This window comes from Streptomyces sp. NPDC041200 (assembly GCF_055591805.1).
Map to the genome: position 1 here is coordinate 56,140 of NZ_JBVIZF010000008.1, position 55,341 is coordinate 111,480.

Here is a 55,341-nt window from a genome sequence, read left to right on the forward strand (position 1 = left end):
GAAGCCGCCGGCCAGGATGCCGAGGAACGCGTCGGGACGGTCCAGGTCGGGGCGGGTCCGGACGTAGGCCGACAGGAACTCGGGCATCTGGGCCAGCGGGCCGCTCCCGGCGATGAACCAGCGGAGTGCGTCCCGTACGAGACGGTCCGCGCGCAGGTGCTCGTGGAAGGTCACCGGTTCCTTGACGTCGAACAGCACGGGCGCGGCCGGATGCTCTTGCAGATTGGAGCCGACGCCGGGAAGGTCCACCACCGTGTCGATACCGCGCTCGTGCAGGTGCTCTGCCGGACCTATGCCGGAACGCATCAGCAGCTGTGGCGAGTTGTACGTGCCGCCGCAGACCACGACCTCGCGGGCCGCCCGGACCACCCGGCTCCGTCCGCCCTTTACGACACAGACGCCGGTCGCGCGTCCGTTCTCCAGGAGCAGCGTGTCCACCAACACGCCGGTGAGCAGGGTGAGATGGGGCCGTTGCCGCAGAGCGGGACGCAGGTAGGCGGCCGCGGTGCTGTGGCGCCGGCCGCGGTGGATGGCGGCTTCGTCCTGGCCGGCGCCGGTGGGGTCGCCGCTTTGTGTGTCGTCGGGGAACTCGATGCCCAGTGATCGTGCGGCGCGGTCGAGCCGTCGGCCGAAGGGACTTCTTCCGGGAGAGGTCGACACGGTGACGGGGCCGTACCCGCCGTGGTGTTCGGTGTCGCCACGCCAACTGTGCTCAGCGCGGCGGAAGTAGGGCACGAGGTCGTCCCAGCCCCAGCCGGTCGCACCGGACGCGACCCAGTCGTCGTAGTCGAGACGGTGTGCGCGAACGTGGGTCGAGCCGTTGATCGAACCGGTGCCGCCGACCAGTCGGCCACGGGGTACCGGAATACGTCTCCCCTCCAGTCCCGGCTCGGGCTCCGTCTCGTATCCCCAGCTGATCCCCTTGCGGCCCGGCAACAGCCCGACTCCCGCGGGCAGCTGAACGAGCAGGCTGCGGTCCGCGGGCGGACCGGCCTCGATCAGCAGCACGCGTGTACCGGGGTCGGCGGACAGGCGCGCGGCGAGAACGCAACCGGCCGTACCCGCGCCGACGACGACGTAGTCGTACTCGGCGCCGTGCCCGGCGCTCATGCGGGAGATCCAGACATCATCGTCTCCTTCGGCTCTGGTTCGGCTCTGGAGGAACGCGCGCCGGAGACGGGTGCGGGGAAGCGCGGGAAGGCCGTCGCTCGTGCGGCGCGTTCGGGGGTGCGAGCACGAGGCGGTGGGGGTCCGTGAGCGGCCCGTCGCCTCGGCGCGAAGTCAACGTAACAGGGTGCTCGGGCGGCCCGAAAGGGTCTGCAAGTAATTCATCAAAGCAGGTCAGCGCCGTTGACAGTTTTTCATCAGGGACGTACAACGGAAGGCGCCCGCAGGTTCGCCGCACGATGTCCGGCCCTGCTCGTGGCCTCATTCCGCGCGCCGCTTCACGCGTCCGCGCCGCCTCAACGCCGAGGAGATGGTTCAGCATGACCGACACCACCGTGACCGATACGCCCGTGACTGACACGGGAACCGGCTACGGGCGCAAGCCCTCCTCGCACGACGCCCGCCTGACCGAGGTCGGCCCAGGCACGCCGATGGGCGAGGCCCTGCGCCGCTACTGGCATCCGATCGCCAGCTCCACCGCGCTGACCAGCGAGGTTCCGCACCGCGCCCGGCTCCTGGGCGAGAACCTGATCGTCTTCCGGGACGGCCAGGGCCGCCCCGGCGTGGTCTTCGAGCGGTGTGCGCACCGCGGCAGCAGCCTCTTCTTCGGCCGTATCGAGGAGGACGGCATCCGCTGCTGCTACCACGGCTGGAAGTTCGACGTGCGGGGCCACTGCGTGGAGCAGGCTTGTGAGGTGGACGGCGGTCGCCGCCGCAACCTGGCACGCCAGCCCTGGTACCCGGTGGAGGAGCGGTACGGCCTGGTCTTCGTCTACATGGGCCCGCCCGAGCTCAAGCCCCCGCTGCCGCGCTTCGACAGCCTGGAGCCGCTCGAAGAGGGCGAGACCTACTTCAGCAGCTGGACGGTGCCCGGAGCAGAGGTGGTCGGCATGGAGCAGGACTTCAACTGGCTCCAGCTGTTCGAGAACGCGGTCGACCCCGTGCACGCCTCGTGGCTGCACTCGACCCACAGCGGATTCCAGTTCCAGGGGACCGGCACCACCGGCTTCCCTGAGAGCTTCTACGACGCCTCCACCGTCGCGGAGCGCGTCACCTACCACCGCACCGAGCACGGCGTGAAGTACCTCCAGCGTTACCAGGACACGAAGGGCCCCGACGGGGCGCTCGTGGACATCGACTGGTCGGTGGAGCTCCACCTGCCGAACATCGTCTGCCTGCCCAACTTCATCACCGTCACCCCCGACGCCGGGAACGACATGCTGATCTGGGTGGTCCCCGTCGACGACACGCACCACCGGCTGGTCTTCGCCATCCGCGCCGCCGACCCGCGGCGGCTCGAGGACTTCGTCTTCGGCATCAAGCAGAACGGCAAGGACGGCTGGCTGCTGACCGACGAGGAGCGCCAGCGCTTCCCCGGCGACTACGAGGCCCAGTCGTCGCAGGGCGACATCACCCAGCACTCGGAGGAGACCCTGGCCCCGTCCGACCGCGGGGTCGTCATGCTCCGGCGCATGCTGCGCACGATGGTGGACGACGTCGAGGCGGGCCGTAACCCGCTGGGCGTCGGCGCACCCGGCGAGCCGGTCCGGCATGTGGAGGCCGGTGCCTTCATCCGGCGGGAGGCGGAGGACCGGGCCGGGGCGGCCGGGGCTGCCGCTCCCACGGCGGCGGGGGCGTGACCGAGGCGTGAGCACCACCTGGACGGACGCGGTCGTCGTGGCCCGGTACGACGCCACGCCGAGAATCGCGGTCTTCGACCTCGCCCGGGCCGACGGCGGCGAGCTGTGGGAGTACGAGGCCGGCGCGCACATCGACGTACAAGTCGGCGAGGCGGGACTGGTCCGGCAGTACTCCCTGTGCGGGCCTCCGGGCATCCGCAAGCAGTACCGGCTCGCGGTGCTCAACGAGCCCGCGTCGCGTGGCGGTTCCCGGGCCATGCACGCCCTCGCCGAGGGTGATCCGCTGCGGATCGCCGCACCGAGGAACCGCTTCGGCCTGACGCACGCGCGCCGACACCTGCTTCTCGCGGGAGGCATCGGCATCACCCCCCTGCTGTCCATGGCCCAGGCCCTCGACGCCACCGGCGGCGACTACCACCTGCACTACTGCACCCGCAGCCGGACCGAGGCGGCCTTCGCCCCCGAGCTGGAGAACCACCCGCGCGTCACCCTCCACTTCGACGACCAGGCCCCGGAGCAACTCCTCGACCTGGGACGCGACATGGGGGAACCGGCTGCCGACACCGCGGTCTACGTCTGCGGGCCTGGTGGGTTCATGGATTACGTGCTCGGGCGCGCGGTTGAGTTGGGCTGGCCCGCGTCCGCCCTGCACAAGGAGCGCTTCAGCGCCTCGACGCCCGCCGCCGAGCCCGACGGGGGAGAAGGAGACGGCTTCACGGTCCGTCTGTCCTCGTCGGGGGCGCAGTACCTCGTCCCCGAGGACCAGAGCGTCCTCGACGTCCTGCTGGCGAACGGCGTCGACGCCCCCTACTCATGCGGGCAGGGCATCTGCGGCGAGTGCGTCGTACGGGTGCGCGCCGGTGAGCCCGATCACCGAGACGACGTCCTGACCGACCACGAGCGGGCGGAGGGCCTGTTCACCACGTGCTCGTCGCGGTCGAGGTCCCCGATCCTGGAGCTGGAACTGTGACCGACTCATCGACGAACGCGACGGCGACCGCCCGCCCCGCCCCCACCACGGTCGAGGAGGCCGAGGCCGCCTGGCTCGCGGCACAGACGCTTCCCGACCCGGGGCCGGCCGTCCGCGCCCTGCTGCACCCCGATTGCGTGATCGTCCACAGCGCCGTCGGCCACATCCACGGTGCGGACGACTGGCTGCGGTACGCGGCACGTCTGGGCCGGACCAGCCAGGTGGACACCTACGACGTGACGGTCCAGCGCTTCGGCACCACGGCCGTGGTCAGCTGCCTGCAGGAGATGCGCGTCGCCTTCGTGCCCGAGCTGCCCCCGTTCGTCATCCAGGCCGCCGTCAGCCGCGTCTGGGTGGCGGCCCAATCGGGCGGCTGGCTGCTGGCGCACATGCAGTTGGCCCGGCGGCTCCCGCCGGGATGAGCGTCCGTGCTCCCGGCGGGCGGGAGCACGGCCACCGTCACTCTTCGGGCTCACCGTCCACCGGAGTGCCGTCCACCGCCGCTTCCCCGGCCGTTGCCTCGGCGAGCGCGGTGATGATCCGGGCCACCTGCTCGGAGTAGTGGTCGATGAACTCCCGCGACGTGGGGTCCTGGCGGGTGAACTCGCGGGCGATCCAGGGCAGGGCCACCGGTGCGATCGAAGCGGCGAAGAAGGCGAGGGACACCGCCCCGACATCGAGGTCGGAGCGGATCTCGCCGCGCGCCTGCCGCTCCCGCATGTCCTCGATGCTCTTGAACAGCTCCGTGGCGCGCTCGTCCTCGGCCGGCGGGCGTGAACCCGGCTCCTCGCGTGTCAGCGTGTGGACCCAGCCGGGGTCCTCATGAGCCATGTAGCAGTACCGCCGGACGGCTTCGGCGAAGGGCAGGGCGTGGCCGACCGGCATGGCCGTCTCCAGCCACCGTTCGCTCAGCGCCTCGTACAGCCCGCGTTTGCCCCCGAAGTAGTAGGTGATCAGCTGATGGCTGACACCGGCCGCCTCCGCGATCCGGACGACCCGGGCCCCGTCGAAGCCGTGGGTGCCGAACTCCGCGCCGGCCGCGGCCAGAATGGCGCGCCGGGTGCCCACCGGATCCCGCTGACGGTCGGGGTCGTGCGGGCTCCTCCGGCGCTGCCGCTTGCCGGATGGTCCCGCCGACCTGCCTGGTGTCGTCTCCTCCGCTGCCACAGGGACGACCTTACCGGCGGTCTCGTCGGAGGGGGCATGGCCGTGGTCGCCGTGCAACCGTTGACACAGGTATGTATGGACGTACATTAATAACTACCCACGCCGCCGAGCGGCGCCGACTCCCGCGGAGGTCTTCCATGTCGCTGCGCGTTGCCCTGCTCGCTCTGCTGGCCGCCCGGCCGATGACGGGCTTCGACGCCATGCGGCAGTTCGACGCCTCCGTCGGATACCTCTGGCACGCGCCGCACACCCAGATCTACGGCGAACTGCGCAAGCTGGAGTCCACCGGCCTGATCGAGGGCGAGGAGGTGCCGCGCGGCGAGCACGCGAGGAAACGGCGTTACAGCCTCACCGAGGCCGGTCGCGACCAGCTGCGGGCCTGGATGAACGAGGTCGAGGAACCGCGGCGCGGGCGCGACCCGCAGCGCTTGAAGGCCGCGTACTTCGAGTGGGCGAGCCCGGAGGCGACACGGGCCCAGCTGGAGGCGCACGCTCGCTTCCACGAGGACGCCATGGCGTCGTACGAGAAGCAGCGCGAGGACATCCTCGCGCGCCGGGTTCCCCTGCTCCAGGCCCGCCTGGAGCGCACGCCGCCGGAGGAATGGGACGCGGTCGTGGAGTTCAAGGCGTTCGCGTACAGCGGCCTCATCGCCCGTGCGCGCGCCGAGGTGGAGTGGGCACGTGAGGGACTGCGGCTGCTGGACCGGCTGCACTCCGAGCGGTCCGATCGGTCCGAAGAAGAAGCCGCCGAGCAGCCGGCCATCAGGAGACGGAGATCTCGATGAACGCGGATCAGACGAAGATCAGGCAGCTCGTGGAGAACTGGGCGCTGTGGCGGGACGCCGGCCACTGGGACCGGTTCGCCACCGTCTGGCATCCGGACGGATGGATGAGCGCCACCTGGTTCCAGGGCCCCGCCGCGGACTTCATAGCCGCCAGCAGGCAGGGCTTCGAGAACGGCGTCAGCATTCTGCACTTCCTGGGCGGCCACACCTCGGACGTGGCGGGGGACCGGGCGATCGCCCAGACCAAAATGACGATCAGTCAGCGCGCCGATGTCGATGGCGTGTTGGTGGACGTGGTGTGCACCGGCCGCTTCTACGACTTCCTGTCCCGGCACGACGACGAGTGGACGATCGTCCGCAGGCAGCCCATCTACGAGAAGGACCGCCTCGACCTCGTCGACCCCGCAGCCTCCCTCAAGCTCGACCCCGAGTTGCTCGCCCGCTTCCCGGTCGGCTACCGCCACCTCGGGTACGTGCAGACGAAGGCCGGCTTCACGGTGAAGCCCGGTCTGCCCGGCCTGGCCGGGGAGGCGGTCGACCGGCTCTACGCGGAGGGAGCCGCCTGGCTGTCCGGCTCCGAGCGGCCCGGAGAGCCCCGGTGACCCGCCCGGCACCGGCGCCGCAAGGAGGAACCGCCCGCATGTATCCCCTGAACACCTGGTACGCGGCGGCCTGGGACACCGAGGTCGGCCGCACCCTCCTCCCCCGAACGATCTGCGAACGCCCCGTCGTCCTGTACCGCACAACGGAGGGAGCACCGGTCGCCCTGGATGACGCGTGCTGGCACCGCCTCGTCCCGCTGTCCATGGGCCGTCTCGACGGCGACGACCTGGTGTGCGGCTACCACGGACTGGCGTACGGGCCGAGCGGGCGCTGTACGCGGATGCCGGCCCAGGAGACGCTCAACCCCTCGGCGGCCGTGACCTCCTATCCGGTCGTCGAACGTCACCGCTTCGTCTGGATCTGGCCCGGCGACCCTGCCCTGGCGGACCCGGCCCTCGTCCCCGACCTCCACTGGAACGACGACTCCTCGTGGGCCGGCGACGGCGAGCGGATCGAACTCGACTGCGACTACCGCCTGGTGCTGGACAACCTCATGGACCTCACTCACGAGCAGTTCCTGCACGCAGACAGCCTCGCCAACGACGAACTGTCCGACGCCGAACCGGACGTGGCACACGACGAGGACTCCGTCACCCTCACCCGCTGGATGCACGGCATCGAGCCGCCCCCGTTCCTCGCCATGCAGCTGAAGCGGAAGGCCCCGGAGTACAGCGGCCCGGTCGACCGGTGGCAGATCATCCGGTTCGCCGCACCCTCGACGATCACCATCGACGTCGGCGTGGCGCCCGTCGGCACGGGAGCACCGGAGGGGGACAGGAGCGCCGGGGTCAACGGCCACGTGCTCAACACGGTCACGCCCGCCGGCCCCGGCGCCTGCCACTACTTCTGGGCCTTCACCCGCAACTACCACCTCGGCGATCAGGGACTCACCACCCTCCTCCGACGATCCGTCTCCCGCGTCTTCCGCCAGGACTCCGACATGCTGAACGCCCAGCAGCGGGCCATCGAGGCCAAACCCGACCACGAGTTCTACAACCTCAACATCGACATCGGCGGGATGTGGGCGCGGCGCATCATCGACGCCAAGGTGGCGGTCGAGCAGGGCCGCGAACGCACGCACCCCACCGCGCTCGCGTCCATCGCCGCGACGACACGGCGGACAGCATGAGCGGTGGCACAAAACGCGTGGCGACGATCGAGGCCCGCGAAGAAGTGGCGCCGGACACCGTCCTGCTCATGCTGCGCCTGCCGGATCCGGCGCCCACACCGCCACCCGGCAGCCATCTGGACGTCACCGTGCCCCTTCCGGGCGGCAGCGACACCCGGTCGTACTCCCTCGTGGACCTCGGCCACGACGACGGCCTGCTGCGCATCGCCGTGCGCCGACAGCAGGACAGCCGGGGCGGATCCGCGTGGATGCACGCGCTGAAACCGGGCGACGGACTCGAAACCGCCGGCCCCGTCGACGAGTTTCCGCTCAGCCCCGGCTCGGCCCCCAGCGTGCTGCTCGCCGCCGGAATCGGGATCACCCCCGTCCTGGGGCTCGCCAGGGCACTGCGCGCCAGGGGGAGCGATTACCGGATTCTCTACGCCGGCCGGTCCCGCGATCGCATGGCGTTCACGACGGAACTGGAGACCGTCCACCCGGGCCTGGTGACCGTGGCCGACTCCGCGGGCGGGAGACGCGTAAGCCCCGCCGAGGTGGTCTCCGAGGTTCCTCCCGACGGCGTGCTCTACGTCTGCGGTCCGATGGGCCTGCTCATGGACGTCCGCCAAGCCTGGCAGCAGGACGGTCGGCAGCCTGTGAACCTCCGGTTCGAGACGTTCGGGACGAGCGGCAACCATCCCGCCCGCCCGTACCAGGTGACCGTGCCCCGCCACGGCGTGACGGTCGAAGTCCCGGTCGGCATCAGCATGCTTGACGCCCTTCAGGAAGCGGGTGTCGAGATCATGTACGACTGTCTGCGCGGTGAATGCGGGCTGTGTCGCGTCCGGATCCTGGAGACCGACGGTCCGGTCGACCACCGTGATGTGTTCCTGTCCTCCCGGCAAAGGGCCGAGGGCCGTCAGATGTGCGCCTGCGTGTCCCGGATCGCCGGGTCCGGAGCCACCATCGACTGCTGAGTGCCCCCTGGTCAGGAGGTGAACGCCCCCTCGGCGTCGTAGCCGTAGATCCAGCCGTTGCTCTCCAGGGGGTCGGACTTGGCGAGCGCCGCGTCACGAGCCTCTTGCTCGGGCCCATCGGGCAGGTGGTTGACGTCCCGGCGGGCGTGGCTGACCTGCTGAAGGCGCGTAGTGCGTTCGATGCGAGCCGCCTCGTACTGCTTCAGCGCCTGCTCGGGCGCGTCCACGGACGCGGCCAGGCAGCGTGCCAGCACCGCGGCGTCCTCGACGGACTGGGCCGCACCCTGCGCGAAGAAGGGGAACATGGGGTGCGCGGCGTCACCGAGCAGCGTGATCCTTCCTCGGCTCCAGTGCCGTAGGGGCGGCCGGTCCAGCAGCGTCCAGCGCCCGGGGACGCCGCCGGAGGCGATGAGGTCCGTCACCCGCGGGTCCCAGTCGGCGAACTCGGCGTGGAACTCCTCGATCGTGGCCGTCGCGCTCCAGGACTCGTCGGTGTAGTCCCCGGCAGGGGCGGCGGCGAAGACGTTGACGGCCTCCCCGCCGGCGATCGGGTAGTGCACGAAGTGCCGTCCGGGCCCGAGCCAGAGCGTCTGGGCGCGGCGAAGAGCGAAATCGGGTGCGGCGTGGGCGGGCACGATGGAGCGGAAGGCGCACATGCCGGAGAACTCCGGTGGTGCGGGTTCGGCCACCACACCGCGGACGAGTGAGTGCACGCCGTCGGCGCCGATCACGACGTCGGCCTCGACCTGGCTGCCGTCGGCGAAGCGCAGCAGCGCGCCGTCCGGGTCGGCGGCGACCGAGGTGCAGCGTGCGCCCAGTCGAATCCACTCGCCGGGCACGGCCGTCCTGACGGTGTCGAGCAGATCGGCCCTGTGAACGACAAACGTGCCCTCGCCATAGAGCCGCTCGCACACGCCGCTCAGATTCTCCACCGACAGCACGCTCCCGTCCGCCCAGCGACGGAACTCCCAGCCCCAGTCGAGCGGCACGGCACGGTGGAGGAACCGTTCCATGGTGTCGAGGCGGCGCAGCAGCCGTACGGCGTTGGGGGCCACGACGAGTCCGGCGCCGACCTCGGTGAGTGCGGGGGCCTGCTCGTAGACGGTGGCGGTCAGTCCCGCGCGGCGCAGAAAGGCGGCGGCTGCCAGACCGCCGATGCCACCTCCGATGATGGCGATCCGCGGGCCGTGCACAAGGTCGGGCATTGAGTCACTCCTCATCGAGGGCGAACGTCCTGGTGAGACCCCGATCCTCACCGGTGTGCTTCACCGCCGGGAACGGCTATGTTCATTCAATGGACGTCCTCTTTCGGCGCCGCCATGGGGAGCGGAGGTCTGATGCCCCGTACGAGCCAGCCCGGTCGCAGCGTGAGTTCGCGGCTGTTCGAGGTTCTCTTCGCGTTCCGGCCCGGCCGGTCCCGGCTCACCCTCGCCGACCTGACCCGGGGGACGGGGCTGCCCCATGCCACCGTGCGTCGGCTGGCGCTTGAGCTCGTCGAAGCCGGGGCGCTGGACCGGGCACCGGACGGCAGCTTCAGCATCGGCCTCCGGCTGTGGCAATTGGGCACCCTGGCGCCGCTGAGCGTTCCGCTGCGCACCGCCGCGCTCCCTTACATGGACGACCTGCACACAGCGCTGCGCCAGCACGTACAGCTTGCGGTACTGGAAGGCACCGAGGCGGTTCTCGTCGAGCGGTTGTCGACGGGCAACGCGGTGGACGTCATGTCGAAGATCGGCGGGAGGCTGCCGTTGCACTGCTCCGGTGTGGGCAAGGTGCTGCTCGCCCACGCCGGACCCGAGCTGACGGAGCAGGTCATCGCGCAGGGCCTTCAGGCGTACACCGACCGCACCGTCACCGATCCGGCGCGGCTGCGGACGCTGCTGGCCGAGTGCCGCGAGACCGGCGTGGCCGTCGTCCGCCAGGAGGCGACACCGGGGGTCGATTCGGTGGCCACGCGGGTCATCAACGCCGACGGTGAGGTCGTCGCGGCCCTGTCCGTCGTCGTAGGCGCCGGGTCGGTCGATCTCCGGACGGTACGCCCGGCGGTCATCGCCTCCGGACTGGCCGTGTCCCGCAGGCTGGGCTGGCGTTCATCGGCTGGAGTCCGGTAGGGCCGCGTGCCTGGTCCGGCCGCGCTCCACCGGCATCATGCCCCGTCCGGCTCGCTCGCTTCGTCCGTCTGGAAGATCAGGTCCAGGAACGCGCGGATCGGTCCGACGATGTCCAGGTCGTGGTCAAGGAGCCACTGCAGCTGAAGGCCGTTGAGCACGGACTGGAGGAGGGTGGCCGCGTGCTCGGGGGCGAGACCCTTGTGCAGTTCGCCGCGGTCCGCCTTCTCGTGCATGCCCTGGGCGAAGTGCGTGCGCCCCATGTCGTAGCGCTGGACGAAGTAGGCGTGTGCCGGGTGATCCGGGCGTGAGGCGGCCGCGGCGAGTTCGATCCACAGGCGCATCAGCTCGGGTGACTTCTGGTGGTGGCGCAGGAGTTCGCCGAGGTGCGGCGCGAGTTCGTCCATGCCCGCGACCCGCGACAGGCCGTACTGCCACTCCTCGGTGTCCCGCTCGGCGAGCACCGCGGCGAGCAGGTCGTCCTTGTTCTGGAAGTGGTGCAGGAGGCCCGCGTGGGTGATGCCGGCCCGTTCGGCGATGTCCCGCAGGGAGGCCTTGGTGAACCCGCGCTCGGCGAAGCTGTCGCGTGCCGCCCGCACGATCTCCGCCCGGCGGGCCGCCGTCTTGGCGTACGGTCCGCGGGTCTTTGCCTGAGTCACGATGTGCTCCCTTTGTTACGCCAACGTATAACGCTCTGATTACGAAGCCGAGTAACAGTCTTCCCGCTCTTGTGGTCGCGGTCTACGTTCCGATCGAAAACCAACCACATGGTAAAGGTTGGTGCTCGTCCGTCGGCATACGTGCGCACCGGCCGCCCCGACACGCAGGGGGGCTGTTGCTCGCCGCATCCGTACGACCCGGTCGCAGCGCAGGCGCCACCGCGCCCGTCACCACCGATACTCAGGAAGGCAGTCGACGATGACCGAACTCGCTCCCGGGTTCCTCTGGGGAGCCTCCACCGCACCGCACCAGATCGAGGGCAACAACCTCAACAGCGACTTCTGGGCGAGCGAGGGGCGTGTGGCCGGCATGGAGCGCAGCGGCGATGCCTGCGACAGCTACCACCGCTACCGCGAGGACATGAAGCTGCTCGCCGACGCCGGGCTCAACGCCTACCGCTTCGGCATCGAGTGGGCACGGATCGAGCCGGTCCCCGGGATGATCTCGCGGGCCGAACTCGCCCACTACCGGTGCATGATCGAAACAGCCTTCGAGCTCGGTCTGACCCCGGTCGTGACCCTGCACCACTTCACCAGCCCGCTCTGGTTCGCCCAGGAAGGCGGCTGGCTCGGCGACCGCGCCACCGAGCGGTTCCGGGCGTACGCCGAGGCGGTCTCCCCGATCCTCGAAGGCGTCGAGTGGGTCGTCACCATGAACGAGCCCAACATGCTGGCCATCATGGCCGGCATGGCGCAGGCCATGCAGAACCAGCAGGCGGCCGGGGAGTGGCAGAGCCCCACCGTGGACAACGAGGGTCCGCGACCGCCGCTGCCGGCCCCCGACGTGAAGATCGGCGAACGGCTGGTCGAGGCGCACCACGCCGTACGGGACGGCTTGCGCGAGCGCACCGGCGCCAAGGTCGGCTGGACGGTCGCCAACCGCGCCTTCGTCGCCCGCCCGGGGGCCGAGGAGAAGAAGCGGGAGCTGGAGTACATCTGGGAGGACCTCTACCTGGAGGGGGCGCGCGGCGACGACTTCGTCGGCGTGCAGTCGTACTCCAGTCAGTGGGTCGGCCCGGACGGCATCGAGCCCCACCCGCGGCACCCGGACAACACTCTCGTCGGAACCGCCTACCGGCCGGACGCCCTGGGCATCGCGGTGCGGCACACCGCCGAGGTCACCGGCGGCATGCCGATCCTGATCACCGAGAACGGCATCGCCACCCGCGACGACAACCGCCGGATCGCCTATACCGGCGTGGCCCTGGACCATCTCGAGGCGGCGATCGCCGACGGCGCCGATGTACGCGGCTATCTGCACTGGAGCCTGCTGGACAACTACGAGTGGGGCCACTGGGAGCCGACGTTCGGCCTGATCGAGGTCGACCGCGAGACCTTCGAGCGCCGCCCCAAGCCCAGCCTCGCCTGGCTGGGCGAAACCGCCCGCCGCAGGCGCGGCTGACCGCACCACCACCGGAAGGACACACACTGTGCGGGTATCCGTCCCCGACGTCTCGTCCCGGCCCCTGGCCGAGCTGATCTCGCTGTCCGGGCGGCGCGCCGTCGTGACCGGCGCAGGCCGTGGACTGGGCCGGGCCATCACCCAGCGCCTGGCCGAAGCAGGAGCGGACGTGCTCGTTGCCGACCTTGACCAAGAGCTCGCCGCCGCCGTCGCCGAGGATCTGAACGCCCGCCGCCCGGGTTGTGCGCTGGCCGCCCACATGGACGTCACCGACGCCGGGAGCGTGGCCGCGGCCGCCGACCTCGCGGTCCGGGAGCTGGGCGGGCTCGACATCTGGGTCAACAACGCCGGAATCTTCCCCAGCGTCCCCGCGCTGGAGATGTCCGACGAGACCTGGAACGAGGTGTTCGCCGTGAACGCGCGCGGCGTCTTCCTCGGCTCCAAGGAGGCCGCCCTTCGGATGCGCGAGGCCGGGCACGGGGGCGCCATCGTCAACGTCGTCTCGACCGCGGGATTCCGGGGGACGGCCCCGGGGCTCGCCGCCTACGTCGGCTCCAAGCACGCGGCACGCGGGCTCACCCGGCAACTCGCCCTGGAATTCGCGCCGTTCGGCGTCCGCGTATTGGGTGTCGCACCGACGTACGTGCCGACCGAGGGGAACATGGCGGCCGCTGCTTCGCCGCAGGCCGCCGCGGACGCAGACGACCTCGTGCCCGTGATGCAGCCGGGCCTGCTCGGCCGGCTCGGCGTCCCCGACGACATCGCCCGCGTGGTGCTGTTCTGCGCGAGCGACCTCTCGGCCTTCATGACGGGGAGCACGCTCCTCGCCGATGCCGGTGAAACGATTTGATCCACCGCTCTTCCGCCCCGTACCCACCCCTGTCATCGCTCGGGCCACTGACCCACAACGACGCGTAGGAGCCCCATGCTCTCGCCCCGCACCAGCCCCACCCGCGACATCGTCAGCCTTGACGGACTCTGGCGGTTCGCCCTCGAAACCCGCGTCGGCGCCACCCCGTGGACGTCGCGGCTCACCTCGCCCCTCGAAGCGTCCGTCCCCGCCAGCTACAACGACCTCTTCGTGGACGCGGAGATCCGTGACCATGTCGGAGTCGCCTGGTACCAGCGCGACGTGCGGGTGCCGCGCGGCTGGGCGGGGGAGCGGGTGGTCCTGCGCTTCGGCTCCGTCACCCACGCCGCGCAGGTCTACGCGGACGACCGGCTCGTAGCCGAACACACCGGGGGCTACACCCCGTTCGAGGCGGACCTGACCGGGCTCGTCCACCCCGGCGCCGAGTTCCGGCTGACGGTCGGTGTCGACAACCGGCTGACCAACGAGACGATCCCGCCGGGGACCATCACCACCGGTCCCGACGGCCGCGCACGCCAGTCGTACCTGCACGACTTCTACAACTACGCGGGCATCGCACGCCCGGTCCGCCTGTGCAGCACACCGCCGACCTTCGTCGAGGACGTCACGGTCGTCACCGGACGGGACGGTACGGCCGGCATCGTCGACTACCGCGTGGAGACCGCCGGCGAGGCCGCCGGGACGACTACCGTCCGGGTGCGCGCGGTCGACGAGGCGGGCCGGACCGTGGCGCAGGCACACGGACCCCAGGGCACCTTCCGCATCGAGGACGTCACCCTCTGGCAGCCTGGCGCCGGCTACCTCTACGACCTCGTGGTGGAGCTGGTCTCCGACGGTGAGACCGTCGACAGCTACACCCAGCCCTTCGGTGTCCGCACCGTCGAAGTGCGGGGCACCGAGTTCCTCGTCAACGGCGAACCGTTTTACTTCACCGGCTACGGCAAGCACGAGGACACCCCCGTCCGCGGCAAGGGCCACGACGACGCCTACCTCGTCCACGACTTCCAGCTCCTGCGGTGGACCGGCGCCAACTCCTTCCGCACCTCGCACTACCCGTACGCGGAGGAGGTGCTCGACTTCGCCGACCGGCACGGCATCGTCGTCATCGACGAAACCGCCGCCGTCGGCCTCAACCTCGGTGTCATGGGCGGCCTCACCGGCCAGGCACCGACGCCGACCTTCGCGCCGGAGAACTTCGGCGGGACCACCGGCGAGGTCCACGCCCAGCACCTGCGGGAGCTGATCGAGCGGGACAAGAACCACCCCAGCGTGGTGATGTGGTGCCTGGCCAATGAACCGGCCTCCAACGAGGACGGCGCCCGCGAGTACTTCGAGCCGCTGGTCGAACTGGCCCGCAAGCTCGACCCGACCCGCCCCCTCACCTACGCCGCGGTCATGTTCGCCACGCCGCAGAACGACCAGATCGGCGACCTGTTCGACGTGCTGAGCATCAACCGCTACTACGGCTGGTACCTCTTCACCGGCGATCTCGCGACCGCTGAGCAGTACCTGGAGGAGGACCTCCGAGGCTGGGCCGGGCGCTTCGGCAAGCCGGTCATGATGTCCGAGTACGGCGCCGACACCCAGCCCGGCCTGCACTCCGTCTGGGACACGCCGTGGAGCGAGGAGTACCAGAGCGACTACCTCGCCATGTACCACCGCGTCTTCGACCGCATTCCCGAGTTCGTCGGCGAACACGTCTGGAACTTCGCCGACTTCCAGACTTCCGCCGGTATCCACCGCGTCGACGGCAACAAGAAGGGCGTATTCACCCGCGACCGCAAACCGAAGACGGCCGCGTTCGCCCTCCGCCGCCGCTGGCGCGGCCTGGACGGGCGCAAGCCCGGCCACGCCGCGGAGGACTGACGCTTCTCCCCGCTCATCGTCGTTCTCCCTGATCGGCCGTGGACGTCGGCGGTCCGCGCGACCTGTGACGACCGGTATCGCGATGCCCGCGCACGTGTCGCAGACGGGTTCCGCCCGTCTTGCCCCCTTCCAGCAGGCGAGTCCAAGCCTGGCCACCGCCGAACAGGTGGGGGCCTCCATCACCTTTCTGCTCAGCGACGACGGCATCAACATCAACGGCGCCGTCCTCCGGCAACTGCCGTGCCACCTGGCAATCATGAGACGAAGGAGTCCTCATGGCTCACAACGATCGCGACATCAGCGTGGCCGCATCCCCGCAGAACGGGCCCGCGAAGGACGACGGTGAGAAGCCGGCCGAGGCCCCCGCTCCCGAGATCGAGGCGCCGCCGCTGGAGAAGGTCGGCACGGACTACCTCACCTGGATGATGATCGCCAACTTCGGGGCCTCGCTGGCCCTGATGGTGCCCCTGTCCTACTCGTTGGCACTGCGGATCTCCGACCTCGCCCCCGGACGCGAGGAACTCCTCGGATACGTCACCGGGTCCGCCCAATTCGTCTACCTGGTCCTCAGCCCCCTGATCGGTTTCTGGAGCGACCGGATGCGCTCCCGCCTCGGCCGCAGGACACCATTCCTGATCGTCGGAACGGTCCTCGGCATCGTCGGGCTTTTCGGAATCGCCGTCACACCCACCGTCCTCCTGGTGGGCCTGTCGTGGGTCATCGGCATGGTCGGCTGGTCCACGGCGGGGCAGGCCATCCAGAACGTCCAGGCCGATCGCGTGCCCGAGGAGCAGCGCGGCCGCGTCTCGGCATTGGCCGGCGTCACGACCCAGATCGCGCCGGTGATCGGCATAGGCATCGCGTACGCGGTGGCCTCCAGCACCCTCCTGGTGTTCCTGGTCCCGGGCGTCCTCGGAGCGGCCCTGCTCCTGCTGTTCCCGGTCCTCAAGCCGGAAGGCGACTCCCGTGAACTCGTCCACGCCGGCGATGTGACCCTCAAGGGCCTGGTGGCCAGCTACGGGTTCAATCCGCGGAGGTACCCCGACTTCGGCTGGAACTGGCTCGGCCGCTTCGTCTTCTTCATGGGCTTGTACTTCAACACCACTTTCGGCACGTTCTTCTACGCCCAGCGACTCGACCTGCCCGTCAAGGAGGTCGCCGGCGTCGTCGCGACCATCGGGACCATCGGGGTGCTGGCGGCGGCCGGCGGCGCCATCGGGGGCGGCTTCCTCTCCGACAAGCTGGGCCGGCGCAAGCTGTTCACCCTGCTCGGCTCCACGATCTTCGTGGCCGGGGCCGTCACCGAGGCGTTCGCCCACTCGCTTCCCCAGCTCGTCGCCGGCGCGGTGCTGATGCAGCTCGCCATCGCGCTGTTCAGCGCCGTCGACCAGGCGATCGTGTTCGCCGTCCTCCCGGACCGGGCGCAGGCCGGCCGATATCTCGCGGTCGTCGCGTTCGCGCAGAAGATCCCCAGTGCCATCGCCCCGCTCGTCGCCCCGCTCATCATCACCATCGGCGTCACGGGCAGCGACAAGAACTACACACTGCTCTACCTGAGCGGCGCGATCCTGGCGCTCGCCGGCGGCCTGATCATCAAGTTCAAGGTCAAGACGGTCCGGTAACCGGGCACGTCGGCAGTCGTCTGCGCGCGGAACGGGTGTGGTCCCTTCCCCGCACACGCCGGCCAACACCCCCTCGTCGTCCTCCGAGGAGCGCCTCCCCATCCATGTCCCTGCCCGCGCTCTTCCCCTCGCCGCGCTCGCTGCGGCAACCGTCGTGAGAGACAACAGAGTTCATCGAGTTCCGAGAAAGCAGAGCATGAACAACGCACCGTATGACCTGCGCGTCGACAGCGGCGGTGACCAGTTCGCCGTGTCGGGCCCCACACCCCGCCTGTCGTGGAAGCCACCGTCGGACGTGGGACTCCCGGCGGGATATGAGCTGGAGTGCACCATCGACGGCGAGGCACAGCCCGCGGTGAGAGTTGCACCCGGCCGGCACCGGTTCCTTCCCTGGCCCTTCGTGGTGCTCCGCAGCAGCCGCCAGGTGGCCTGGCGGGTCCGGGTCGACGCCACCGATGGCCGGTCGCCGTGGTCGCAGTGGAACGCGTTCGAGGTCGGCCTCCTCGATGAGGACTGGCAGGCGCGCTGGATATCCCCGGCCGGATCCGGCGACCCCGGCTACGGCAAGCGCCCGGCCCACATCCTCACGACCCGGTTCCAGGCACGGCCCGGGGTGCGCTCGGCGCGGCTGTACGCGACGGCGCTCGGCGTGTACGAGGCGTACGTGAACGGTGAGCGGGCCGGCACCGCCGAACTGTCACCCGGTGCGACGTCGTATGACCGCACGCTCTACGCCCAGGCATCGGACGTCACCGCCGCCGTCAAGGCGGGCGACAACCTGATCGAGATACTCCTCTCCGACGGCTGGTACCGGGGGCAGGTCGGCGCTTTCCGTCTGCCCGCCGGCTGGGGCACAGTGCTCGGCGCACGTGCCGAACTGCACATCGCGTACGAGGGCGGTTCACGTCAGGTCGTGCGCAGCGACGAGAGCTGGACGAGCCTGGGGTCGGCCATCACCCGGGCCGACCTCATGGACGGGCAGACCACCGACTTCCGCGGTCGGCCCGACACCGGGCAACCAGTCCTCGTCGACCAAGTCGAGGCGCCCGCGATCGACTGGTCGCCCGCGCCCCCCGTACGCGTCGTCGACTCCCGCCCGGCGGAGTCCGTCAAACCGCTCGAGGACGGGCTCTGGATCGCCGACTTCGGCCAGAACGCCTCCGGCTGGATCACCCTGACCGATCTCGGCCCCACCGGCACCCGCACTGTCGTCGACTACGGCGAGCACGTCGGCGCCGACGGCGACCTGACGACTGCCCACCTGGATTCCGCCCGGCCCGGAGAGGACCCGATCCCCTTCGTCCAGCGCGACGAGGCCGTCTCCGCGGGCCGTGGCGAGACGTTCGAGCCGCGTCACACCGTGCACGGCTTCCGGTACGCGCGCCTGAGCCGCGACGGTGCCCCGCTCGACCCCGCGAGCCTCACCATGCGCGTCGTCCACACCGACCTGCGCCGCACCGGCACCTTCGCCTGCAGCGATGACGACCTCACCCGCCTCCACGAGATCGCCGAGTGGAGCTTCCGCGGCAACGCCGTCGACGTGCCCACGGACTGCCCGACCCGTGAACGCCTCGCCTGGACCGGCGACTACCAGGTCTTCGCACCGACGGCCACGCGCCTGTACGACGTCCTCGGATTCAGCCGCAAATGGCTCCGCTCCGTCCGCGACGATCAGCTGCCCGACGGCCGGATCGCCAACTTCTCGCCCGACGGCCGCCGCATCAAACTCCATCTCGACGACCAGTTCGCCATGATGACCGGCTCCGCCGGCTGGGGCGACGCGATCGTCGCCGTCCCCTGGGAGCTGTACGAGTCCTACGGCGACCGGGAGGTGCTCGCCGAGAACTGGGAAGCGATGGTCCGCTGGGTCGAGTGGGCGCTGCGGACCGCCCGCACCGCCCGCCACCCGTCCCGGACCGATCGCTCGGCCGAGCCGCTGCCGCACGAGCGGTACCTCTGGGACGGCTCCTTCCACTGGGGCGAGTGGACCGAGCCGAAGTCGAAGGCGGCCGACGGCACCCGCATCGACCCGGTCAAGACCAACCCCGTCGCCTGGTTCATGGCCGACAAGGGCGAGATCGGCACGGCGTTCCTGTACCGCTCGACGGCGACCCTGGCCGGTGTCGCAAGGGTGCTGGGCCGCACCGAGGACGCGGCCCGCTACACCCAGACCGCCGAGCTCGTCCGCGACGCCTGGCGTACCGAGTTCCTCGCCCCGGACGGACACACCACCGGCGACACCCAGGCCGGTTATGTGCGCGCCCTGGCTCTCGGACTCGTCCCCGACGAGCTGCGTGAGGCCGCCGCCGCGCGCCTGGTCGACTTGATCCGCGCCGCTGACACCCACCTCGGCACCGGCTTCCTCGCCACCGGCGACCTGCTCCCGGTCCTGGCCGACACCGGACACGCCGACGTCGCCTACGAACTGCTCTTCCGGCGCACCGCACCGTCCTGGCTGTACATGCTCGACCGCGGCGCGACCACGATCTGGGAAGACTGGGAGGGCATCGACGAGAACGGTGACGCCCACGACTCCCTGAACCACTACAGCAAGGGCGCCGTGATCCGCTTCCTGCACACCCACACCCTGGGGCTGCGGCAGGCACCGGGATCGGTCGCCTGGGAATCCTTCGAGGTCGCGCCCGTCCCGCACCTGGCGGTGACCTGGGCCCGGGGCACGCACGAGTCTCCGCAGGGCACGATCGCCGTCGAGTGGCGGGTGACCGGCAATGAGCTCGCCATCACGGTTGACGTCCCGCCGGCCAGTACCGCGCGCGTCGTCTTCCCCGACGGCACCGTCGAGGCCGTCACCTGCGGCACCTTCAGGGGCACCCGACCTATGCCGAAGGGAGGTTGAGATGCCCCCGACGAACGTCCGACGGCCGTGCGAAACTGCGCGGTATCCGCTCGGCCCACGCGGTGCGGCGGCACGCGGGTAAGCCGACCGGTTCTGCAGCCGCACCGGATTCCGGCTTGGGGCGCGTCCGGCGCGACGCGATTCGCCGTGAGCCGCGGGCCGACCCGCTTGCCGGATGCAGGGCGGGCTGGCTGCTTTCATCAGGCCCCGTGCTGTGGGGGCTCGAATGCTCAGCGCTGCACCTCAGACAGCATTGGGCAGGACGGTGCGCCTTGAGGTGACGAGGCGGCTCAGCGGTGCCCCGAACAGTTCATCGGCATCCCCACTACTGGGGTCCCTCTGGCGGCTCATCTCTCCCTTGGTGGGTTCTTGTCGGGTGTTGCCAAGCGGTGCAGGATGGAAGTGGAAGCGAAGCTGGCTTGTGGAGGCCCTCTCGTGGGCACCACTTGGGGACCACACGGTGTGCGCGACCCCGCACAACTCAGGCGTTACCGCACGTATTTGGCCTGCAAAAAGCGCCGTAATTCCGGGGAATTCGGTGTTCGCACTTGACTGGGGGGCAAGGGGTCGCAGGTTCAAATCCTGTCGTCCCGACCAGCGTTTTCGCAGGTCGTAGGCCGTTTCCGCAGAGATGCGGGGACGGTCTTTTCGTGTTTTCCGGTGTGGTGGTCGCATGGTGGTCGCACGGTGCTTTGGGACGAGACGCTGTCGGTGAAGTCAGGTTCAGGGCGGGGGAGTAGAAGGCTTTGAGTGGGCTGTGATGCTCGTTGGGGTGGTCGCGGGGTGGTCGCGGGGTGGTCGCAGCCAGGTGGGCCAGTGCCGGCGGGTGGTGTCGCGGTCGGCTTTGGTCAGGGTGGCGTCGATCGCGTCCACGGCGTCGTGGGCGGCTTGGTGGGTGAGGTGGCTGTGAATGTTGGCGGTGGTGGAGAGGGGGGAGTGTGCGGCAGGGTCTTGGAGACGACGGTGAGGGGGATTCCTGCGGTGATGGTGAGGGTGGCGGCGAGGTGGCGCAGGTCGTGCAGGGCGATGCGGGGCACATCGGCTTTCTTGGAGAGCCGGTGGAATCGGTCCAGGATGGTCTGGGGTCGTAGGGGGCGTCCGTCGGGTCGGCAGAAGACCAGTCCGGTGAAGGGCACCCGCCGAGCCGGCCCGCAGATGACGCGAGCGTGGCTGGCCGCCGCCCGACCCCAGCTCGGCGCTCGGCGCAGCGAGACGTTCTTCTACCGATGGCACGGCCCGTCAGGTGACGCGTGCGGTGGGTTCACTGCGCGCAGCGGGTCGGGGCGGGCATCGGCGATCGCGAAGGCCCGCTTGAGCCCCTCTACCCGCACCCGGTCGATGTGGTAGAGCCGTGCCCGCTCGTCCCGCTGGAGCAGCCGGGAGGAGCCGGGCGGGCCGACGCGGCGCTGTACCGCCTGGACGCTGGTCAGGGTCCCGCCGATCTTCGCCTTCGGGATCGGCGTGGTCGGATGGTCGGTGAAGTACTGCTGCACTTCGTCGAACGAGGTGGTGCCGCCCAGGTAGGTGATCCGGCGCAGCACCGCGCGGGCCCCGGGCATCAGCGCGGCGATCATCGGGGCCGACGACCGCCAGTCTCGATGCATGCCTCCGACCAGGGCGGATGGCGTTCTCGGCGAGCAGGGTGCGCGGGGAGGCGATCCGACGGCCACGCAGCGTCCGAGGACGGAGGCGAGCGAGAGCGGCGAGCAGTGCCCGGTCCGGCCATGTCGGCATCGGGGCAGCAACCTGCCTGGCGCAGGATCGCGGCCTCGTGTCCCAAGATCAGTATTTCGACCTCCTTCGCGGCGGACGATCGGCAGAGGAGGAGCGGCCACGCGAAGATCCGCGTGGCGGCCAGACAGGGCATTCGTACGAGCACAACGACCGATGGTGCCGGATCGGCTCATCGGAGCGTCGTCCCAGGTCACGGGCTGTGCGGCCGTTCTGAAGCGGTACGTGGCCGTCTCGGTCGACCGCTCGTCGTTCGCTCGTGGTCCTTCCCGTACCGCACCCCACCGTTTCGCGGATCTTTCTCGGATTGCCGGACGTGACCCTTGCCAGCGACCGATAAGCATCATATGGTCGTACGAACGTAAGACTTACGAACGTAATCTAAAGTCCAAGGGAGTCTGTCATGACGACAACTCGGCCGGTGGCGCTCGTGACAGGTGCCTCATCGGGGATCGGCAAGGAGACGGCCCGCGCCTTCGTCGCGGCGGGCTTCGAGGTGATCGGAACCGGCCGCAAGACCTCCGGACTCACCCCGCCCGCCGGCGTGACGTACCTCGATCTCGACGTGGCCACTGACGACTCGGCCACCGCCGCGGTCGCAGAGGTGATCGACCGGTTCGGGCGCATCGACGTCTTGGTCAACAACGCGGGCATCGGCTCGGCGGGCGCCGTCGAGGAGAACTCCGTCGCCCAGGCCCAGAACGTCCTGAACATCAACGTCCTCGGCGTCATCCGCATGACGAAGGCCGTCCTGCTGCACATGCGCGCCCAGGGCGGCGGACGCGTCATCAACATCTCGTCCGTCCTCGGGGTCGCCCCCCAGCCCTTCATGGCCCTCTACGTCGCGTCGAAGCACGCCCTCGAGGGCTACTCCGAGTCGCTGGACCACGAGGTCCGCGAGCACGGCGTCCGGGTCCTGCTCGTCCAGCCCGCCTACACCAAGACCAGCTTCGACACCAACGCCGCGCAGCCCGACACCCCGCTGCCTCTGTACGCCAAGCGACGGCGCGTCTTCGACGAGGTGATCGCGGATGCCATAAAGGGCGGCGACGACCCCGCCATCGTCGCCAAAGTGATCGTCACCGCGGCCACCGACGAGAAGCCGAAGCTGCGCTACGCCGCCGGCCCGCTGGCCTCACGCGTCACCACGGCGCGCCGCCTCGTCCCCGCCGGGATGTTCGACAAGCAGATCCGCAAGAACAACCGTATGCCCACGTGACCTCCCGGTACGGCCGCAAGGGCGCCGATTCCTCCTGAATGCGTCTGATGGGCCTTGGGTAACTGGTTTTTCGAAAGTCCATTGCTCAACCATTCGTTGATTTGCCGAGGTCATACAGCAGCAACGCCGCCAAACGGCCCGGCGCGGTGCATCGAGCGCAAGGCGATCTCTGAAGCAGAACGTCGGAATCGCGCCGGCGGTCACCGCGACGGCGGCCGTCATGGGGCCGGCGCCGTCCGCGTCCGCAGGGACGGGAAACTCGTACAGCGGATCCGTCGTCACCGATGTACGGACCGCGTCGAAGTTCGACTTCGCCGCCGGTGAGATCCCCGAGAACATCACCGTCGACCCCGACGGCTCAATGACTTCCACGGTGGAAGGTCACCGGGCCCATCCGGCGGGTCACCGCGTAGGCGCTACTCGTCGCAACCCAACACCCCGCCGCTCTCCTACACCTTGTTTGAGGAATCATCCATGCTGAACGCCCTGTGGAATTCGATCGTCGTCGGGGAAATCTCCCTGCCGCACCGGCTCGCGATGGCCCCCATGACGCGGGACCGGTCCACCCCGGAAGGCATACCCACCGAGCTGAACGCCGAGTACTACGCCCAGCGCGCCTCGCACGCCCTCATCATCACCGAGGGCACCCAGCCCAACGCCGACGGCCAGGGCTACCTGCTCACCCCCGGCATCTACTCCGAGGAGCACATCGCCGGCTGGCGCAAGGTCACCGACGCCGTGCACGGCGCGGACGGACGCATCGTCATCCAGCTCATGCACGCCGGACGGATGTCCCACCCCGACAACACCCCCCACCACCGGCAGCCGGTCGCCCCCTCCCCTGTCCGGCCGGCGGGCACCATGTTCACCCCGTCCGGCCCTCAGGAGATGCCGGTACCGCGCGAGCTGGCCACCGAAGAGGTCGCCGCCACGGTCGAGGACTTCCGCCGCGCCGCGGCGGCCGCCATCGCGGCCGGCGCCGACGGCGTCGAGATCCACAGCGCCAACGGCTACCTCGTGCACCAGTTCCTTGCCACCAACACCAACCAGCGCACCGACCGCTACGGCGGCTCCATCGACAATCGCATCCGCTTCGCGGTGGAGGTCGCCACCGCCGTGGCCGAGGAGATCGGCGCCGGCCGCACCGGCTTCCGGATCTCTCCCGGCAACCCGTTCAACGACATCGCGGAGAGCGACACCCACGAGCTGTACCCGGCACTCGTGCGCGCCCTGGCCCCGCTCAACCTCGCCTACCTGCACATCGGCCACGGCGGCGACGACGAACACCTGCACACCCTCCGCACGCTGTGGCCGACCACTTTGGTTCTCAATCGGGCCGGCACTGACATCGCCACCCGCGTCAAGGACCTCGAAGACGGCCTGGCCGACATCGTCACCGTCGGTGTGATGGCACTCGCCAACCCCGACCTGGTCGAGCGCGTACGCATCGGCGCGCCGCTGAACACCCCCGACCCCGCCACCTTCTACGGCGGCGGCGAGGCCGGCTACACCGACTACCCCACCCACACCGCCTGACATACCCCGGCGATACCGGTCCCGGTGGGCCCGTATGCCCAAATGGCCCATGGAGGTGCCACGTGTCTGATCACGCTGCTGTTGAACTGAGCCCACAGGCAATCGAGTTCGCGGACTTTATGGCCGGACTGGTAATTCCCGAGTCCGAGTTGGATGCGATACGCACCCGGTCGGAGAGCGTTCATCTCACGGCCCGGGAGCCGGAAGGCGTCACCTATCGGGAGGTGGACGCGGGCGGCGTTCTGGGAATCTGGTGCGAACCGGTCGACATCAACACCGACTACGTCCTCCTGCACGGTCACGCCGGGGGCTCCGTTCTGTCGTCAGCATTCGTCGACCGAAAGCTCGCCGGCCATATCGCCAAGGCCGCAGGGGCCCCCGTACTGGTCCTGGACTTCCGGCGAGCACCGGAACACAAATACCCGGCTCAGGTGGACGACGCGGAGGTGGCATTCAACTGGCTGCTGTCCGAAGGGTATGAGCCGGGAAACATCATCACGATCGGCCACTCGATCGGCGGGTTCATCGCTGTCGCCCTGGCGCTTCGCCTCCGCGACAAGAAGCAGCCGCTGCCTGGCGCCATCGTGTCGATTTCCCCCTGGTGCGACCTGGAGATCGCCAACGAGACCATGGTGACCAAGGCCGAGACGGACAAGATACTCAGCAAGGATCTGCTGGAGTTCTTCCGGGAGTCCTGGCTCGGCGGCACGGGCATCGAGTTCACGGACGCCAGGATCAATCTGAACCGGGCGGACCTGAGCGGTCTCCCCCCGACCCTCATCTCCTGGGGAACATACGAGGTTCTGGCCGGTGAGGACGAGGAGTTCGCCGCCCGCGTCGAGGACGCCGGAATCGACACGGCGACCGTGGTGGTCCCGGGAGGCCAGCACTCGTATGTCTACGGTGCCGGCCGGGTTCCGGAGGCCGACGCCGCCATCGCACAGATCGGCGCGTGGGTCCGTGAGAAGACGAAGATCTGACCGAGCGGTACGGGCGCGGCAATTGCAAGATTCGCGTGCCTGCCGGATCGGGACGGTGGACGGATGCCGACCCGGCCTTCGGCGGCGCGCGGGTCCGCGACGCACGCGACCTCGTCCCGGTCCCGCGGGCGACGGCCGGGGCGACCGACCACGACGGCGGCTTCAACTACGCGCCGCACCGCCGCGCGCGACCAAGCTCGCCGACTTTCGGGTCGCCGTTCCGGGCCGAGGATCCGTCGCATCCGGTCGACAGCGACGGCCCGACCTACGCCATCGAGTTCGGTTGGGCGGCGCGCCGAAGTCAATCGTGCGCTGACGGGCAACGGCAGCTGAGTGCACGGCACTCAGCTGATGTCTCGCCCCTGTTTGGCCCGCGACCGCGAGGTCGACGGCTCACGACCGGAGGCGGGCGCCTGTTCCCAGCCGGGCAGTGACGTCACGGGGAGTGAGGGCCGAGTGCTCCGCGGAGCACTCGACGACGACGCGGACCGGGGCGTCGCACTCGGTGTGGCGGACATCCAGAACAGGACCCTCGGAGTCGAGGGTGTATGCCTCGCCCCACTGGCTCAGAGCCATCAGAACGGGCCACAGGTCCCAGCCCTTGCGGGTCAGGCGGTATTCGTTGCGGGAGCGGCTTCCAGGCTCCTGGTACGGGACGGTCTTCAGGATGCCGGACGAGGTCAGCTTGCGGAGGCGGTCGCTGAGGACGGCCTCCGACAGGCCGATGTGGCGGTGGAAGTCGTCGAAGCGGCGGACGCCGTTGACGGCGTCACGCAGGATCAGCAGCGTCCATTTCTCCCCGATCACGTTGAGCGTGCGCTGGACGGGGCAGTTCTCCGTGCTCACCTCAAGCCACTCCATCGCGCCATCGTAAGGGGCCTGCCTTCATCATTGACAGCCAGGTGAACAGAAGTCTAGCTTCACTTGAAATAGTCAGCTGACAGTCAGAGGGAAGGCGCCGGACCGTGGGGCGAACGCGTACGTATCACTGGGACGATTCCGCGATCTCGGCGGAGGCCGCCGGGCGCATGGCCGGCATCGACTTCCTGCGCGAGGTGCAGGCGGGGAGGCTGCCGAGGGCGCCGATCAGCAACACCGTCGACTTCGCCCTGGACGAGGTGGAGCCCGGCAGGGCGGTCTTCTCGCTGATACCAGGCGAGGAGCACTACAACCCGATCGGCAGCGTGCACGGCGGCGTCTTCGCCACCCTGCTCGACTCGGCGGCGGGCTGCGCCGTCCAATCCACCCTCCCGCAGGGCATGGCGTACACCTCGCTCGACCTGACCGTGAAGTTCCTGCGACGGATCACCGTGGACACGGGCCCGGTGCGCGCCATCGGCACGGTTGTCAGCAAGGGTCGCCAAACTGCCCTGGCCCAGGCAGAGTTGGTCGACGCGACGGACCGTCTGCTCGCCCATGCCACCAGCAGCTGCATGCTCTTCCCGGTGCCCGCCCCTCAGGGGTGACTCCCGCAGGCAGGGCCCTCGCTCGGTGGGGCAGCCGGGGCAACAGGGAGTGCGTCGACATCTCGGCGGACAGGAGCAGGTCGACGGCATCCTGGGCGATGAGCGCCGACGCGCCTGGGGGTGGTCGGCGCGGCTCATGATGGCGGCCGACTCCATGAGTCGCGCCGATGAGGGCGAGTTCAGGCGCTGGGTCCGTGCCTGCCCTCACTGATGAAAGCCCGACGCTCGCTCGCCGTCTTGCCGCAGAGGGCGACTGGCGAGGAGGTGGCCGACCGTCGCCACGCCGACTCTTTAGATTACGTTCGCAATACCATAGACTGGCGAAGTCGGTGAAGAGTAACTGGTCCTTCCGGCCGGCGAAGGAGCGTGTGCTGTGGTGCGGTACGGAAAAGAGCACAAGTGGAACACGAGGCGGCGGATCATCGAGAGGGCGGGCCGCCGGTTCAAGCAAGACGGTATCGACGGCTCCGGGGTCTCGACGCTCATGAAGGACGCGGGGCTGACCAATGGAGCCTTCTATGCTCACTTCGAATCCAAAGATGACCTCGTCACCACGGCAATCGCCGACCAGTTGAAGGAGCAGGCCGAGAACGTCGTCGCGCGGGCTGCGCCTGGCCGTGCCGGCCTCGAGCAGATCGTACGCGGGTATCTGTCGCCCCAGCACCGCGCCAGCCTCGGTGACGGCTGCCCCAACGCCGCTCTGCTCGACGAAATCGGGCGCTGTACCGACACAACCAGGCAGGCGTACACCGACGGCGTGCTGGTCCTCATCGAGGGCATTGCCGCCCGCATGGCGCCCGAAGCCCCGTCCTCCGCGCGTGTGAAGGCGCTCAGTCTCCTCGGCCTGATGGCCGGGACACTGCAACTTTCCCGCGCCTTGACCGACAGTCAACTCGCCAATGAACTCCTCGATCAGGGGATAAGCAACGCCCTCGCCCTGCTGGACGCCGGGCAGCACGTCTGATGCACCACGTCCCCAGCCCCTAGACCGTATGGAGGGCCGGCGCCTCCCGTAATTGCGGCTCTACCGTCACCACCATGTGACGGCGACCCGCGCCAACTTACGAGCGAGGCGCCGGCCCTCCATACGGTCTAGCCCGCGGCGGCGAGGTGGGCGTCCACGGCGGCGACGCCGTCGATGCCCTGGCAGAGGCCCACGACCACCGGGATGAGAGGCGGTTCCGGGACGTGGCCCCGAAGGGTGACGTCCCCGTCACGGACCTCGACCGCGACGGTGCCCTCGTCCAGGCCGAGGATGCGTCCCAGGACGTCCTGCTCGATCTCGTCGCGGATCTCGAGGTCGGAGCGGAGGAAGGCGTCGAGGAGGTCGCTGCGGCTGATGATACCGGTGAGGAGCCCGTCATCGCCGACCACCGGCAGCTGCTTGACGTGCCGCCTGCGGAGTTCCCGCGCGGCCCGGGGGATCGTCCAGGTGGCGCGGGCGGTGAAGACGGGGCTGCTCATGAGCGCGCCTGCGGCCCGGGCCCGGGCCTTGCCCCAGGCTCGCTCGTCGTTCCCGTCCTTCCCCTGCAGATCGGGCCTGCCGGTCTCGTGCCGCAGCACGTCGGACGCGGACACCATGCCGAGGGGTGCGCCGTTGTCGTCCACGACCGGGGCCGCGGCGATGTCGTTCGCGTCCAGCAGAGCGGCGACTTCCTGGAACGGCGTGTCGGGGCGGAAGGTGACGACCTCCTCGGTCATCACGTCCCCGACCGTGCGGCGGTGCAGCATGGCATCGGCCTCCTCCGCTTCGCGACGGCGCGGCCGCGGCCGGACCGCCCGGGCAGGCCACGCGCGGCGCGCCGGGCGCCGCGGCCCTGCCGGCTCGTCCACGCCGTCTTCTCTACCCATGACAGCACCGTGCCGCTCCGGCGACCACTGACGTTCGGCCTGGCGGGGAAGGCCGGCGGTCCTACGGCCAGGAGCGCGGCCGAGCGCGTGCCCACGGTCACGACCCCGGAACGGACGAAGGGGCCGCGGCCACGGCCACTGTGCTGGTGGCCGCAGGGCTCGTGGGCACTGCTCCCTCGAGCTGGGTCTCCTCAACCACCGCTCCTCGGTGCCGGGGGACGTAGAGGTGACCGCTGTAGACCTGCCGACCCGAGTCGCTGTCTTCACCATCGCGACCGCTGACACGTCCGGTCCACATGCACCCACCTCACCACTGAGGCGGCTGAGTCACTTGTGAGCTCAGTGATGGATATATGCAGTGTTTGCTGTCTGGAACGGATCCTTCACCGCTTGTTCCGCGCCACGCTGAACGTGGCCCTCACCGCATCCCCCTGAAGGGTGTCTCTATTGCCGTACGGTGGTTGACCTGGGGCTTCGCGATCGTCTGAATGTGGGCATGATCAGTGATCGTGGGTCTGCGACTGCTCTACCTGATCTTCTGTCGTCTCCTGGGCTGCTTCCTCTTGCTGGGCCGATCGACCGCCGCGAACAACGCCGAGATCCTCGTGCTTCGTCATGAGGTCGCCGTTGCTGCGCCGGTAGGTTGAGCGGCCGCGGCTCTCGTGGGCTGATCGTGCCGTGCTCTCCGCTCTCGACCGGCACCTGCCCTCCGTCTTGCGTCGCCATCGGCTGGTCACTCCGGGCGCCCCGCTGGTCTGGCACCGCCGTCTGGTGCGCTGGAAGGGGCGCCAGACGGTGGTCGGATCCGGTCGGCCAACACCGCGGACAGGCACCTCACCATGCCGCCGTCGATCGCGGACACGCACCGGCGCCGCCGTTGGGGACAGCGAGTGCATCGTTCGAAGCACGACATACGCTGCCGAGACGGGCCTGTCGGTCGGCCGGGAGCGAGCCGCGGCTCAGCGCCTGAAGCCCCGCCTCGGCCATGCTGCGCGCCGGCAGCCTATATCGCCCCGGTCGTCGGCGTCGGCTTCTCACGAGGCGACTGCCTGAACCACATGCCATGCCGAGCGGGCATCGGGCGATCATTACTTGTTATTGGACGCCCTCGGTAATCAGTGTTCACTATGGGTTCATCCGGTCGCAGCGCCTTGCCGGCCACTGTTGCGTCGGCGGTGGCGTTCACTGCGGCACGCCAGCCCGAAAGGACACACGACGTTGTCCGACCTCCACACCCGACTGGCAGAGCGGGGCCTTCGTCTGCCGAAGCCCCCAGCACCCAACGGCACCTACGTCCCCTACGTCCGCTCCGGGAGCCAGGTGCTCGTGGCCGGGCAGACCTGCCTGGCCGATGGGCAGCCCCAGTACGAAGGGGTCGTAGGCGTCGATCTCAGCATTGCGGAGGCGCAGGAAGCCGCAGCTCTGTGCGCGCTCAACGCACTGGCCGTCGCCGTTCTCGCATGCGACGGCGACTTCGACCGGCTCAGGATGCTGAAGCTGACGGGGTATGTGCGCTGCGCCGACGACTTCGCCGAGCAGCCGCGTGTGGTGGACGGCGCCTCCGATCTGCTGATCCTGGCACTCGGCGAGCGGGGTCGGCACGTCCGCGCCGCGGTCGGGGCGCATACACTGCCGCGTCGGGCCCCGGTGGAGATCGAGACGCTGTTCGAGGTGGCGCCGTGAGCGGGAAGAACGTCGAGACGGACGTCGTGCCCGGCTTCGGGATCGACGCAATCCGCGAGGCCGCGGTCCGGCTGTCCGAGCGCGTGGTGCGGACGCCGTTGCTGAATTCCCCCATGCTGGACGAACTCATCGGTGCCCGCGTCTGGGTCAAGGCGGAATGCCTGCAGTTGACGGGCTCGTTCAAGGTGCGGGGAGCGCTCAACACCGTCCTCTCCCTCGCCCCGGAGGCCCGGCGTTCGGGAATCGTGACCTACTCGGCGGGCAACCACGGCCAGGGCGTGGCCGCGGCGGCCAGGCTCGTGGAATGCCGGGTCTGCGTGGTCATGCCGCGAACGGCCCCACGCGTCAAGGTGGACAACTGCCGCTGGTGGGGAGCCGAGACGGTCTTCTACGACCCGCAGACCGAGGACCGGGAAGAAATCGCCGAGGCTATCGCGCGGGAGCGCGGCATGACGCTGGTCCCTCCGTTCGACGACCCCCGGGTGATGGCGGGACAGGGCACTGTCGGCCTGGAAATCGCCGAGCAACTGAGGGAGCAGCAGACGGCGCCCGACGCGGTTCTGATGAACTGCAGTGGCGGCGGCCTGTCCTCCGGCGTCATCACCGCACTGGGCCACGAGTTCCCGGGCCGGCTGGCGAACCACATCGTCGAACCGGCCGGGTTCGACAAGATGGCCCGGTCTCTGTCGACCGGCCAGGTCTGTGCAAATCCCCGTCCTCCGGGGGGCGTCATGGACGCGATCGGCGGTCCCGTGGTCGGCGCACGCCCGCTGGCCGTCCTGAGCAACTACGACGTGACCGGGCTGACCGTCACTGATGACGAGGCCCTTGCCGCCGTGGGGGTGGCCCACCAACTCCTCAAGATCGTCGTCGAGCCGGGCGGCGCCGCGTCGCTGGCGGCGCTGTTGGCCCGGAAGACCGATCTGCGGGGCAAGACCGTGGTGATCGTGGCCTCGGGCGGCAATGCCGACGGGGAGGTGTACCGCCAGGCCGTGGCGGGCCTGGGCGGGGAAGCACACTGATGGCACCGCGGCGGGACCGAGAGGGTGGCCACGCCGGTCTCGGGGGAGCGAAGTCCCACCGCGGACCCACAGATGAGTGCAGGCTCGTGGATCCCGGTCAGCTGCGGCTGCTGGCGTTGATCGAGGAGTTCGGCACGTTGACCGCGGCCGCTCATCGCACTGAGCCTCCGCCAACTTGAAGTCGCTGGTCAAAAGGCTGGTGTGACGGTATTCCGAGGTGCTCGCGCTGGTCGTGGACTGGAGACTGTGAAGTAGATCTTCTGCCAAAGCTGTATCGCATTCCTTTTCCGCTGATCACCGTGCCATGAGAGGCCTGGGGACGGCGTTGCCGTCAGGCAAACTAGGCGGCAGTACGGAAGCGGTGGTTGGTACGGGGGAGGCGTGATGGACTCGGTGTGGGGCGTCGTTGGCCTTACCCTGGAACGCCGTCGTTGACCTCGCCGCGGGCCGCAGGCGCCGCGCTCTTCCGCTGGCTGGCGGTCCTGGTTCGGCGGAGGCCGAAGGCGGAGACCGCCGTTCCCAGCAGCACCATGACCACCGGGACTACGAGGGCGGTTCGGTAGGCGTCCAGCACCGCGTCCGGTGAGCCATCGGTGCCGTCCACGGCGATCCCGTACACCGCGGTCACCGCGGAGATCCCGACCGCTGAGCCGAACTGGGTGAACGTGTACAGCAGCCCGCCGGCCAGGCCCTGCTCCTCCTTGGCCACGCTGTCGGTCGCCGCGATGGTGAGCGGACCGTAGGCGAGGGCGAAGGCGGTGCCCGCGATGATCAGGCTCGGGAACATCGCCGCGTATGACCAGTCCATCTCGACCAACAGGAAGAGCCCGTAGGCCACGATCGCCAGCAGGAAGCCGCCGAAGATCACCCGGCTGTTGCCGTAGCGGTTCACCAGGCGCGGGGTAAGGGTGGGCGCCAGCACGGCGTCGCAGCCCATGACGATCAGCGCGATGGCGGCCTGCAGGGAGGGCCATCCGCGCAGCTCCTGCAGGTAAAGCGTGACGATGAACTGGAAGCCGAAGAACGCGCCCAGGAAGAGCAGGGCGCCGAGGTCGGCCCGCACCATCGCGGCTTTGCGGAAGATCCCCAGCCGGACGAGCGGCGCTTTGGCGCGCCGTTCGATCACGATGAACGCCCCCACCAGCGCCAGCCCGGCGGCGAGCGCGCCGAGAGTCAGCCCGAGCCCTTCGCCGCGGTGCTCGAGCCGGACGATGCCGTAGGCGAGCAGCAGCATCGCGCCGGCGGCGGCGGCCGCGCCAACCAGGTCGTAGCCCTGTTGCGCGGGCTCGGGGCGGGCCTCGGCCGGCAGCAGCCCGAGCGCCGCGAGCAGGATGGCGCCGGCCAGGAACACCGGGGCGAAGAACACCCAGCGCCAACCGAGTTCGGTCAGCAGCCCGCCGATGACAAGGCCCAGCGAGAAGCCGCCGGCGCCGACGCCGGCGAAGACCAGCAGGGCCTTGTCGCGCTGCGGCCCCTCCGGATACGAGGTCGTGATGATCGACATGGCGGCGGGGGTCATGAAGGCCGCCGCCACGCCGGTGACGAATCGGGCCACGACCAGCATCCAGCCGTCGGTCGCGAAGCCGCCCAACATGGAGAAGACCAGGAAAACGCCCAGCCAGGTGAGGAACATCCGCCGCCTGCCCAGCAGATCGGCGGCGCGGCCGCCGAGCAGGGTGAAACCGGCGTAGCCGAGCACGTAGCCACTCATCACCCACGCTGTGGTGCCGGTGCTCAGACCGAGATCGGCGCGGATGGTGGGCACGGCAACGGCCAGCATGGCGACGTCGCTGCCCTCGAGGAAGATCGTTCCGCACAGGACGAGTAGCAGGGCCCAGGCCCGTCCGCTCTTGCGGGCCGTCGGGAGGGTGGACACGGATCCGCTCTTCATCTGCTGAGTCGCTTGGTCATTTCCGGTTCATCAGCGGCGGAGGCTGTTCGTCGCGGAACCTGCGCGAGCCCAGCCACGTCGCCCGTGCCCGCACGTTGAACCATCCATCCCGGAGCCTCCACAGTTGCCATGGCCGCGACCGTACCGAGCAACAAGCAACCGAGGCCACACCTTTTGTCTGTACCCGGAGGTTCGCGTGGGTGGTCAATGCAGAGGTTAAAGAAGAAGCTCAGCGGTTGACTTCAAGGTTCGTCAGGACGAGCAGGGCGCGCAGGAGGTGGGTGACGCGGACGGGGTTCGCGCGGAGCTTGGTGAGAGTCCGCCAGTTCTTGAGGTGGGCGAAACCATGCTCAACCGGTACGCGGCCGGTGGCGAGGACGCGGTTGGCGACCCTCCGACCGGTGGTGAGCTTGTGGGCGCGGGGCGCGGGGCGCGGGGCGCGGGGCGCGGTGAAGCCGGTAACGATCACAGGGTCGCGTATGTCGTTGTCCAGGCCGCGGAAGCCGAGGTCCGCGAGGGCCCCGAGGCCGGCGGCGCGCAGGTGAGTCACGACGTGGTCGTGGCGGGCGGCGGTGATGTCGTGGGTGCGGCCGGGCCGGGCGGCGGATATCCAGATCAGGCGGCCTCTCTCGTCGGTCAGGGCAAGGAAGTGCAGGCCGTGGCGGCGGTGTTTGCCGGAGTAGTTCCGTCGGTCGGCTCTTCCGGTGCGGCGCTGGGTGGGAATGAGGGTGCCGCGATCAGGACTACCTCACCTCCCCGTTTCGCGATCTTCCTCAGGGCGCGGTCCAGGCGAGGGGCCTGTGCGGCGAGCAGTCCGATCAGCTCGTCGCGCCAGCGGCGGACGGTGGACTCGGAGACGTTGCTGCCGCCAGCCATGTCGGCCAAGCGCTGGTCATGGCGCAGCACTGCCAGGACGATCACCGCGATCTTCCCGGGCGGCAGGATCCGCCACCGGGACCGTGTCGCCTTCAGGTGGCGGCGCAACACGTCGGCTAGGTGGTTGACGGTGCTCGTGGACAGTGACAGACGGCATTGGTAGACAAGCGGGCAGCTGTCCTCGGTGCGTGCTTCGGTTCTCGTCACACAGCTTCAACGGCCGCCGGGGGCACCCCGGTTACGCCCGTGCCGCACGGCTGCGGGTGGCGGCGCCCCAGGTCACAGTCGGGTGGTGAACCGGCCGTCAGGAAGCTTGCGCAGCCAGCCGCGATCAACGAGTCTGACCAGCTTCCCGCGCAGCGGTTCCAGCTTGGCCCGCACGCTGACGTCCACGCCCACCACTTCACCGACCTGCCGGGCCATGACCGGTCCGGCGGCCTGCCGCACGGCGGCGAGGATGCGCTGGTAGTCCAACGGGAGCGTGCTCTCCTCCACGTCCGGCACGCGATGCGGGATCAGCGTGACCGACCGACCACCCACCTGGCCCGATACCGGCGCGGCCGATGCGCGCTCGTCGGCCAGCTGCTCGCTCACGCGCTCAAGGGCGCGCTCGGCGACGGCGAGTTCGTCCCGCTCGGCCCTTACTTCCGCCAGCTCCTTGGCCAGTCGCTCTTCGCGTTCATCGAGTTCCGCGCGCCGCGCGGTGATCCGTTCCAACAACTCGGGATCCATGCACCGGATCGTAGAAGGCCACCCGGACGCAGCGAGCAGGAAACTGCAAACCGACCGCTGACAAACGATCTACTCCTCAGACAGCCGCCCACGACCAGGGCGAGTACCCCGAGAACCGGTCACACCAGGCCTTTGACCTGCAACTTCAAGTTGGCGGAGGCTCACTGCAGCTCACGTCTGCTGCCGTGACGCAGCAGGTGGCCAGGGCCGAGCGCGAGTGGCAGGTGTCTCTCGTCGTGCGCGGGCCGCGGGGAGCGGGGCTCACCGAGGCCGGTGCGGCGCTCGCGAGGCACGGGCGGGCCGTCGAGGAAGCGGCGGAGCGTGCCGCGGCGGACACGTCCGCGCTGCTGGGGCATCTGTCGCTGCGTCTGCGGGTCTGTGCCTTCCAGGCCGCTGCTGCGCACTTGGTGCCTCCGGCGCTGCCCGCCCTGCGTCACCGCCCTGCGGACGCCGACGTCTCCGCGGTCGACCTGCGCGACGAGCCATGGGTGGCGATCGTGGCCGGACACGCCGCCCGTGAACAGCTCGACCGGGCCGCGGGCGAGGCGCAATTCAGCCCCAGGGTTCGGTTCGAAACGGAGTCCTACCACGTGGCCCAGGCGTGGTCGGCGCAGGCAGTGGCGTGGCCCGGATCTCGCGCCTGGCACTGACCAACACTCCTGGTACGACCCACCGCGAGCGGGTCGGGCCGCGAACGCACCGCGAGATCCACGCGGTGACCCAGGCCGACACGACGCTCACCCCGCTGGTGGACGTGTCCCTCGGGCTGCTGCGCGACGTCGCACGCGAGCGCGCCGCCACCGGGCCTCAGCCGACAGGAGCTGGCTGACGGTCTCCGCGCGGACATGGACACGGACACGGACACGGACATGGACACGGACACGGAGGCGGGCCGTGCCCTCCATCACTGTCCGCCTCCGGTCCCCACGCACACCGCACGTGCCGCCTGGACCCCGGTGCGGTGTGGGGCCCCGAACGGCACGTCTACGCCGCGGTGTGCGGCTCTGCGGTCCGCGCCAGGACGCGCCGGGCCCGCTCCAGTACCGGTCTGTCGACCATCTGCCCGTCCACCGTGGTGACCGACTCGGCCGAGCCGAGGACCGCGTGCGCCCAGCGCAGTTCGTCTTCCGTCGGTGCGAACCCCTCCGCCACCGCCGCGAGTTGGTCCGGGTGGACGCACAACTTTCCGGTGAAGCCCAGCCGCCGGGCGTGCGCGACGTCCGTGTGGAGTGCCTCCGGGTTTCGTACGGCTGTGGTGACGCCGTCGACGGGTGGGCAGCTGCCCGCCGCTGCCGCGGCGAGGACCAGCCGCGAGCGGGTGTGCAGCAGGGCCTGGTGGTCGTCGTGGGCGACGCCCAGCTGGGTGGCCAGGTCGACGTTGCCGAAGGCGGCCCGTACGACGCCGGGGACCGCGCACACCTCGTGGGCGCGCTCGATGCCGAGGGCGGTTTCGAGCAGCGGGAGGATCCCGCAGCGCCCAGCCGTACGGGCACCGATGTCGGCGAGGACGGCCGGGTCCTCGGCTTTGGGCACCATGACCGGGCAGCCGTGCTCCGCGGCTGTGCGCAGGTCGGCATCGGACCAGGGGGTGCCGGGCGGGTTGACGCGTACGACGGCCCGGTTGCCGAGGGCGAGCCAGCCGGCGGTGTGGTCGCGGGCATCGTCCTTGTCCTCGGGCGCGACGGCGTCCTCCAGGTCGATGATGACCAGGTCCGCGCCGGCGGATGCCGCCTTGTCGAAGCGGTCGGGCCGGCTGCCGGGCACGAAGAGCAGGCTCCTGGCGGTGGCGATGCCGTCGCGGTCCGGCAGGCTCATGCGAACGTCACCTCCGCGGTCGCGTGCGCTGCCTCCCGGTGCGTGGCCACGTGCAACCGGGCCTGCCCACCGGTGGCCGTGCCGTCGGCCAACAGGTGTTCGTCGGCGAACACCGGCCGGTGCAGCCGGTAGGACAAGGACCGGACCTGCCGCTCCGGGGCGCTGCGGCGGACCAGTTCGAGCATGAGCAGGGCCAGCAGCGGGCCGTGGACGACGAGGCCGGGATAGCCCTCTACCTCGCGGCAGTACGGAGCGTCGTAGTGGATGCGGTGTGCGTTGGCGGTGAGCGCGCTGAAGCGGAACAGCAGCGTCGGATCCGGTTGCAGGCGCAGCTGCCACGGGCCCTCGGCCGTGGGGACGCTCTGGTCGTCCAGCGTTGCCGGATGCTGCCCGGTGCCGCGGCCCGACCGGTAGACGATGTCCTGCTCCTCGACGAGGCAGAGGCGGCCGCTCTGCCGGAACTCCTGGCGTTCGGTGACGAACAGCAGCTCGCCGGTGCGTCCCTGCTTGGGTGTGACGGCCTGCAGGCTGCTGACGCGTGCGGCCGGTGCGCCCAGCCGGAGCGGTTCGGTGATCTCGCAGCGGCCGCCTGCGAACATGCGCTGCCGGTCGGGGACGGGCGGCAGGAAGCGTGCTTCGCGCAGGTGCCCGTCGGGGCCGAGTTCGTGCTGGGCGGGCCAGTTGAGGAAGTAGAGCCACTGCCACAGCGGTGGCAGCGGGTCTCCGGACTTGACGGCGGGGGCGGGCAGGTCCAGCAGGGCCGAAAGGGCGGCTGCCGGGCCGGGCGGCAGGTCGTCCTCGTCCGTTGCCGGTTCGGGGTGCCACGACTCCACGTAGGAGGCGAGCGGAGTGGTCATGGTGTCAGCTTCCTTGGTGGGTGGGTGCGGTGGTCAGGTCGGAGGGAGCTCCCGCCGTCCCGGCCTCCAGCAGGGAGGCGCGGGACGGTTCACGTACGAGCAGGGTGGCCAGGAATGTCAGCGCGATGCACGCGGTGACGTACCAGAAGAAGACGATCTCGTGGCCGTTCTTCCTCAAGGCCAGTGCGATGGGTTCGGTCAGGCCGCCGAAGGTGGCCGTGACCAGGGCGTGCGGCAGTCCCACGCCGAGCGCGCGCACCTTGGTGGGGAACATCTCGGCCTTGATGATGGCGGCCAGGGCGGAGTATCCGCTGGTGAAGGCCAGGGCGACGGTCATGAGAAGGAAGACGAGCCACGGACTGCGGGTGTGTCCGAGGACGGTCATGATCGGCACGGTCAGGAACATGCCGCAGAGGGAGAAGCCGAACATGACCGGGCGTCTGCCGATCCGGTCCGACAGGGCTCCCGCGGCCGGTTGCAGCAGCATGTAGACGAACAGGGCGCAGAAGCCGATGAGGGAGACCGTGGACTTGGCGAGGCCGGCGGTGTTGACCAGGTACTTCTGCAGGTAGGTGGTGTAGGTGTAGAAGGCGACCGTGCCGCCGATGGCCAGTCCGAACACAGCGAGGAGCTGGCGCGGGTACTCCCTGAACAGAGCGATCAGGCCCTTGCGTTCCTCGACGGCCGGGTCCTGGGCGGTCGTCCTGGCCTGCTCCTGCCGGAAGTGCTCGGATTCCTCCATCGACCGGCGCAGGTACATCACGACCAGACCTGCCACGGCGCCGATCACGAACGGGATCCGCCAGCCCCAGCTCTGCAACTGTGCGTCGGTGAGCGTGTTCTGCAGGCCGATCGCCACGACGAGGGCGGCGAGCTGGCCGAGCACGATGGAGACGTACTGGAAGCTGGAGTAGAAGCCGCGTCGGTTCGCGGGCGCGATCTCGGCGAGATAGGAGGCGCTGGAGCCGAACTCGCCACCCACGGAGAGACCCTGGGCCAGCCGGGCGACGACCAGCAGAAGCGGCGCACCGAGGCCGATGGTGTCGTGGCCCGGGGCCAGGGCGATGGTGAGAGAACCGAGGCTCATCAGGGTGACCGACAGGGTCAGTGCCCCGCGGCGCCCGAACCGGTCCGCGTACGCGCCGAGAAGCCAGCCGCCGAGGGGGCGCATGAGGAAGCCGACGGCGAAGACGACTGCGGTGGAGAGGAGTTGGGCCGTCTGGTTGCCGTCGGGGAAGAAGACGGAGGCGAAGTAGACGCTGAAGGTGGCGTAGACGAACCAGTCGTACCACTCGATCAGATTGCCCAGGCAGCCGCGCATCACGTTCGCGGTGACCTGGGAGCGGCCGGGGAGGGAGGTGCGGCTCTGCGACATGGGAAGCTCCGTTGCTTTCGTCACGTCGGCGAACGGCTCGTTCGGGGCCGCTCAGCGCAGGACGAAGGGATTGCCGGTGGGAGCGCCGGTGTTGATCCAGACGCTCTTGTCCTCCAGGTACGCGGTGACGGCGCCGATGCCGTTCTCCCGGCCGATCCCGGAGTCCTTGAAGCCGCCGAAGGGCGTCAGATAGCTCACCGCGCGGTAGGTGTTGACCCAGACGGTGCCGGAGCGGACGCGGTCGGCCATGCGGAAGGCGCGGCCCATGTCGCTGGTCCACACACCGGCCCCGAGGCCGTAGCGGCTGTCGTTGGCGATCTCGACCGCCTCGTCCTCGTCCTTGAACGGGATGACCGCGAGGACAGGGCCGAAGACCTCCTCCTGGGCGATGCGCATGGTGTTGCGCACGCCGGTGAAGACGGTCGGTTCGACGAACCAGCCGCCGCCCTCGGCCGCCCTGCCGCCGAGGGCGAGCCGGGCGCCTTCCTTCCGCGCGATCTCGATGTAGCCGAGGACCTTGGCGTACTGCGCGGGTGTGGTGATGGGGCCGACCTGGGTGTCCTCGTCCATCGGATCACCCACCCGGGCCGTGGCCGCGAGGTCGACCAGGCGGGCCACGACCTCGTCGTGCACGTCCTCCTGGACCAGTAGCCGGGAGCCCGCGATGCAGGTCTGCCCGGTGGCGGCGAAGATGCCGGATACGGCGCCGTTCACGGCGGCTTCCAGATCGGCGTCGGCGAAGACGATGTTGGGTGACTTGCCGCCGAGTTCCAGGCTGACGTGCTTGAAGTCGCGGGCGGCGGCTTCACCGATACGTCGGCCGGTGGCATCCGAGCCGGTGAAGCTCACCTTGCGGACCAGGGGATGTTCCACCAGGGGTGCGCCGACGTCCTGGCCGAAGCCGGTGACGACGTTGAACACGCCGGGTGGCAGCCCCGCCTCGTTGAAGAGCCGGGCCAGCTCCAGGGTCGAGGCCGAGGTGAATTCGGACGGCTTGACCACCACGGTGCAGCCCGCTGCCAGGGCCGGGGCGATCTTCCAGGCCAGCAGCAACAGCGGGGAGTTCCAGGGCGTGATGACCGCGACGACCCCGACGGGTTCCATCTTCGTGTAGGCGAAGTAGCCCTTCTTGTCCAGCGGCGGAACGGTGCCCTCGATCTTGTCGGAGAGCCCGCCGTAGTAGTGGAACCACTGGGGGATGTAGGCGACCTGTCCGTGCATCTCCGTGAACAGCTTGCCGTTGTCGCGGACTTCGAGTTCGGCGAGATGACGGGCGTTGTCGGCGATGGTGTCGCCGAGCCGGCGCAGCAGGGCGCCGCGCGCGCTGGCGGTCAGGTCGGCCCAGGGGCCGGTGCGCAGGGCGCGGTCGGCGCCTCGTACCGCCGCGTCGACGTCCTCGGGCCCGCCCTTGGGGATCTCCGCCCACGGAGTGCCCAGGTAGGGGTTGTCGCTGGCGAACCACTCGCCGCCGATGGGCGCCCGGCCCTCGCCGTCGATGTACATCTCGTAGCGCTGCATGGGGGACACCGCCGGTCAGAAGGTGCTCAGGCCGAGAGCGGCACGGAAGGAGTTCTTGTTCGCGACGCCGTCACGAGGCGGCAGGGCACGGGGCGGCTCGGCGGGGGTGATCAGTACCTGCGCGTACGTCGTGGCCGCGCGCGCCCTGATGCGTGCGGCGAGGTCCTCGGTCTGCGCCAGGTCGCCGATCCGGAGGGCGTCGCGGATACCGAACCCCTGGGCCACGGCGACCAGGTCGGTGCCCAGGCCGGTGTGGCTGGGCTGCATACCGGTCTCGCCGAAGTGGGCGTTGTCCAGGACGACGAGGGTGAGGTTGGGCGGGAGCTGGGCGCCGATGGTGGCCAGCGTGCCGATGCCCATGAGGTGTTCGCCGTCTCCGGTGATCGCCACGACCGGGCGGTCCGGCCGGGCGAGGGCGAGTCCGAGGGCGAGCGGGGCGGCGGCGCCCATCGCGCCCCAGAGGTAGAAGTTGGTGGGACGGTCGCCGGCGGCGAAGGCGTCGTAGCTGGGGGAACCGAGCCCGGTGACGATCAGCGTGTCCTCGGGGAGCCGGGCGGTCAGATCGGCGACGAAGCGGCGCCGGTCGAGTCGTACGTCAGTGGTGGTCATCAGTCGCGCTCCCACTTCTTGCGGCCGATCAGCTTCTGTCCGAGGAGTACGGCGACGCGCTCGCCCGCCTCGAACACCGAGTCCAGCGCGGCCTCGACGCTCTCCTCGACCTCTTCGGGGGTGTCGGCGCGCAGCACGGTGATCCCCATCAGTTCGAGGGCCTGCTGGGTGGTACGGCCCATGGGGCCCTGCCAGGGGTTGAACTCGGCGTACTCGCCGCGCATGGTCACCAGCGTCAGGAAGGGGAACTGGCACATCTGCAACAGGGAGAACATGTTGACGCAGTTGCCGACGCCACTGCTCTGCATCAGCAGCGCGGCGCGCTGTCCGCCGAGCCAGGCGCCGCTGACGACGGCGACGCCCTCCTCCTCAGTGGTCAGCACGACGTCGTGGATGGCGGAGTCGCGCTGGGCCTCGCGGATGGTGTGGGAGTGGCCGGAGTCCGGCACGTAGGCGATCTGCTGAATGCCGCGCTTCTTGAGTGCGGCGAAGACGTCCTCCTGCCAGGGGGGCGGTGCGGGTGCGTGTGTCTGGCTCATCCGATGCGACTCCGCTGCTCGATGGCTTGTTCGGGCCTGCTGGTGGCTCGAAGTGCCCATCATCATGAGTGCTGATGGATGAGGTTGAACAATAGAAAGGCGTAATCCTCGTATGCGGGAGGCGTATGGCTACACCTCCGGCGCGGTCCCCGGTCCGCTCAGTCCGTGAGGAACGCCGAGACCAGGGCGCTCGCCTCGGCTCCGCACTCCTCGAAGTACGCGTGCCGGGCTCCGCGGAAGAGGCGGGTGCGGGTGTCGGGGATGCGGTCGGCGAGCAGGGGGAGGTTGTCCGGCGGGGCCATCCGGTCCCGGTCGCCGTGGAGGATCAGCGTGGACGCGGCGATGGCCGGCAGGGCGTCCCAGGCGTCGTGCTGGTTGCTGGCGAGCAGATGGCCGCGCCGGGCGTGCGGGGGCGCGCCCGGGTCACCGAGGGTGTTGTAGGGGCCGGGGTGCGCGGTGCGCCAGGCCGGGGAGTACATCAGGTCGATGAGCGCCTCGCGGGCGGCTCGCGGATCGGTCTGGGCCAGGGCGCGCCGCACGGAGGTGTCCCGTTCGACGGCGTGCGGGCCGCCGGGGGTGGTGCAGCCGAGGACGAGACGCCTGACCCGCTCGGGGTGCCGGGCGGCGACCCACTGAGCGACCCGGCCGCCCATGGAGGTGCCGTAGACATCGGCGCGCTCGATGCCCAGGTCGTCGAGGACGGCGATCACGTCTTTGGCGAACTGCTGGGTGGAGTACCCGGTCTCGGGCTTGTCGCTGGCGCCGGTTCCTCGGTAGTCCATGGTGATCGTGCTGTGCGTGCCGTGGAAGTCCTCGCGTATGCCGTCCCACCAGTGGTGGTTGTTCGCCTGCCCGGCGAGGAGCACGAGCGGGGAACCGGCTCCCCTGCGCTGGTAGGCGAGTGCGGTGCCGTCCTCGGCGCGGGCGAAGGCGTACGGCAGTGATGCGGCGTCCGTCATGGTCGTGTCCCTCGGGCGGTGCTGATGTGGTGGCAGGTCACTCGGTTTCGGCAGCGCCGCCCGATTCCAGGAGCTGGGCGGATAGCCATCGGCCCTCGGCCACTGCTGAGTGGATCCGGTGCACCAGCTCGCGGGCGACGACCTCGACGGCGGGCGGTGTCCGGCCGTATCTGGGGGTGGCGAGGACGATCGAGCGCCACACGTCGGGTTCGGCGAGCGGTGCGGCGCTCAGCGTGCCGTTCGCGACGTCCTCGGCGATGGCGATGCCGGGCAGCACGGTCCAGCCGTGCCCGGCGAGGACGAGCTGCTTCTGTACCGGCATGGAGTTGGTCTGGACGGCGACGCGCAGCTCGGCCCCGGCACGGCTCGCCGCCGCGTCGATCAGGGCGCGCAGCGCGTGACCGGTGGCGGGCATGACGAGGGGATGGGCGGCGGCCTCGGCGAACGGGGCCGGCCGGTCGGCTCGCAGGCCGGCCGTCGCGGGGGCGACCACCCACAGGTGTTCGCGCACCAGCGGGCGGGCGTTGAGCGAGGGGGTGGTATCCAGGTTGTACAGCAGGCTCAGGTCCAGGTCGCCGTCGTCGAGCCACTGCTGGAGATGCCCGGAGTAGGCGGTCATCAGCCGCAGTTCGACACCCGGGTGATCGCGCGCCACGGTGGTCACGAGCGCTTCGGCCAGCAGCTCGGCGGTGCTCTCGAGCAGGCCGACCGTGACGATGCCGGTCACCTCACCTGGGGTGGGCCGTACCTCGGCGCGGGCCCGCTCCAGCTCGTTCAGGGCGCGCCGGGCGCGGTCCACCATGATCGCCCCCGCGTCCGTGGGGCGCATGCCCTGACGGGTGCGCTCGAAGAGGGGCACGCCCAGCTCCTGCTCCAGCGTGCGGATCTGCCGGGTGACGGCGGGCTGCACCAGGTGCAGCAGCTCGGCGGCGCGGGTGACGCTGCCGACCTCGGCGACGGTGACGAGCGCCTTGAGCTGTTTGACGTCCACGGTCTCTTCCTCCGCCGCCATCCTCGGTCGGCATGACTGGATCACGAATTGCTATTTCACTCTTGCTGACATGAGTCTCCATGATGGTACTCCCCGGTTCGGGACCAGAAACCTTCCTGGAGGTCACCCATGGCCACGTTCCCCGAAGACCTGCCGCTGTCCGGCATCACGGTCGTCAGCCTGGAGCAGGCGGTGGCCGCCCCCTTCGCCACCCGTCAACTCGCCGATCTCGGAGCCAGGGTGATCAAGGTGGAGCGCCCGGGAGGCGGCGACTTCGCGCGCCGTTACGACACCACGGTGCACGGCGAGTCCAGCTACTTCGTCTGGCTCAACCGGTCGAAGGAGTCCCTGACCCTCGATCTGAAGTCCGACCGCGGGCGACAGATCCTGGAGCGACTGCTCGCAGGGGCCGACGTGTTCGTGCAGAACCTGGCTCCGGGCGCGACGACCCGCATGGGCTTCGGCACCGAGGCCCTCGCGGAACGCTTCCCGTCCCTCATCCCCTGTTCCGTCTCCGGCTACGGCACCAGCGGGCCGTGGGCCGACCGCAAGGCGTACGACCTGCTCGTGCAGTGCCAGACCGGCCTTGTCTCCCTGACCGGAAGCCCGGACGAGCCCGCCCGGGCCGGGATCTCGATCGCCGACATCGCTGCCGGCATGTACGCGTACTCGGGCATCCTCGCCGCACTGTTCACCCGGGCCACCACAGGCGTCGTACGGGCCGTCGAGGTGTCGCTGTTCGAGGCACTGGCGGAATGGCTGAGCCAGCCCGCCTACTACACCCGCTTCGGCGGCACCCAGCCCCCGCGGGTCGGCACCCAGCACGCCACCATCGCCCCGTACGGCGCCTACACCTGCGCCGACGGCGAGGACGTCCTGTTCTCCGTCCAGAACGAACGCGAATGGGCCGCGCTGTGCGAGAAGATCCTCGAAGCCCCCGGCCTCGTCGACGACCCGCGCTTCACCACCGGCTCGGCTCGCGTGGCCCATCGCGGGGAACTGAACGCGATCGTCTCCGAGCGCTTCACGGAGTCGGACAGCGGCGAGGTGATGAAACTGCTGGAAGAGGCCGGCATCGCCAACGCGGGCGTCAACGACATCGAGGGCTTCCTGGGACATCCCGTGCTCGCCGGGCGGAAGCGGTGGCAAAACGTCCGCATCCCCGGAGGAACGGCGGTCCCAGCACTGCTGCCTCCGGTGGACCTGGCCGGCAGCTCCCCGCGCATGGACGCCGTCCCCGCGGTCGGCGAACACACCGAACGGATTCTGGCCGAACTGGGACACAGCACGGCCGACATCTCCGCCCTGCGCGCCGAGCACGTCCTGTGACACCGGCCCGCCCGGACAACGCGATCCACCCAAGGAGCATCACAGCATGAGCACTCTCGACACCCTGTCCGAGGACGAGCGGTTCATCGTCAGGACCGTGCACGACTTCGTGGACAAGGAGGTGAAGCCGGTCGTCCAGGAGCTGGAGCACACGAACACCTATCCCGAAGCCCTGATCGAGCAGATGAAGCAGCTCGGCATCTTCGGCCTCGCGGTCCCCGAGGAGTACGGCGGCACTCCCGTCTCCACTCCCTGCTACGTCCTGGTCACCGAGGAACTGGCGCGCGGCTGGATGAGCCTGGCAGGCGCCATGGGCGGACACACCGTCGTCGCGAAGCTGCTACTGCACTTCGGGACGGACGAGCAGAAGCGCCGGTACCTGCCGAAGATGGCCACCGGCGAGATCCGCGCGACGATGGCTCTGACCGAGCCGGGCGGCGGCTCGGACCTCCAGGCGATGAGCACCGTCGCCCGCAAGGGCCCCGACGGGTACGTCGTCAACGGCGCCAAGACGTGGATCACCAACTCCCGGCGCTCCCAGCTGATCGCGCTGCTGTGCAAGACCGACCCCGACGCGAGCCCCGCGCACAAGGGCATCTCCATCCTCCTGGTCGAGCACGGCCCGGGCCTGACCCTCTCCCGCGACCTGCCCAAGCTCGGCTACAAGGGCGTGGAGAGCTGCGAGCTGTCCTTCGAGGACCACCGAGCACCGGCCGACGCCGTACTCGGCGGCGTCGAGGGCAAGGGCTTCACGCAGATGATGAAGGGTCTGGAGACCGGCCGACTCCAGGTCGCCGCCCGCGCCCTCGGCGTCGGCCGCGCGGCCCTTGAGGATGCCCTGGCCTACGCGCAGCAGCGGGAGTCGTTCGGCAAGCCGATCTGGCAGCACCAGTCCATCGGCAACTACCTGGCGGACATGGCGACTTCGCTGACCGCGGCACGGCAGCTCACCCTGTACGCGGCCCGGGAGGCGCAGGCCGGGCGCCGGGTGGACATGGAGGCGGGGATGGCGAAGCTCTTCGCCTCCGAGACGGCCATGCAGATCGCTCTCAACGCCGTTCGTATCCACGGCGGTTACGGCTATTCGACCGAGTTCGACGTCGAACGCTACTTCCGCGACGCGCCCCTGATGATCGTCGGTGAGGGCACCAATGAGATCCAGCGGAACGTGATCGCGAGCCAGTTGGTCAAGCGAGGAGGACTTGACGCGTGAAGATCGTGGTGTGTGTGAAGTACGTGCCCGACGCCACTGGTGACCGGCACTTCGCCGATGACCTGACCGTCGACCGCGACGACGTGGACGGTCTGCTCTCCAGCCGGCCGGGGTGGATATCACGGCGCTGCATGACGAGTACGGTGCGGCCCTCGACCAGGTCATCACCGCCAAGCTGGAGGGGCGGGGTTGGGCGGAGCCGCCCGAGCCCGCCCCCGTGGTGGTATTCGATGCGCTCGCTGGTGCGGAGATGGACATCGACGCAGTGCTCGACGATTGGGCCAGGGCCTGCCCGATCGGCGCGGAGTGAATCGGGCAGGCCCTGGCGGATTGAGAGGAAGCGGCCGTTCTCTGTCGCGGCCTATGCCGCGAGCCAGGCCGCCTGGTCGGGCGCCAGCAGACCGTTCGTGACAGGGCCGCTGGCCAGCAGGATCGAGGTGTGATCGGGCAGCCGGTAGGGCTCGGTGGAGAGGTTGACTACGCACACGAAGCCAGGGTCGCGCCGGAAGGCGAGGACTCCGGAGGGGGCGTCGAGCCAGGTCATGGTGCCGTCGCCGAGGGCGGGGTTCTCGCGGCGTAGGCGGAGGGCGGTGCGGTACAGCTCCAGCATCGAGGTCTCGTCGCCGGTCTGTGCCTCTACGCCGCGTTCGCCCCAGTTCGCGGGCTGCGGCAGCCAGGGTTCGGCGGAAGAGTTCTCGGGGCTGAATCCGAAGGGGGCGCTCCGTCCGGACCAGGGGATGGGGACACGGCAGCCGTCACGGCCGTGGTCGGTGTGTCCGGAGCGTTCCCAGATGGGGTCCTGGAGGACGGCCTCGGGCAGGTCCTCGACCTCCGGGAGGCCGAGTTCGTCGCCCTGGTAGATGTAGGCGCCGCCGGGGAGGGCGAGCATGAGCAGGGCGGCGGCGCGGGCGCGGTGGGTGCCGAGTTCCACGTCGACGTCGCCTTCGGGCTGGTAGCGCTCGTTGGGTACCCACCGTGCGACGGTCTTGCGGGCGTAGCGGCTGGTGTGGCGCATGACGTCGTGGTTGGACAGGACCCAGGTGGCCGGTGCGCCCACCGCGTGGAGCATGGCGAGGGAGCCGTCGATGACCGCGCGGAGGCCCTTGGCGTCCCAGCTGGCCATGAGGAAGTCGAAGTTGAATGCGGTGTGCAGGCCGCCGGGGCGGACGTAGGCGGCCAGCCGTTCGGGGGTATCGGCCCAGGCTTCGGCGACGAAGCAGCGGTCGCCCTCGAACTCGTCGGCGACCTTGCGCCAGGTGCGGTAGATGGCGTGGACCTCGTCGCGGTCCCAGTGCGGGTGCTGGATGTGGTGCCCAGGCTGTCCGTCCGCCGGGTGGGCGAGGGGCGGCAGGTCGGGCAGTTCGGGGTCCTTGACGAGGCCGTGGGCGACGTCGATGCGGAAGCCGTCGACGCCCCGGCTGAACCAGAACCGCAGGATGGACTCGAACTCGGCGTGGACTTCCGGGTGTTGCCAGTTGAGGTCGGGTTGTTCGGGGGCGTACAGGTGGAGGTACCACTCGCCGTCGGGCAGGCGGGTCCAGGCGGGGCCGCCGAAGCAGGAGACCCAGTCGTTGGGTGGCTCTGTGCCGTCGGGCCCGCGGCCGGGGCGGAAGATGTAGCGCTCGCGCTCCGGGCTGCCGGGCCCGGCCGCGAGGGCGGCCTGGAACCAGGTGTGCTGGTCGGAGGTGTGGTTGGGCACGATGTCGGGGATGATGCGGATCCCGTGCTGGTGTGCTTCCTCGATGAGCTGCTCGGCGTCGGCGACTGTGCCGAACAGCGGGTCGATCTCGCGGAAGTCGGCGACGTCGTAGCCGCCGTCGGCCATCGGGGACTTGTACCAGGGGTTGATCCAGAGGGCGCCCACCCCCAGCTGCTTGAGGTAGGGCAGGCGGGAGCGCAGGCCGGCGATGTCGCCGACGCCGTCGCCGTTTCCGTCGGCGAAGCTGCGGATGTACACCTGGTAGATGACGGCGCTGCGCCACCAGGGCGTGGTGGAGGGCATGGTGCTGAGAGGGTCCTTTGAGAGGGGGACTGTGGGGGGAACCGGTGGCTACTTGGCCGCGCCCGCGGTGAGTCCGGCGACGATGCGGCGCTGGAAGATGAGCACCATGATCACCAGGGGGACGGTGACCAGGACGCCCGCTGCCATCTGGCTGCCGAAGGGGATGTCGAACTGGGTGGCGCCGGTGAACTTGGAGATGGCGACCGGCGCGGTCTGCATCTGCTGCTTGTTCGTCATGGACAGGGCGATGAGGAACTCGTTCCAGGCGGCGATGAAGCTGATGATCGCCGTGGTGAAGATGCCCGGTGCGGCGAGCGGGATGATGACCTTGCGGAACGCTTGGCCCCGGGTGCAGCCGTCGATCATCGCGGCCTCCTCCAGTTCGTCCGGCATCTGCCGGAAGAACGTGGTCAGGTTCCACACCGCCAGCGGCAGCACGAAGGACATGCTCGGCACGATCATCGCCTGGTATGTGTTGATCCAGCCGATGTCCGCGAACAGCTTCAGCAGCGGGACCACGATCGACACCACCGGGAACATCGAGGTGGCGATGATCAGGGTGAGGATCAGTCGCTTGAACCGGAACTCCAGCCGTGCCATCGCGTAGGCGGTGAACGTGGCCAGCAGCAGCGCCAGTGCGGTGGTGATGCCGGAGACGATCAGGCTGTTGAGCAGGGCGCGGCCGAATCCCTGGGAGGGGTTGAAGACCGCCCGGTAGTTCTCGAACGACACCGAAGAGGGGAACAGCGAGGTGTCGAAGATGTCGGAGGTGCGGCGCAGGCTGGAGACGAGCATCCAGTAGAAGGGGGCCAGGCAGTAGGCCACTACCGCGGCCACTCCAAGGTAGAGCAGCCAGGTTCGCCATTTCGCCGCGGTCGTCATGCCGACACCTCCGCACCGTCTCGCACCGAGGTGCGTCGTAGCCTGGGCTTGCGCTTGGGCTTGCGTGGGCCGCCGACGTCACCGACGACGTCCGCGCCCAGCAGCCGGACGAAGCCCAGCGCGATGAGGAAGACGTAGAAGAAGAGGAGCACCGCGTAGGCGGCGGCCGGTCCGAAGCGGACGTTGGACGCCTCGTTCTGGGCGAGCATCGACAGGGTTTCCACCGAGTTCTTCTGGGCGCCGATGAGGATGTAGGGCAGGTCGAACATCCGCAGCGCGTCCAGGCAGCGGAAGAGCACCGCCACCAGCAGGGCCGGCTTCACCAGCGGCAGGGTGATCCGCCAGAACTGGGCGAGCGGGCCGGCCCCGTCGATCCGGGCCGCCTCGTACACCTCCTTCGGGATGACCTGCAGGCCGGCCAGGACCAGTAGCCCGATGAAGGGGGAGGTCTTCCACACCTCGGCGATGATGACGGCGACCTTGGCGTGGAAGCCCTCGGTGGTCCACAGGACCTGGTGGCCGAGAAGGGCGTTGGCGATGCCGTCGCTATTGAAAATCCACCGCCACAGCAGGCCGGAGATGGCCGTGGGTACGGCCCAGGGGATGAGGATGCTGGCGCGGATCAGGGCCCGGCCGCTGAACGCCTTGTGCATGATCAGCGCCATGGCCACGCCGATCAGGGTCTCCAGACCCACCGTGACGACGGTGAAGAACGTGGTGTTCCAAAAGGCGTTCCAGAACCGGTCCCCGGCGGCGCCGAAGATGTCGGCGTAGTTCTGCAGCCCGACGAACGGTTCGGTGTCGCTGATGAAGCCGGTCTTCGGATCCAGGCCCTTGGCGCCCAACAGCGACTCACGGAACGCCATGATCGTCGGGTAGAGCACGACGACAGTCAGCACCAGGAGCGTCGGCGACACCAGCAGTGCCGCCGTCCGCCCCGAAGCCGCCCAGGCCGCCCACTTGCTTCCCTTCACCGGCACGGTGGGCGTTCCTGGACGGCCCGCTGCCGTGCTGGTGGGGCCGTCCGCGGCGGTACCGGGTGGGATCTCGGTGTCGACCACGGCTTCCCTCCTCACTGTGCCGCGGACTTCCGCAGCTCGGCCTGCAGGTCCTTCAGCGCCCGCGCGCTGCTCTTGTCACCGTTCAGGGCCGCGTACGCTTCCTGCTGGATCGCCGAGGACGCGTCGCCGTACTGGACCACCCGGGGGCGCGGCACGGCGTTCAGGATCGACTTCTTCAATACCGGCAGGTACGGGTACTGCTTGACCAGCGCCCGGTCGTCGTACAGGGCCTGGTACGGCGGGGCGAGCGAGGCGTCCTTGAGGAACGTGCTCGCGCTGTCCTGACTGGTGAAGAACTTCATGAAGTCCAGCGCCGTGGCCTTGTTCTTGGCGAAGGACGACAGGGCCACGTTGTGGCCGCCCAGGCTGGAGGAGCCTGCCCCGTTCAGGCCGGGCAGCGGCGCGACCGCGAACTTGCCCGCGACCTTGCTCTTCTCGGCCTGCGAGTACATGTACGGCCAGTTGCGCAGAAAGACCTGCTTGCCGGACTGGAACGCCTGGCGGCCTTCCTCCTCCTGGTAGGTGATGGCCTCCTTCGGGATCGTGCCGTCCTTGAAGGAGCCGACGAGGAAGTCCAGGCCCTTCTTCGCCTCAGGCGTGTCGACGTCGGGCTTGCCCTTGGCGTCGGTGACGACCCCGCCGGCGGAGTTCACAGCCTCGGCGAAGTTGACCGTCAGACCCTCGTACTTCTGGAACTGCCCGGCGTAACAGGACATGCCCTTGGCCTCGGGCAGCTTCTTGACCTCGGCGCAGTCGGCCTTCATCTGCGCCCACGTCGCTGGCGCGGCGCTGACCCCGGCCTTCTTCAGCAGATCGGAGCGGTAGTACAGCAGGCCGCCGTCGGAGGCCGCCGGGACCGCGTACAGATTGCCGCGGTACTTGCCCGTCTCCACCGTCGGCTTGAGTATCTTGCCCAGCGGGAACTGGCCGGTGGGCAGCTGGTCGATCCACCGGTGGGCGGCGAACTCCGAGGTCCACACCACGTCCAGGGAGAGCACCGTGTAGGCGTCGGACTTGGTCTCGGCGTTTTGAATCATCTGCTGGCGCTGCTGGTTCACATCCGCCGGCAGCTGGACGAAGGTGACCTTCTCCTTCGGGTGCGCCTTGTTCCAGCGGTCGATCACCTTCTGCACGACGCCGGAGCTGTCCTTGGCGGCCGCGTACGTGATCGGGCCACGGCCGGTGAACGACGGGATCTTGGACTGCCCCGAGGAACTGCCGCTGTCGGAGGAGCCGCAGGCGGTGAGGACGAGCCCAGCGGTGACGAGCACGGCCGAGCACTGAAGGACTCTGGTGGTTCTGGCGTTCACTGTCTCTCCTGGACGTGCGGAACCGAAGTCTCGGCGGGGCGCCCTGTAGGGAGTAGCTACCGAGATGACTCTGGGCTGGCTCTGTTGCGAGACTGTGCTGTCACGGCGGTTTTGTCGACCAAAAGCGCAGGTCAAAGCCCCGAAGGATGACTTCATGGCGACGGCTCGGCCTCCACTGAGACAACGCTTGCACGCTAAGAGTGCACTCACCGGAAGTCAATGCGTAACGTCGCGGTAGCGCGGATGAATCAGACGACCGATACCGCGTAAATACTGGGCGTAACTGGTATTTCACCTCCGAAAGTCGCTGTGACAGCGCTGTCACAAAGTCTCCCGTCAGAGGCACGAACTGTGCTAACTTCCGCTCATGGCACCAGCTCAGCGGCACCCCACGTTGGCCGACGTCGCCGAACGGGCGGGGGTCTCCCCGTCCACCGTCTCGCGCACGATGCGCGGCCTGACCTCGGTCTCACCCGAGGTCCGTGCCCGCGTCGAGAAGGCCGCCCGTGAGCTGAACTTCGCGATCTCGCGGCAGGCGTCGAGTCTGGTCACTGGCCGGACCGGAGTCATGGCGGTGCTCGTGCCCACGCTCGACTCGTGGTTCATGGGAGCGGCGCTGTCCAGCCTGGGGCCGCTGCTGCGCGAGGCCCGCATGGAACTGACCGTGTACGTGGTCCCTGATCTGGACGAGCGGGCCGCGTTTTTCGAGCGTTTGCCGGCCCGCCGCAACGCCGACGCGCTACTGGTGTTCTGCTTCGACCTCAACAAGGAAGAGACCGCCCGGCTGGACGACCTCGGCATGCCGGTCATCTACATCAGCCAGCACGTCGAGGGCCGCCCCAGCGTCTACGTCGACGACGTCGCCGGCGCATCCAAGGCCACCCGCCACCTGATCAACCTCGGACACCGCCGGATCGCCTTCGCGCACACCATCAACGCCCGCGGCTTCAGTTTCAGCTCACGCGAGCGCCTCCTCGGCTACCGGCAGGCGCTCACCGAGGCAAGCATCCCCCTGGACGACGATCTGGTGGTCACCACCCCGCCCCGCGACAAGCGCGGCACCACCCAGGCCGTCGGGAAGTTGCTGAGCCTGCGCGAACCACCTACGGCGATCTTCGCCGAGCAGGACGAACTGGCGGCCTCCGTCATCCTGAGCCTGCGCACGGCACAGATCGACGTACCAGAACGGATCTCCGTCCTCGGCTTCGACGACCAGTTGATGGCCGAATGGCTCGACCTGTCGACCGTGGCCCAGTCCCCCTCAGACATGGGCCGAGCCGCTGGCGAACTGGCCCTGAAACTTATCAACGACTCCGAGGCGGACCGCGAACAGCATGTCGTCCTGCCCACACACCTGATCCCGCGGGGGACCACTGCCCCGCCACCCAGCCCGCAGGGCGGGCGAGAGACCGACGGACAGCCGAATGGAACCGCTCGCCATGTCGTCCGCTGAGCGACGTCGCGCCGGGCCCGCCGCGCTGTCGACGGCGGGTCGTCGGCGGCTGTCGAGCGGCTTGGTGTGTCGGGCGCGGCGATCACATTGTCCGGAAGCGGAGTGCTCAGAGCTTCGTCCGGTGCGACGGTGACACGTCGGCGCAGTCACGCGTCCTCGTGGATCCGGCCGAGCAGTACCGCCCGGGGGCCGGGCGGTACTGCTCGGCCAGGGGATTCACCGGGTAGGGCGGCACCTGCGACGCGGACGCCCTCCCCGAGCCGGCGCCGGGGCGGTGATCGTTCCCGACGATGACTCCGACGCCTTCGAGTGCTTCGGTCAGCGCGGGGTCGAAGGCGTCCCATGCGCCGGCGATCATGATGCCGATGTATTCGGCCGACCGTTCGTAAGGTCGTTCATCATCAGCTCCCCAGCGGGAGAAGCGGCGGTGGATCAGTAGGGGGGCCGCGTGGGCTCGGTTCGACCCGCCCGCGGCGCCGCTCGGGTCGGCCGAGTGCGCTGGTCCTCAGTGCTGGGACAGGAGTTCGGCCTTGCGCGGACCGTGGTCATGGTCGCAGGCCTCGTCGAGGCCGTAGGTCTCCCAGGCGGGGAAGGGGTCATCCCAGGCCGACCAGCCCTGGGGGCCAAGCGCGTGCTCGTCATCGGTGAGCAGGCATGCGGAGAGGGCGTGGTGCAGGGCGGCGGGGTGCAGTCCGGTGCCGATGAAGACGAGTTCCTGGCCGTGGCCGGTGTTGTCCCCGGCTTCGCTTCGGCTGTCGTGTGCTCCGGACGGCTCGAACCGGGCGACGGCGCCTGCCTGTGACCACAGCCCGGCCACGCGAGGACGCGTGGCCAGGTGGAAGAAGCCCTTGGAGCGCAGAACACTGCCGTAGGTGCCGCTGTCCAGGTCGGTGGCGATGAAGTCCCACAGCCGGGCCGGGTGGAAGGGCCGGGTGGCGCGGAAGACGGTGCTGGAGATGCCGTACTCCTCGGTCTCCGGCACATGGTCGCCGTTGAGCTCCATGACCCAGCCGGGGGCCTGCTGGGCGCGTTCGAGGTCGAAGCGTCCCGTTCCCAGCACTTCGGCGGGGGTGACCCGGCCGTGGGTGGCGGGTACGAGACGGGCGGCAGGGTTGAGCCGGGACAGCGTCGCGGCCAGGCGTTCAGCGGACTCAGCGGTCACCAGGTCGAGCTTGTTGAGGACGATGACGTCGGCGAACTCGACCTGGTCCATGAGGAGATCGCTGACGGTGCGCTCGTCGTCCTCGTACTGGTCGAGGCCCCGTTCCATCAGCTCGTCGCCCCCGGTCAGCTCCGGCAGAAAGTTCGCGGCGTCGACGACGGTGACCATGGTGTCGAGGCGCGCGACCTCGCCCAGCGTGGCGCCGTCGTCGCGCGGGAAGGCGAAGGTGGCGGCGACGGGCATGGGCTCGGAGATGCCGCTGGACTCGATGAGGAGGTAGTCGAACCGTCCCTCTCGCGCGAGCCGGTCCACCTCCTCCAGCAGGTCATCGCGCAGGGTGCAGCAGATGCAGCCGTTCGTCATCTCGACGAGGCGCTCTTCGGTGCGGGAGAGGGCCGCGTCACCGTCGCGGACGAGCGCGGCGTCGATGTTCACCTCGCTCATGTCGTTGACGATGACCGCGACTCGCAGTCCTTCGCGATTGTTGAGGAGGTGGTTGAGGACGGTGGTCTTGCCGGAGCCCAGAAAACCCGACAGGACCGTCACGGGAAGCTGATCGGACATCGCGCGGTCAGCCCTCGGGACGCAGCAGTCCGCGCCGGTAGGCGGGGACGAGCCGCCGCGGCACTTGATGTTCACGGCCGTCGACGGTGATCGTCACCAGCTCCGGCGCGCTCGCCTTCCACTGGGCGCGGCGGTGGCGGGTGTTGCTCCGGGACATCTTCCGCTTGGGCACGGCCATGACGCACGGGTCCTTTCCGGTCGGTGGTATCCCGCACACCGTATATGAAAATGGGTACCGTTTCCATGTAGCGTCTGGCAGCCGCTATGAGGTCGTCGCTCAGGAGGAGAAGTGCCGTTGGTGATGTTGCGGGCGCGCAGGACCGCTTATGCGCTCATCACCGCCGTCGGAGGGATGGCGGAGTGAGGGCCGGGAGAGAGGGCCGGGGGTTGCTGGGGCTGGTGTCCGGCACCCCCCCCCGAAGCCCGGGGCCGCCTTCTGGACCTGCTGCTGCGCGCCTCGCCGGACGCACTGGTGCTCTCGGTATCGATCCACGGCGACGAGGCGGGACGGTATCCCTTCGTGCAGCGCTTCGCCGCAGGCGGTGACGAACGGCAGCGAGCCTCGCTATCGCAAGCGGCGACGGGCGACCCGGCGGTGATCGTGCGTCAGGATCTGCGCGCCATCGCACGGGCCGCCGCAGGGTCGCATGTCGTGCTCGCGTTCCCTGACAACGTTGACGCCGTGGCGTCTCTGGCCGAGCTGTGGCGGACCCCACTGGGCAGATCTCCGCTGTCGGACCACTACGACCTGGCACCGATCGCGGTCGGCCTCGATCCCGGCCAACTGCTGAGCGATCTGGGGTGTGTGCACCGTGCCGTCCACGTCTTCGGCGACCGTCCGCATGCCGTACTA

General features: G+C 69.5%; 54 protein-coding genes and 1 pseudogene (2 of these 55 cut by a window edge). 28 read left to right on the forward strand and 27 right to left on the reverse strand.

Annotated features, from left to right (window positions below; all coding sequences use genetic code 11):
* On the reverse strand, window positions 1-1,110 hold the 5' portion of the coding sequence (locus tag ACZ6CL_RS19945; RefSeq protein WP_468937449.1) for a GMC family oxidoreductase. 570 nt of this gene lie to the left of the window's left edge; the window shows 1,110 of its 1,680 coding nt (coding positions 1-1,110); it begins with the start codon at window positions 1,108-1,110; its stop codon lies beyond the left edge, outside the window.
* A gap of 377 nt (window positions 1,111-1,487) precedes the next feature.
* Between ACZ6CL_RS19945 and ACZ6CL_RS19950 the strand changes: the two genes are divergently transcribed.
* Genes ACZ6CL_RS19950 through ACZ6CL_RS19960 form a run of 3 tightly spaced genes read left to right on the forward strand, consistent with a single transcriptional unit; the run spans window position 1,488 to window position 4,199 of the window.
* Window positions 1,488-2,807 carry a Rieske 2Fe-2S domain-containing protein gene (locus ACZ6CL_RS19950; protein ID WP_468937450.1) on the forward strand — a complete coding sequence of 440 codons (1,320 nt, stop codon included), beginning with the start codon at window positions 1,488-1,490 and terminating at the stop codon, window positions 2,805-2,807.
* A 7-nt stretch (window positions 2,808-2,814) separates the two neighbouring features.
* Window positions 2,815-3,777, forward strand: a complete 963-nt coding sequence (locus ACZ6CL_RS19955) for a PDR/VanB family oxidoreductase (protein WP_468937451.1) — start codon at window positions 2,815-2,817, stop codon at window positions 3,775-3,777.
* Window positions 3,774-4,199: a nuclear transport factor 2 family protein gene (locus ACZ6CL_RS19960; RefSeq protein WP_468937452.1), complete on the forward strand. Its 426-nt coding sequence runs from the start codon at window positions 3,774-3,776 to the stop codon at window positions 4,197-4,199. Before ACZ6CL_RS19955 ends, ACZ6CL_RS19960 begins: the two co-directional genes overlap by 4 nt.
* Before the next feature lie 37 nt (window positions 4,200-4,236).
* On the opposite strand, the gene ACZ6CL_RS19965 is transcribed toward ACZ6CL_RS19960, so the two are convergent.
* Window positions 4,237-4,944, reverse strand: a complete 708-nt coding sequence (locus tag ACZ6CL_RS19965) for a TetR/AcrR family transcriptional regulator (RefSeq protein WP_468937453.1) — start codon at window positions 4,942-4,944, stop codon at window positions 4,237-4,239.
* 137 nt (window positions 4,945-5,081) lie between these two features.
* Between ACZ6CL_RS19965 and ACZ6CL_RS19970 the strand changes: the two genes are divergently transcribed.
* From ACZ6CL_RS19970 to ACZ6CL_RS19985, 4 genes are read left to right on the forward strand one after another with little or no spacing between them, the layout of a single operon-like run.
* A complete protein-coding gene (locus ACZ6CL_RS19970) occupies window positions 5,082-5,729 on the forward strand; it encodes a PadR family transcriptional regulator (protein ID WP_468937454.1) in 648 nt (215 codons plus the stop codon).
* Window positions 5,726-6,331, forward strand: a complete 606-nt coding sequence (locus tag ACZ6CL_RS19975; protein ID WP_468937455.1) for a nuclear transport factor 2 family protein — start codon at window positions 5,726-5,728, stop codon at window positions 6,329-6,331. Before ACZ6CL_RS19970 ends, ACZ6CL_RS19975 begins: the two co-directional genes overlap by 4 nt.
* 38 nt (window positions 6,332-6,369) lie before the next feature.
* Entirely contained in the window at window positions 6,370-7,461 is a 1,092-nt protein-coding gene (locus ACZ6CL_RS19980; protein WP_468937456.1) for an aromatic ring-hydroxylating dioxygenase subunit alpha, read from the forward strand.
* Window positions 7,458-8,417, forward strand: coding sequence for a PDR/VanB family oxidoreductase (locus tag ACZ6CL_RS19985; protein WP_468937457.1), 960 nt, complete (start codon window positions 7,458-7,460; stop codon window positions 8,415-8,417). The genes ACZ6CL_RS19980 and ACZ6CL_RS19985 overlap by 4 nt, the downstream gene beginning before the upstream one ends.
* A gap of 11 nt (window positions 8,418-8,428) precedes the next feature.
* On the opposite strand, the gene ACZ6CL_RS19990 is transcribed toward ACZ6CL_RS19985, so the two are convergent.
* The gene (locus tag ACZ6CL_RS19990) at window positions 8,429-9,622 is read right to left on the reverse strand and encodes an FAD-dependent monooxygenase (protein WP_468937458.1); all 1,194 of its coding nucleotides are present in this window, start codon (window positions 9,620-9,622) and stop codon (window positions 8,429-8,431) included.
* Between the two features lie 132 nt (window positions 9,623-9,754).
* Here ACZ6CL_RS19990 and ACZ6CL_RS19995 point away from each other — a divergent pair, with 132 nt between their 5' ends.
* Window positions 9,755-10,528 (forward strand): IclR family transcriptional regulator, encoded by a 774-nt coding sequence (locus tag ACZ6CL_RS19995; protein ID WP_468937459.1) that lies wholly within the window; start codon window positions 9,755-9,757, stop codon window positions 10,526-10,528.
* 35 nt (window positions 10,529-10,563) lie between these two features.
* Here the strand turns inward: ACZ6CL_RS19995 and ACZ6CL_RS20000 are convergent, their stop codons facing one another.
* The gene (locus ACZ6CL_RS20000; protein ID WP_468937460.1) at window positions 10,564-11,184 is read right to left on the reverse strand and encodes a TetR/AcrR family transcriptional regulator; all 621 of its coding nucleotides are present in this window, start codon (window positions 11,182-11,184) and stop codon (window positions 10,564-10,566) included.
* 259 nt (window positions 11,185-11,443) lie between these two features.
* Here ACZ6CL_RS20000 and ACZ6CL_RS20005 point away from each other — a divergent pair, with 259 nt between their 5' ends.
* The 5 genes from ACZ6CL_RS20005 (at window position 11,444) to ACZ6CL_RS20025 (ending at window position 19,862) form a co-directional block, all read left to right on the forward strand.
* Entirely contained in the window at window positions 11,444-12,646 is a 1,203-nt protein-coding gene (locus tag ACZ6CL_RS20005; RefSeq protein ID WP_468937461.1) for a family 1 glycosylhydrolase, read from the forward strand.
* A gap of 28 nt (window positions 12,647-12,674) precedes the next feature.
* The gene (locus ACZ6CL_RS20010) at window positions 12,675-13,496 is read left to right on the forward strand and encodes an SDR family NAD(P)-dependent oxidoreductase (protein ID WP_468937462.1); all 822 of its coding nucleotides are present in this window, start codon (window positions 12,675-12,677) and stop codon (window positions 13,494-13,496) included.
* A 75-nt stretch (window positions 13,497-13,571) separates the two neighbouring features.
* A complete protein-coding gene (uidA, locus tag ACZ6CL_RS20015) occupies window positions 13,572-15,383 on the forward strand; it encodes a beta-glucuronidase (RefSeq protein ID WP_468937463.1) in 1,812 nt (603 codons plus the stop codon).
* A 275-nt stretch (window positions 15,384-15,658) separates the two neighbouring features.
* Complete coding sequence (locus ACZ6CL_RS20020) at window positions 15,659-17,005, forward strand: MFS transporter (protein ID WP_468937464.1); 1,347 nt, start codon at window positions 15,659-15,661, stop codon at window positions 17,003-17,005.
* A gap of 196 nt (window positions 17,006-17,201) precedes the next feature.
* Window positions 17,202-19,862 (forward strand): family 78 glycoside hydrolase catalytic domain, encoded by a 2,661-nt coding sequence (locus ACZ6CL_RS20025; RefSeq protein WP_468937465.1) that lies wholly within the window; start codon window positions 17,202-17,204, stop codon window positions 19,860-19,862.
* 848 nt (window positions 19,863-20,710) lie between these two features.
* On the opposite strand, the gene ACZ6CL_RS20030 is transcribed toward ACZ6CL_RS20025, so the two are convergent.
* Together ACZ6CL_RS20030 and ACZ6CL_RS20035 are read right to left on the reverse strand one after the other, a co-directional pair.
* On the reverse strand, window positions 20,711-20,998 hold the full coding sequence (locus ACZ6CL_RS20030; protein ID WP_468937466.1) for a tyrosine-type recombinase/integrase: 288 nt from the start codon (window positions 20,996-20,998) through the stop codon (window positions 20,711-20,713).
* 84 nt (window positions 20,999-21,082) lie between these two features.
* A complete protein-coding gene (locus tag ACZ6CL_RS20035) occupies window positions 21,083-21,466 on the reverse strand; it encodes a hypothetical protein (protein ID WP_468937467.1) in 384 nt (127 codons plus the stop codon).
* 530 nt (window positions 21,467-21,996) lie between these two features.
* Here ACZ6CL_RS20035 and ACZ6CL_RS20040 point away from each other — a divergent pair.
* The 3 genes from ACZ6CL_RS20040 (at window position 21,997) to ACZ6CL_RS20050 (ending at window position 25,328) form a co-directional block, all read left to right on the forward strand.
* Complete coding sequence (locus ACZ6CL_RS20040) at window positions 21,997-22,812, forward strand: oxidoreductase (RefSeq protein WP_468937468.1); 816 nt, start codon at window positions 21,997-21,999, stop codon at window positions 22,810-22,812.
* Between the two features lie 474 nt (window positions 22,813-23,286).
* Window positions 23,287-24,348: an alkene reductase gene (locus ACZ6CL_RS20045; RefSeq protein ID WP_468937469.1), complete on the forward strand. Its 1,062-nt coding sequence runs from the start codon at window positions 23,287-23,289 to the stop codon at window positions 24,346-24,348.
* A gap of 119 nt (window positions 24,349-24,467) precedes the next feature.
* Window positions 24,468-25,328, forward strand: a complete 861-nt coding sequence (locus tag ACZ6CL_RS20050; protein WP_468937470.1) for an alpha/beta hydrolase — start codon at window positions 24,468-24,470, stop codon at window positions 25,326-25,328.
* A gap of 393 nt (window positions 25,329-25,721) precedes the next feature.
* Here ACZ6CL_RS20050 and ACZ6CL_RS20055 read toward each other — a convergent pair whose 3' ends face one another.
* Window positions 25,722-26,189 carry a winged helix-turn-helix transcriptional regulator gene (locus ACZ6CL_RS20055; protein ID WP_468937471.1) on the reverse strand — a complete coding sequence of 156 codons (468 nt, stop codon included), beginning with the start codon at window positions 26,187-26,189 and terminating at the stop codon, window positions 25,722-25,724.
* Window positions 26,190-26,293: 104 nt separating this feature from the next.
* Between ACZ6CL_RS20055 and ACZ6CL_RS20060 the strand changes: the two genes are divergently transcribed.
* The gene (locus ACZ6CL_RS20060; protein ID WP_468937472.1) at window positions 26,294-26,794 is read left to right on the forward strand and encodes a PaaI family thioesterase; all 501 of its coding nucleotides are present in this window, start codon (window positions 26,294-26,296) and stop codon (window positions 26,792-26,794) included.
* 373 nt (window positions 26,795-27,167) lie between these two features.
* Complete coding sequence (locus tag ACZ6CL_RS20065) at window positions 27,168-27,758, forward strand: TetR/AcrR family transcriptional regulator (RefSeq protein WP_468937473.1); 591 nt, start codon at window positions 27,168-27,170, stop codon at window positions 27,756-27,758.
* 128 nt (window positions 27,759-27,886) lie between these two features.
* Here ACZ6CL_RS20065 and ACZ6CL_RS20070 read toward each other — a convergent pair whose 3' ends face one another.
* A complete protein-coding gene (locus ACZ6CL_RS20070; RefSeq protein WP_468937474.1) occupies window positions 27,887-28,525 on the reverse strand; it encodes a CBS domain-containing protein in 639 nt (212 codons plus the stop codon).
* A gap of 1,338 nt (window positions 28,526-29,863) precedes the next feature.
* On the opposite strand from ACZ6CL_RS20070, the gene ACZ6CL_RS20075 reads away from it, so the two are divergent.
* Together ACZ6CL_RS20075 and ACZ6CL_RS20080 are read left to right on the forward strand one after the other, a co-directional pair.
* Window positions 29,864-30,328: a RidA family protein gene (locus tag ACZ6CL_RS20075; protein ID WP_468937475.1), complete on the forward strand. Its 465-nt coding sequence runs from the start codon at window positions 29,864-29,866 to the stop codon at window positions 30,326-30,328.
* Window positions 30,325-31,350: a threonine ammonia-lyase gene (locus tag ACZ6CL_RS20080; RefSeq protein WP_468937476.1), complete on the forward strand. Its 1,026-nt coding sequence runs from the start codon at window positions 30,325-30,327 to the stop codon at window positions 31,348-31,350. The genes ACZ6CL_RS20075 and ACZ6CL_RS20080 overlap by 4 nt, the downstream gene beginning before the upstream one ends.
* Window positions 31,351-31,762: 412 nt before the next feature.
* Here the strand turns inward: ACZ6CL_RS20080 and ACZ6CL_RS20085 are convergent, their stop codons facing one another.
* The 4 genes from ACZ6CL_RS20085 to ACZ6CL_RS20100 all read right to left on the reverse strand — a co-directional run bounded on the left by ACZ6CL_RS20085 (window position 31,763) and on the right by ACZ6CL_RS20100 (window position 34,849).
* The gene (locus ACZ6CL_RS20085) at window positions 31,763-33,241 is read right to left on the reverse strand and encodes an MFS transporter (protein WP_468937477.1); all 1,479 of its coding nucleotides are present in this window, start codon (window positions 33,239-33,241) and stop codon (window positions 31,763-31,765) included.
* Between the two features lie 229 nt (window positions 33,242-33,470).
* Window positions 33,471-33,965 carry a transposase family protein gene (locus ACZ6CL_RS20090; RefSeq protein WP_468937644.1) on the reverse strand — a complete coding sequence of 165 codons (495 nt, stop codon included), beginning with the start codon at window positions 33,963-33,965 and terminating at the stop codon, window positions 33,471-33,473.
* Window positions 33,878-34,324, reverse strand: coding sequence for a hypothetical protein (locus ACZ6CL_RS20095; RefSeq protein WP_468937478.1), 447 nt, complete (start codon window positions 34,322-34,324; stop codon window positions 33,878-33,880). The genes ACZ6CL_RS20090 and ACZ6CL_RS20095 overlap by 88 nt, the downstream gene beginning before the upstream one ends.
* Window positions 34,325-34,396: 72 nt before the next feature.
* A complete protein-coding gene (locus tag ACZ6CL_RS20100; protein ID WP_468937479.1) occupies window positions 34,397-34,849 on the reverse strand; it encodes a hypothetical protein in 453 nt (150 codons plus the stop codon).
* A gap of 164 nt (window positions 34,850-35,013) precedes the next feature.
* Between ACZ6CL_RS20100 and ACZ6CL_RS20105 the strand changes: the two genes are divergently transcribed.
* The gene (locus ACZ6CL_RS20105) at window positions 35,014-35,499 is read left to right on the forward strand and encodes a LysR substrate-binding domain-containing protein (protein ID WP_468937645.1); all 486 of its coding nucleotides are present in this window, start codon (window positions 35,014-35,016) and stop codon (window positions 35,497-35,499) included.
* Entirely contained in the window at window positions 35,472-35,678 is a 207-nt protein-coding gene (locus tag ACZ6CL_RS20110) for a hypothetical protein (protein ID WP_468937480.1), read from the forward strand. Before ACZ6CL_RS20105 ends, ACZ6CL_RS20110 begins: the two co-directional genes overlap by 28 nt.
* Before the next feature lie 155 nt (window positions 35,679-35,833).
* Here ACZ6CL_RS20110 and ACZ6CL_RS20115 read toward each other — a convergent pair whose 3' ends face one another.
* The 8 genes from ACZ6CL_RS20115 to ACZ6CL_RS20150 form a co-directional block, all read right to left on the reverse strand.
* Window positions 35,834-36,664, reverse strand: a complete 831-nt coding sequence (locus tag ACZ6CL_RS20115) for an HpcH/HpaI aldolase/citrate lyase family protein (protein WP_468937481.1) — start codon at window positions 36,662-36,664, stop codon at window positions 35,834-35,836.
* A complete protein-coding gene (locus ACZ6CL_RS20120) occupies window positions 36,661-37,521 on the reverse strand; it encodes an HTD2 family dehydratase (protein WP_468937482.1) in 861 nt (286 codons plus the stop codon). Before ACZ6CL_RS20120 ends, ACZ6CL_RS20115 begins: the two co-directional genes overlap by 4 nt.
* Window positions 37,522-37,525: 4 nt before the next feature.
* On the reverse strand, window positions 37,526-38,896 hold the full coding sequence (locus ACZ6CL_RS20125; RefSeq protein WP_468937483.1) for an MFS transporter: 1,371 nt from the start codon (window positions 38,894-38,896) through the stop codon (window positions 37,526-37,528).
* Between the two features lie 51 nt (window positions 38,897-38,947).
* A complete protein-coding gene (locus tag ACZ6CL_RS20130; RefSeq protein WP_468937484.1) occupies window positions 38,948-40,414 on the reverse strand; it encodes an aldehyde dehydrogenase in 1,467 nt (488 codons plus the stop codon).
* Between the two features lie 15 nt (window positions 40,415-40,429).
* Complete coding sequence (locus tag ACZ6CL_RS20135; protein ID WP_468937485.1) at window positions 40,430-41,023, reverse strand: thiamine pyrophosphate-dependent enzyme; 594 nt, start codon at window positions 41,021-41,023, stop codon at window positions 40,430-40,432.
* Window positions 41,023-41,562, reverse strand: a complete 540-nt coding sequence (locus ACZ6CL_RS20140) for a phosphonopyruvate decarboxylase (RefSeq protein ID WP_468937486.1) — start codon at window positions 41,560-41,562, stop codon at window positions 41,023-41,025. The genes ACZ6CL_RS20135 and ACZ6CL_RS20140 overlap by 1 nt, the downstream gene beginning before the upstream one ends.
* 158 nt (window positions 41,563-41,720) lie before the next feature.
* Window positions 41,721-42,521 (reverse strand): alpha/beta fold hydrolase, encoded by an 801-nt coding sequence (locus tag ACZ6CL_RS20145; protein ID WP_468937487.1) that lies wholly within the window; start codon window positions 42,519-42,521, stop codon window positions 41,721-41,723.
* Window positions 42,522-42,558: 37 nt separating this feature from the next.
* Window positions 42,559-43,512, reverse strand: coding sequence for a LysR family transcriptional regulator (locus tag ACZ6CL_RS20150; protein WP_468937488.1), 954 nt, complete (start codon window positions 43,510-43,512; stop codon window positions 42,559-42,561).
* 129 nt (window positions 43,513-43,641) lie between these two features.
* On the opposite strand from ACZ6CL_RS20150, the gene ACZ6CL_RS20155 reads away from it, so the two are divergent.
* From ACZ6CL_RS20155 to ACZ6CL_RS20170, 4 genes and pseudogenes are all read left to right on the forward strand, one after another.
* Complete coding sequence (locus ACZ6CL_RS20155) at window positions 43,642-44,841, forward strand: CaiB/BaiF CoA transferase family protein (protein WP_468937489.1); 1,200 nt, start codon at window positions 43,642-43,644, stop codon at window positions 44,839-44,841.
* Between the two features lie 46 nt (window positions 44,842-44,887).
* On the forward strand, window positions 44,888-46,054 hold the full coding sequence (locus ACZ6CL_RS20160; protein ID WP_468937490.1) for an acyl-CoA dehydrogenase family protein: 1,167 nt from the start codon (window positions 44,888-44,890) through the stop codon (window positions 46,052-46,054).
* Window positions 46,051-46,155: pseudogene (locus ACZ6CL_RS20165) on the forward strand (electron transfer flavoprotein subunit beta); the annotation flags it as partial. The gene ACZ6CL_RS20160 and the pseudogene ACZ6CL_RS20165, both read left to right, overlap by 4 nt.
* An 11-nt stretch (window positions 46,156-46,166) precedes the next feature.
* Window positions 46,167-46,364: a hypothetical protein gene (locus ACZ6CL_RS20170; protein ID WP_468937658.1), complete on the forward strand. Its 198-nt coding sequence runs from the start codon at window positions 46,167-46,169 to the stop codon at window positions 46,362-46,364.
* Window positions 46,365-46,415: 51 nt separating this feature from the next.
* Here the strand turns inward: ACZ6CL_RS20170 and ACZ6CL_RS20175 are convergent, their stop codons facing one another.
* The 4 genes from ACZ6CL_RS20175 to ACZ6CL_RS20190 are packed head-to-tail and all read right to left on the reverse strand — an operon-like array spanning window position 46,416 to window position 51,309.
* Window positions 46,416-48,056: a glycoside hydrolase family 13 protein gene (locus ACZ6CL_RS20175; RefSeq protein WP_468937491.1), complete on the reverse strand. Its 1,641-nt coding sequence runs from the start codon at window positions 48,054-48,056 to the stop codon at window positions 46,416-46,418.
* Between the two features lie 48 nt (window positions 48,057-48,104).
* Complete coding sequence (locus ACZ6CL_RS20180) at window positions 48,105-48,938, reverse strand: carbohydrate ABC transporter permease (RefSeq protein WP_468937492.1); 834 nt, start codon at window positions 48,936-48,938, stop codon at window positions 48,105-48,107.
* Window positions 48,935-49,999, reverse strand: a complete 1,065-nt coding sequence (locus tag ACZ6CL_RS20185) for a carbohydrate ABC transporter permease (protein ID WP_468937493.1) — start codon at window positions 49,997-49,999, stop codon at window positions 48,935-48,937. The genes ACZ6CL_RS20180 and ACZ6CL_RS20185 overlap by 4 nt, the downstream gene beginning before the upstream one ends.
* An 11-nt stretch (window positions 50,000-50,010) precedes the next feature.
* Complete coding sequence (locus ACZ6CL_RS20190) at window positions 50,011-51,309, reverse strand: ABC transporter substrate-binding protein (protein ID WP_468937494.1); 1,299 nt, start codon at window positions 51,307-51,309, stop codon at window positions 50,011-50,013.
* A gap of 367 nt (window positions 51,310-51,676) precedes the next feature.
* Between ACZ6CL_RS20190 and ACZ6CL_RS20195 the strand changes: the two genes are divergently transcribed.
* On the forward strand, window positions 51,677-52,762 hold the full coding sequence (locus tag ACZ6CL_RS20195; RefSeq protein WP_468937495.1) for a LacI family DNA-binding transcriptional regulator: 1,086 nt from the start codon (window positions 51,677-51,679) through the stop codon (window positions 52,760-52,762).
* Window positions 52,763-52,868: 106 nt separating this feature from the next.
* Here ACZ6CL_RS20195 and ACZ6CL_RS20200 read toward each other — a convergent pair whose 3' ends face one another.
* The 3 genes from ACZ6CL_RS20200 to rpmF form a co-directional block, all read right to left on the reverse strand.
* Complete coding sequence (locus tag ACZ6CL_RS20200; RefSeq protein ID WP_468937496.1) at window positions 52,869-53,120, reverse strand: hypothetical protein; 252 nt, start codon at window positions 53,118-53,120, stop codon at window positions 52,869-52,871.
* A 147-nt stretch (window positions 53,121-53,267) separates the two neighbouring features.
* On the reverse strand, window positions 53,268-54,488 hold the full coding sequence (locus tag ACZ6CL_RS20205; protein ID WP_468937497.1) for a GTP-binding protein: 1,221 nt from the start codon (window positions 54,486-54,488) through the stop codon (window positions 53,268-53,270).
* Window positions 54,489-54,495: 7 nt separating this feature from the next.
* Window positions 54,496-54,666 (reverse strand): 50S ribosomal protein L32, encoded by a 171-nt coding sequence (gene rpmF, locus ACZ6CL_RS20210; RefSeq protein WP_468937498.1) that lies wholly within the window; start codon window positions 54,664-54,666, stop codon window positions 54,496-54,498.
* 504 nt (window positions 54,667-55,170) lie between these two features.
* Between rpmF and ACZ6CL_RS20215 the strand changes: the two genes are divergently transcribed.
* On the forward strand, window positions 55,171-55,341 hold the 5' portion of the coding sequence (locus ACZ6CL_RS20215; RefSeq protein WP_468937499.1) for a GTP-binding protein. The gene runs 513 nt beyond the window's last position; the window shows 171 of its 684 coding nt (coding positions 1-171); its start codon is at window positions 55,171-55,173; its stop codon lies beyond the right edge, outside the window.

Excerpts from the sequence above, each read along its gene's own strand:
- ACZ6CL_RS20020 (WP_468937464.1), top strand. The coding sequence starts at position 15,659 with ATGGCTCACAACGATCGCGACATCAGCGTGGCCGCATCCCCGCAGAAC.
- ACZ6CL_RS20120 (WP_468937482.1), bottom strand. The coding sequence starts at position 37,521 with ATGACCACTCCGCTCGCCTCCTACGTGGAGTCGTGGCACCCCGAACCG.
- ACZ6CL_RS19975 (WP_468937455.1), top strand. The coding sequence starts at position 5,726 with ATGAACGCGGATCAGACGAAGATCAGGCAGCTCGTGGAGAACTGGGCG.
- ACZ6CL_RS20040 (WP_468937468.1), top strand. The coding sequence starts at position 21,997 with ATGACGACAACTCGGCCGGTGGCGCTCGTGACAGGTGCCTCATCGGGG.
- ACZ6CL_RS20035 (WP_468937467.1), bottom strand. The coding sequence starts at position 21,466 with ATGCATCGAGACTGGCGGTCGTCGGCCCCGATGATCGCCGCGCTGATG.
- ACZ6CL_RS20145 (WP_468937487.1), bottom strand. The coding sequence starts at position 42,521 with ATGACGGACGCCGCATCACTGCCGTACGCCTTCGCCCGCGCCGAGGAC.
- ACZ6CL_RS20200 (WP_468937496.1), bottom strand. The coding sequence starts at position 53,120 with ATGATCGCCGGCGCATGGGACGCCTTCGACCCCGCGCTGACCGAAGCA.
- ACZ6CL_RS20115 (WP_468937481.1), bottom strand. The coding sequence starts at position 36,664 with ATGAGCCTGCCGGACCGCGACGGCATCGCCACCGCCAGGAGCCTGCTC.
- ACZ6CL_RS19995 (WP_468937459.1), top strand. The coding sequence starts at position 9,755 with ATGCCCCGTACGAGCCAGCCCGGTCGCAGCGTGAGTTCGCGGCTGTTC.
- ACZ6CL_RS20195 (WP_468937495.1), top strand. The coding sequence starts at position 51,677 with ATGGCACCAGCTCAGCGGCACCCCACGTTGGCCGACGTCGCCGAACGG.
- ACZ6CL_RS20125 (WP_468937483.1), bottom strand. The coding sequence starts at position 38,896 with ATGTCGCAGAGCCGCACCTCCCTCCCCGGCCGCTCCCAGGTCACCGCG.
- ACZ6CL_RS20100 (WP_468937479.1), bottom strand. The coding sequence starts at position 34,849 with ATGGATCCCGAGTTGTTGGAACGGATCACCGCGCGGCGCGCGGAACTC.
- ACZ6CL_RS20155 (WP_468937489.1), top strand. The coding sequence starts at position 43,642 with ATGGCCACGTTCCCCGAAGACCTGCCGCTGTCCGGCATCACGGTCGTC.
- ACZ6CL_RS20135 (WP_468937485.1), bottom strand. The coding sequence starts at position 41,023 with ATGACCACCACTGACGTACGACTCGACCGGCGCCGCTTCGTCGCCGAT.
- ACZ6CL_RS20005 (WP_468937461.1), top strand. The coding sequence starts at position 11,444 with ATGACCGAACTCGCTCCCGGGTTCCTCTGGGGAGCCTCCACCGCACCG.
- ACZ6CL_RS20175 (WP_468937491.1), bottom strand. The coding sequence starts at position 48,056 with ATGCCCTCCACCACGCCCTGGTGGCGCAGCGCCGTCATCTACCAGGTG.
- ACZ6CL_RS20130 (WP_468937484.1), bottom strand. The coding sequence starts at position 40,414 with ATGCAGCGCTACGAGATGTACATCGACGGCGAGGGCCGGGCGCCCATC.
- ACZ6CL_RS19950 (WP_468937450.1), top strand. The coding sequence starts at position 1,488 with ATGACCGACACCACCGTGACCGATACGCCCGTGACTGACACGGGAACC.
- ACZ6CL_RS20025 (WP_468937465.1), top strand. The coding sequence starts at position 17,202 with ATGAACAACGCACCGTATGACCTGCGCGTCGACAGCGGCGGTGACCAG.
- rpmF (WP_468937498.1), bottom strand. The coding sequence starts at position 54,666 with ATGGCCGTGCCCAAGCGGAAGATGTCCCGGAGCAACACCCGCCACCGC.
- ACZ6CL_RS20180 (WP_468937492.1), bottom strand. The coding sequence starts at position 48,938 with ATGACGACCGCGGCGAAATGGCGAACCTGGCTGCTCTACCTTGGAGTG.
- ACZ6CL_RS19970 (WP_468937454.1), top strand. The coding sequence starts at position 5,082 with ATGTCGCTGCGCGTTGCCCTGCTCGCTCTGCTGGCCGCCCGGCCGATG.
- ACZ6CL_RS20085 (WP_468937477.1), bottom strand. The coding sequence starts at position 33,241 with ATGAAGAGCGGATCCGTGTCCACCCTCCCGACGGCCCGCAAGAGCGGA.
- ACZ6CL_RS20140 (WP_468937486.1), bottom strand. The coding sequence starts at position 41,562 with ATGAGCCAGACACACGCACCCGCACCGCCCCCCTGGCAGGAGGACGTC.
- ACZ6CL_RS19990 (WP_468937458.1), bottom strand. The coding sequence starts at position 9,622 with ATGCCCGACCTTGTGCACGGCCCGCGGATCGCCATCATCGGAGGTGGC.
- ACZ6CL_RS20205 (WP_468937497.1), bottom strand. The coding sequence starts at position 54,488 with ATGTCCGATCAGCTTCCCGTGACGGTCCTGTCGGGTTTTCTGGGCTCC.
- ACZ6CL_RS20050 (WP_468937470.1), top strand. The coding sequence starts at position 24,468 with ATGGCCGGACTGGTAATTCCCGAGTCCGAGTTGGATGCGATACGCACC.
- uidA (WP_468937463.1), top strand. The coding sequence starts at position 13,572 with ATGCTCTCGCCCCGCACCAGCCCCACCCGCGACATCGTCAGCCTTGAC.
- ACZ6CL_RS19985 (WP_468937457.1), top strand. The coding sequence starts at position 7,458 with ATGAGCGGTGGCACAAAACGCGTGGCGACGATCGAGGCCCGCGAAGAA.
- ACZ6CL_RS19980 (WP_468937456.1), top strand. The coding sequence starts at position 6,370 with ATGTATCCCCTGAACACCTGGTACGCGGCGGCCTGGGACACCGAGGTC.
- ACZ6CL_RS20045 (WP_468937469.1), top strand. The coding sequence starts at position 23,287 with ATGCTGAACGCCCTGTGGAATTCGATCGTCGTCGGGGAAATCTCCCTG.
- ACZ6CL_RS20070 (WP_468937474.1), bottom strand. The coding sequence starts at position 28,525 with ATGCTGCACCGCCGCACGGTCGGGGACGTGATGACCGAGGAGGTCGTC.
- ACZ6CL_RS20160 (WP_468937490.1), top strand. The coding sequence starts at position 44,888 with ATGAGCACTCTCGACACCCTGTCCGAGGACGAGCGGTTCATCGTCAGG.
- ACZ6CL_RS20055 (WP_468937471.1), bottom strand. The coding sequence starts at position 26,189 with ATGGAGTGGCTTGAGGTGAGCACGGAGAACTGCCCCGTCCAGCGCACG.